Origin of the sequence: Metaclostridioides mangenotii, from assembly GCF_017873185.1 — a bacterium.
GTDB classification, from domain to species: Bacteria; Bacillota; Clostridia; order Peptostreptococcales; family Peptostreptococcaceae; genus Metaclostridioides; species Metaclostridioides mangenotii.
The window spans coordinates 1-55,809 of the sequence record NZ_JAGGJX010000003.1 but is presented as its reverse complement, the minus strand read 5'-3'; the positions used below and the strand labels follow the sequence as shown (position 1 = coordinate 55,809).

Sequence of the window (55,809 nt, the reverse complement as noted above, 5' to 3'; positions counted from 1 at the left end):
TTATTTTCTCTGATGTGTCTCTTCCTTCGTTCTCTTTATCTCCTGAGATGTCATTGTAGTATACTACATTTTCTTCCTTATATATCTTCTTAGGTTTTTTTCTTGTATTTTCAGCTATTTCACTTGTATTTTCAGCTATTTCTTTTAAGTACTTTAAGTATTCATCATCCGACATGCCTTCTTTTCTATCGGGAGTCTCTTTATCCTGTTTTGAACTCTTAGCATTATCTTCTGATGTTTTTTCCTCTATATTACTTTTATCAACTTCTTTTTCGTTGCTGTTATCTTTTTTTATTTCTTCTTGTTTCTGAGGTTTTGAGTCAGTACTTGCTGAGTTTGAATCACAACCAACTAGCGAAAATAGAACTAAAGAAATAACAATAATTAAATATGCTTTCTTTCTCCCCATTACATACTCCTCCATGATTTTTTATTTTATTGAACAGTTAATGTTTATTTCTTATTTGATCCTGCCCAAAATTGGTTACCACACGATAAACAAGTGATCCTTACTTTCTTAGCACCTATATTCCCAGCTGTTAAACCTATTCCGCCTGCAATTGAAGCTCCAATTACCGCCTTGCCAATTCCAAAGCCTTTTTTATCAGCTGAGAAAGACGTCGAACCACACTTGGGGCATTTTATATTGTCTTTTTTTTCTTTGTTTAACTGTTCTTTCATAGAAACAGTCTTTCCGAGATTTTCTCTATTCTTATGTCTTTCTGCCACTTCTGGATTATTTGAATAATATTCTCCATATGGTTTCTCTAGAATTTTTTTGCATATATCCTTATCAATTCCAGTTTTCTCCCAAAGTCTCCTTACACTAGATGCTTTTATATAGCTCGTTTCTTCCATTATCTTATGTATATCTACACCTTTTAAGTCATAGTCATTTATATCAATTTCTTCCTCAATATTTTCGATATCAATGGTATCTTTATTTGAATCTAGTTTAGTCCCACAGTTAGAACAGAAACTTCCCTCTGCATTAATCCCACAGTTAGAGCAAAAATTGGCCATAATATAACCTCCCTATAAATTGTTATATACCAATATTATACAACAAATACAGGAGATATATTGTCGAATTATCTCTTTTTTGCCTTTGCTTTTTTAGCTTCTTTCTTTTCTGCTTCAAGTTTTAACTGTATCGATCCTACAACAAATGCTCTTTCATTAACATCTCTTTTAAGAAAATCAGTTGGAAATATACCTTTTTCTTGAAGGAGATAATGTGATATATTCGAATCAAAATCTCCTTCTTTTATTAGTTTTTTGCCTGTTCAACTTTCTCTTCAAAACTTACATCATATCCAAGTAGCTTGTTTACTTCCATTAGAAGGTCTACATATTCACCAGGTAATAGTATTTTATTAAGTGCTTCTACCGCTCCCATTACTCCAACGCTATCTTGTAGTTCTTTATCGTGAAAATTCGGGTCAGCTACACAAGCTATGCATAATTCTGCTTGATACCTTTCTTGGTCTACTGTAGGTCTAAATTGCCCCTTTTTGCCGGGAACTGGAAGCTCCTTTGTACAAGACTTTCTTATAGCAGAATCTTGTCCTGAATCAATAGCCTTTAATTCCCATTCTATAGGTTTTCCATCTTTGTCCTTATATCTTATCGATGGTGCATATTTCACACCTTCTAATTTTATTGCATTTTGACTTAAAAACGTTGTTAAATCCATATTTTATATTCTCCCTTATTTTTAAATTAATTATATTTTTGCATAAAAAAAGCACCCTTATTTATCTAAGAAATAGAGTGCTTATATTACGTTATCTGATATGTCAAATTGCTCCGGATATTCAAAATCATCGAACGTCATTGAAATATCCTCCTCCAAAACCTCTGCATCTACATCTAACATTGCTAATATTCCTCCGTCTGTGTTGCAATCCTTCGCAATAAAAGTTTGTCTGCCTCGCCTAGATGTTGTATCTTCGTTTGAAACAGTTGTCGTAAAGTAAATATCTTCTCCTGTTTCTTTGTATCTGTACATTAACATTCTAAGAACGGATGTATTGTAATAAATTGTTCCTTCGGCTGCACCTTCCCAACCAGTTGACTTGTTAACAGCACCAGTTCTACCCAATACTCTCTTTTTTACTTTTGTTTTTTCAAAATTAAATTGTAAATTTATTATACTTGCAAAATGATATCTATTTCCCTCTATGTCTACATAGCATTCACCTTGCGAACCTGCAAGCATATCTTGCACTATTATTTGTTTTGCTGCAAGTGCCATCTAATCACCTCTCTTTTATTAATTTACTACTATCGTCATGTATAATTTTTCTGGAGCATTGACTGGCTGAATAGCCATTGTAGATACCATACTCCTTTTATCTTCTCCTTCTAACACCACAATATCTTGAGCGTTGAAGTTTTCTATAGCATCTAGTCTATCGTACTCTTTATTTAAATCTACAAGATCATTCCAGTAAGCTATTACCAGAGAACTTAGTTTCCCTCTAGATCCGATATACTTTGCATTGTATATCTTTGATGCGTCAATAGCTTCCTGATCTAATACTCTAATTGTTTGGTTATAACTAAAGCTGTCATTTTTAATTTCTGTAAAAGTCGTTAAGGTATTTATATCTTTTAGTGTTTTGACTTCATTACTTTCTCTATGAAATATAAATTTGCCTGACAATAAAGCATCCTTTAGTTCGTCTTGGTTATAACTTACATCAATTGTAAACTCTCCGTCATAAGTCTTGTTTAAAGCTGAATCATTAATTTCACACCCTGCTGACTTACCTGCAAGCCAATATACTAACGAAGATTCTTCCCAGTTTTTATCTAGGACTTTATTTTCTACAGATATAATGCCTTCGTAGTTAGCATCTTCTCGTCTGTAAAGTACAGTTTGGAATTTAACACCTTCCTCATCGCGCATTCGCTTAGTAAATGCAATAAATAAGTCTTGCACTGTCTTTTCTGTAGATGTAGTTCCTAATATATTAAAAGCGTATGTATCAATTTTCTTTAAGAAATCTTGATATTCAACTCCAGTTGTATCTCCACTAGCCCCACCAGTTAAAGGCATACCCGCTGTCAGTTCCAATGCTACTTCTCTATTCCAAACTACAAAATCATTATCCTTAAGCTCTGCTACATCTTTAACTAACTGCGTATCTACTTTTGTAGTATCAATAAAAGTCTTTACTTCAAACTTTGTTATATCATCTACGTTCTGCGATACAACTATCTTTATGTCATTTCCCCTAACTCCTGAATATTTAGCTGTAGACATAGTATTTTTAGCCTTTTCTCCTGCATTAAGTCTATATAGATAAGCGGTTTTAATGTTTCTAAATAAATCCCTTAATCCCTTTAGTTTTTCATGTGCTAAATCATATCCAAACAGTTTTAAGGAATCTTTTTCAACCTTCTCGATATTAACTTCTATAATTTCGCCTTCTACTCCCCAGTCAAGGAGAATTGGCATAGCCGCAACTCCTCTTTCGGATAACATAGAGGGCGCTCTACTTGCACTTATAGTGGTTATATAAGTACCCGGCAATACTTTATCTTGTTTTACAAATACACCGCCTCCTAAAGCCATTACATCACCTTCTTTTCAAATTTATCTATTTCTTTATCTACTTCTAAAAAGGAATACTCTTTATCTGCATCTAATAACGCAGTTAATAAATCTCTTTTAGCCGCATATTTCTCAGAATTAATTAACTGCTCTTTGCTAAATCTAGCAATCCCTACAGTATCTTTTTTCTCTAATTCTGCTTTTTTAGCCATCCAATCACCTCTTTATATTTATTCGAAGCTCTAAATCTCCCAACTCTTCGTATTGCTCTACTTTTCTCACAAGTACATTGTAATTAACAAAGAAATGTAATTTATCATCTACAGTTTCAGCGTGCATACTAGATCCACGATTTAATTCTCCATTAAGTAACTCTATTACCTCTAACCCCTCAAATAAATCCTCTGTAACGCTATTTATCTCGCTGTTTGTATCTTCGCTACCCGGAAAGTACATAACATCAAATAAATACTCTACTCTCTAAGGCTTTGTTTATTAGGATACTGCGTTTTACTAGGATCTAATGACTTAATAAAAAAGCAAGGCTCTTTAAAGCCCTGCTTTACTGCTTCAGTGTATATGTCGTAATCATCACCGAACAATTCATTTAACCTTATCGAAATACCATCTATCAATCTATTTATCATTCGAAGCACTTCCTTAAATATTCCATTAATTTCTTTTCTAATAATTTAGGTGCTTGAGCTTCTATCTCATTCTCAGATATTGTTAGCATAAATCTTCCTTCTACCCAACCTTTGCCACCTCTTTTCCTGTGTCCGAAATTAACATAACTCGCATATTCTGTTGGGTTAATTATAGTTATCTCATACATATCCCCTTTTTTTACAACAGGCAAGGCATAAGCAAATGCTTTAGCATTCATTCCTGTTCCATGAGTCCACCCTCGCCTTAATGTTCCGCCAACTTTACCGGAACTTGCAGGATATTGACCAACTGGTGTACGTCTAATTACTTTTCCTAATAATCTAGCAGTAAGCTCTCTTGAACACTCTCTACAAAACGCTTCAATATCTTGGCTTTGCAATTTCTTTAAGTTATCATTAACCCTTTTCAACTTTTTAAAATCAGCACTTCCCCATTTAGCCATAGTTAACTCCATTTCTCAAATAGTTCTAAAACTATCTCTTGATGATTGCGATGTAACGCTGGTTGACCACTATTTTTAAACGATAAGGCTTTATTATCTCTAGTTACAACTATTTTAGATCCTGCTTTTATGACTATATCCGGGTTTATAGATAACTTTGCAGCTTGCCCAATCTTTCCTACACCATCGTCAATTGTAGTAGATGTAATAGTTTTGAAAGATAACTTGCATGGTATATTTTCGTGAACTATATCCCAGTTATGCTTAGTTTGCTTTGTTACTGGATCTTTGTAAGGCAAGTACTCATATATATTACAAGTATCAAAGTACATCTTTTCAATAGATTTCCTTGCTTTACTTATATCTACCATTTCAACCTCCTGAAACTAGCAAATTCACCTTTGCCAGACTCCATAAGATTTTTAACCAGTTTGTCAAATCTCTGCTCTGGTGTTTGTCCTGCTTCAATTGCATATGTAACAGTGGTATCGCCATCTTGTATCTGCTTTTCTATCAAATCAAAATCATATTCGGTAAGTTGTCCTGATTGTTTCTTTGCAAATAAAAATTCCCCACAAATCCTATCAATTTCTACTTGATATAGTCCGTCAGGAATTTCAGTTATATTACATTCATTCTTTATTTTATTTTCTACTTTGTCTATTACAAATTTTATTGTAAGGCTATCTGTATCAATTAATTTATATCCAAGGAACTTAAGCCTATTTTTTATATCTTCCATTATGCTAGACATGAATAATCACCTACTCTTTATTCTTGCCTTTGCCTTTATCTTTTCCTTTTGGCTTGTCTTCAACCTCAACATTTGGCTCAGGCTCGTTTTCTTCTTCTTTTTCTTTCTCTAGTTCTTTATCTTGCTCCGCTTCTGGTTCTTTTTGCTCTTCGATTTCTTCGATCTCATATCCATGAGCTTTAAACCATTTCAATAAATCTTTATCCTCTGTCTCTCCAACTCCATTAACAAAGCCTACGCTAGCAGATAGTCCAGTGTATTGCTTGTTTGGTGCAAGTACTTTAGCCATATAATCACCCCTTATTTAACTTTAATATTTCTCATTACACCGGCTGCTTTTGTAGCTTTTAATGCCACCGCTGCAACCATTTCGACCTCACCTGTTTTTACTGCTCCAGATGTTTTATAATCAGGCAGCCATGTGTTAACTGGTGCTTGTCCTGCCATTGATATAGCGTGGAAACCATCTAAACCAAGTCTAGCTACATATATAGATGTCTCTCCTGTTTCTGCATCTGTTTTAACTACATCCTCATTTGATCCGGATTTAGCTCCAAAATTTACTAGAGGTATATTACCGTATGACTCAATTTGTTGACCTATATCATTTTTAGTCACTTGATACATACCTGCCCTTCTTGCGCATGCTCTTATCTTGGCTATTAATTTAGTGTTTCCACCTATGAAAGATGGCGCTCCATCTAATCCCATTAAGAACTCGTCTAATTCATCTAAAAACGTTGTGTAATTAGCTGTTACAGCACTTGAAGTGGATAAATCTATTACACCGGGTTTATATTCTGTTGAGCTTCCAGCTAGAGCCTTTTCTAATCCATCAAAAGCTTTAGCATCAACTGCACTATCCCCATTAATTACTGTGTCATTAAATAATGCTGATGCGGCTTTAATTTTTTGAGTCATTTGTAAATCTACTTCGCTTATAATTCCACCCATATTAGCTATTATTCTGTCTATTTGGAATGATCCCCCAAATACTTTCAAATCAGTTGTATATCTTTGTTTTGTAACCTCTGCAGGTGTATATTCTTTATTCACCTCTCTAAAGTTTGCAGTAGGTTGTGTAATTAATCTTGTATATCCGTATGTTAATGTAGCCCCTCCACCTGTTGGAGATACGCAATCATCAAAAGTTAGGTTGTTAAATAAAAAATTCGATTTTCTAAATTCGTCTATAACTCCCATTTGTAAATCATCTTGTACGTTTTTTTGTGCTTCCAATAATGTTACTGCCATTAAATATCATCCTCTCTATTCGTTATTATTTCCTTCTAATCTTGCTTTAATTGCTTCTGTAAGTGTTAAAGGTCTATCGGGTTCTGTATTTCCTGTTCTGCCTTCTGCAGGATTAACACCTTTAAAATTAGCTTTGTCCTGTTTTGTATCTAGATCAAACATAAACTTGCTATTTTCGTCTTCTTTAAGCTGCTTTAATTGGTCTTCTAAGCCGATTATATTGTCACCATCAAGCTTTATATTGTCCATGTTTAATAAAGCCTTAACAGCCTTTGTATTTCTTGCCTTTGATGTTATTAAGCTATTCTCTATTACATTATCTAACTTTACTTGAGACATCTCAGACTCATATTTTTCTTTGTTAGCTGTGTTCTCTAGCTGTAAACTTTCTATTTGTTGTTTCAAATCGTCTACATTTCCAGCCTTCTTTAATGTTTCTAACTGCTTATCCCTTTCAGCTATATCTGTTTCTAACTGTTTCTTTGACGCATTTACCTCGTCAAATCTGTTCTTAGGTATAAAACTCTTTAATTCATTTAAAGAAGCTTCTTCAACCTTCTTAGCATCTTCCTCGCTTAATCCAAGCTCTATCAGTTCTTTCTTAGTCATTCTTTTTTACCACCTTTCAAAAACATTTTTTATCACAGTTCAGTCTGCGTATATTTGTCTTTATAGTTTGCGTCCAAAATACCAAAATGACGAGATTATTTCATAAAAATAGCACCCTTTAGGTGCATTATTCATTTAAATATAAATATGAAGTATTTCTTCAATTTCTTCGCTAATGTGTTCTGCCTTTTAACAGGTCATCAAAAGAACTATTAAATTTCTCATATGCTTGTTGTAATTGCTTGGAACCCTCGCTATTTACTTCCGGATACTTACGGTCTAATTCTTCCCCTGTAAACTCTCTTGATTTTGAAATAGCTTCAATTCTTCGCCAACATCTGTCCAATTCGATTCTATTATCTTTATTTTCCATATTAACCTCTCCTATTTAACGTATTTTTTATACCACTCTTTATAACTTATATTACCTGGTACATAATAAACTTTTCCGTCTTTTCCCCTTGCTGCTCTCATAGTCATTAAGTCCTCTATCCAAGGAGCTGTGGTAGTCCTACAGAAGTTATGGAATGGCGGAGCTGTTACCCATATCTTATATTCGGATAGTAGGAATACTTTCGTGTCCATTCCCTTGCACTTTTCGCTAGTCTTAAAGTCTAAAGTTGCAATAATCTCGTACTTTTCTACTCCCAGATCATCGAAACAATCTCGCCTTGCAACAGACGAAAAGAAAGCGGATTCAGTCATTATCAAGTTACCAGCATTTCTTTTTGGTACATCAAACTTACTAGCTAATTCACTAATAAGTTTCTTAGGATCTTTCCCTTGGATCATACTGTTAACAAAGTCATTTTCTAAGTAATATAAAAGTTCCCCTCTATACTTTCCCCAGATCCTACGACTAAAGTCCAAGCCATCCGCTGTCCAAGGTTTACTTAGTACTTTGTTTATTTTATTAATGTCTAAAGCAGCTATTTGTGTTGCAACTCCTAACCCCTTAGCCATTTCATACGCTGTATGGTAGTAATTGCTAGTATAAGCATCTTTCATTAGTGAATTGGCACTGTAATACTGCTCTGAAAACAATACTTCAATTTGATTCTGTATCTGCAATTTAAGTGCATCTAGTCTTGTTATATGTGCTTTTGCTGAAGCATTCTCAAGCTCCCTAATCCACTTTTGATTGACCTTATTCTCTTTACCATACTTGATATATTCTTTTACATCCCATTGAAGCTCTTTGAGTTCTTTAGTGTTAAGCAATAACTTAGCTTCGTCATAACTTATCTCATTGTTTACTGCAAATCTCATGTACCAGTTAGATATTTGTTTCTCGATATCTCTCATGGCTTTAATGTATTGCTGTTCTACTTTGTACTTATGAGCTTTTGACTTCCTGTGTTGAACTTCTTCGAGATATGTAAATCGGTAATTCCAGTATTCCCTATTTCTTTTTTTAACTTTAACTTTCTTATTCGCCACCTAACCACCACCAGTATCATCGGGGAAATCTTCGTTCATATAATCTTTAAGTGCCTGTTTCTTTTCAGCTTTTATTCTCTTAAGTTCATTTGCAACATCTTTTACCCATGGATGTTCAGATGTAATAGTCTCAGAAGATATGATTCCCATTGACTTCTGACAATTATCAATCGACTCGGGTTCGTTTATTAACATATCCCTATTAAATATAATGTTTACCTCTTCATTGAAAAAATCATCTTCGCCAGTATTAGCAAGGTGAACATCAATAAACCAAAGCAAATCCTCAAACGAAGCTTGGAATTCTGTTTCCATTCCGTTAGCATCTAGATCTATGTCAGAATACATACTTTGTATATTCATTTGATTAGGGTTGTTCTGCATTCTGTCACTCTTAGCATCGTACCCTCTACCATTCTCTACAATAGCTTTCTTGAAAAGTTCTAATATAGCTTTGTAGTTTTCTGCATTTACTTTAACCTCTAATGTTTTTACATCTCCTGCTGCTCCGTCTACGGTCTTTATTTTAACTGCTCCATAGGTTGATAAGTTTTGTCTAAACTCTCCTAAATCCTCTCCGTCATAATTCACAACAACCATAATAGTGTTTCTGGAATCCTCCTGCATGTTATTCTCAAAATCAGATAACATTATATTAATTCCATCTTGAAGTGATTTAACTCGCTTGATAAGCGGTGTCTCATTGTTATTGTATTTAAAAGCAATGAGTGGAACTCTTTCCCAGTTAACCTCTTGCAATTTCTCATTTTCTTCTATAGTAAGATGTGATGAACGAGGATTTTCATAATCCGGTATTAAACAGTTATTCTTTAAAATATATCTATCAATACCACCTGTTGAATATACTTCTACCTTTTCAACAATTTGTTTTCCGCTACCTTCAAATATGTCTGTCTCATAAAGTCTAATTGCAAAGTCTAGCTCTGTATGTTCTGAGTCCTTCCAAAAAGGGAGTATCTCTCTAGCTTCAAACCGCTTAAAACTTAATTCACTATTGTCATTGTAATATGGATGCAGCCAACCCAAACCACCATTTAAGGAGTCCTCAGCTAGATTCTTAAACATCCTTAGAAACTTCTTATTAAATACAACCTTTAGTAATTTTGTATATGTTTCACTCTCTGTCTCATAAGTAAATGGCTTACCAAACAAGTAATTAACCTTTTGATCTACAAGCTTACTGTACTGATTGTCCATTACCTTATTATTCGGTAAATTTTCTACTTCTATTAGCTCGCCGTCTTCACCTATAGCAGTCCTTTTTCTTTTTAAGATATCGTGCATATCATCGTAATATTCTTCCCCGATAATTTGCATCTTACGAGCGTTTGAGCGCTTCCATTGATTTATTTCATATTCCAAGAACTTTATATTACTTGGTGACTGTTCTTGTGGTTTATTTAGTACACTATTCAGCTTAGCAACCCCCTTTCGTATGAATCTAAACATATGTATCACCTACCTTATTTAAAACTGAATACATCGCCCTTGATGAAGCTCTCTAGCGCATATCTCATAGCATCCATTAGATGGTTGTAATCATCAATTGGCTTGTTAATCTTCTTGCCGAATTTATCTTTATCCCAAGTATATGTACTAATTTCTGTTATGAAGTTTACACACTTAGGATGTATTATAATTTTGTAATCCTGTATGTACTGGATGCCGTTATTTATACTGTCCTTGCCTTTTCTAGCGCCTCTGATATTCCTAAGCCCTAACTCTCTAAGATGATCTATATCCTTTGGTGAAGCTGAGTCTGCCGTGATCTTTTCTTTTGCATAACCCATCTTAGTAACTTCATCTTTGATTCTTTGATTAGACATGCCCTTCTGATACATTTCATCAAATACATATATTTCTTTATTTTTCTCATCAACCAAGCCACAAAATAGCGTAGATGCATCATTTGTATATCCGATGTCCATCCCGAAAGCTGATTTAATTCCAACCTTCTGTCTTATTTTATCTATATCAAACAATCTTTCTTCCCAGTTCTCATAAACAAGACCATCAACTATACCCCAATTACCAAGTCCTGCGACTTGATAACGCCTCGGATTATCTTTTTTCATCCTTTCGAATACCTTTTTATCTGCATCATCTAGAAACTCGTTACAAAGGTAATTAGTTGTCTTAGCCATTATATCTGGATCATTCTCTGCATCAAAAAAACGCCCCTTTATCCAGTGATGTTCATTCCACGGGTTAAAAGTAAGCGTTAACTGTTTAAATAAATCTTCAGGTACTTCCCCTCTTATAGATTCATCAAGCATATTAAAAGCATCTTCATCCATTATCTCGTAGCATTCTTCAAGCCAACACCAACACAGACAGCCAACCTCAACTGTTATTGAAGTTATCTTTAATGGATCATCAAATCCTCTAAAGTAAATCTTTTGTCCAGTAGGTAAATATGTTATCTCTAGCGGACTACTTGTGCTATCCCAAAAGGCATCTACACCGAGTCTGTTAATTGCCCACTTTAATTCTTTGTAGCAACTATCCCTAAGTGTGCCAAAGACCTTACGAACAACTAGCAAGTTTGCCTCTGGGTGCTTCATCAGTTTGGTTATATAGTATAAAGCTGTAGTCTTAGATTTCTTAGATGCCCTAGACCCCTTACAGACTCTGTAACGACCTTTAAAGTTCCAGTAATCTTTATACCCTTTACCTATAAGTTCAGGCAAATATATTTTCTTAATCTTCAAGTTCGTCATCACCTGCAATAACAATAGGGATAGCTCCCTCAACTTCTACTTTATCAGTCCAAAGCCTATATCTTTTTCCTAATTGTTCAGCTGCTTTATTTCTGTCTTTTATACTTGGAGCTACATCTATTACTTTAGTTACCGTCTCATATCCTCTTTTCTTTCCATCTTCACCAATTACAGGCTTTTGTTCTTGTGAGATAACAGGTTCAACCTCTTCTTTTCTTAAAACTTTAGTTAGATACTCCATTATTTCCTCGGCATCAGCAATTCGGTTAGAGGATATCTCTTCTAGCTTTTCATCTATGTATTTTTTTATATTAGGTTTTCTTAGGTTTTCAGTTCCTATTACTGCCGCTGTATTCTTACTATATTTCGCCTTAATTGCTGCTTCTGTGGCGTTGCCTGTAGATATATAATAATCACAGAACGCCCTTTGTTTAGGTGTTAATTTCACAACGCCACCTCCTTATTTATCTTTTCTACTTACCTTAGGACTCTTAGGTATCTTCCTCATATCCTTATTTATCGTTCTCAGTTCCTCGTTAGGTAAATCTATTGTCATACCAATAAGTCCAGCATCAACCCAAACTTTCTTTTTAGTCATCTTCCTTACCTCTATTTATAGTTCTAACTACCCTTACTATTAAATAAGCACAAGCGTATGACCCAAAAGCATTGTATAATGCAGAATTATAGTATCCCAGTTTAAAAGCTACTTTAGCTGCACAACCAATATAACCACAACATATAGCTATAAAAATAATTATAGATATTAATATTAAAGTTTTGATAATTGCAAATATATCTTTCATTTCCATAATCATTACTCCTTTATATTAATTTTTATTTTCCTTTTGAATATGTTCTCTCGCTAATCCATAAACATGTCCACCACCCCAAAAACATATTCCTGTTATAACTGCTGTTCCTCCGCTTGCTAAATATTTTTCAATAGCAAGGAGATGTACCGCCTCTTTCATTCCTCCTAAAAACACTTCTATGCAAATTACAAGCCAACACAAATACCAAAATCCTTTAATATTTTCCTTCATATCAATTTCTCCTTATAAAAAAATAAGACCTAGAAATTAATCTAAGTCTAATGGGAGTTGTATTTGCTAAAATACATTGTTAAGCGAAGTCTATGAGTTGCACATAGATTAATACTACACTTCACATGTAAACGCCCTACTCGTCAGCAGGACTTGGCTCACTCCATTGTTCTTGAGTGGTTTTATTGGCACCCATTCTTTACAAACTTCTTTAATACCTTAGTGAGTTTGTTGTCTACTAAGAGATTTATTGTTTATGCTGTTAAATTCTACACAGCTACAGGGGTAAATAGTAGGCTAAAACCCCACTAGCATGTTTTTCTTAGCTACAGGAGCTACCTATACTAAGCTACATTTTAAGTTGGCCACCTTAGTAGGAATCGAACCTACGACTTACCACATAAAGGCGGTTGCTCTATCCATCTGAGCTACAAGGTGATAATGGAGGAGAAGATAGGAATCGAACCTACGACCTACTGATTAACAGTCAATTGCTCTACCTCTGAGCTACTTCTCCACGTTAGGGCGAGATCACCAGTCTCACCCACCTATCTATAATAAAATCATAAGGAGGTGCAAGTCGTAGGAATCGAGCCTACGGGATCCACTACTTGCATGTACTGGCTAGACAATCCATTTAACGAAGCCTAGCCAGTTATGAAATTGTATGTCGTGAAATATTTTTCCACAATACAATTATCTCATGTATTTCTTAATGAAACAGGCAATAAAAATGCAATTTAAAATTTTTTTAATATTCAATTATAACGATAATCATTCCCAGTTTTACCCTTAAAACGACCAGTTATGTCAAATTTATTGAATTAATATATTTAATATATTACAATTTGAGTAAATATAAATAAGGATGGTGTTTAAATGAAAAACAAAAGAATTAATAAAATATTAGTTACTACAATGGCATTTGTTATGTTAACTATTCCTATTGCCTCAACTGCGTACGCAGTAGAAACAACAGAGTCAGAAAATATATACATAGAAGATACGGAATATACAGCAGATGAAGTGAGAGATAATGTAGATCTATATAATAAATTAAAAGAAGAAAAACCTGAGTATCTAAAAGAATTATTAAATATAGATTATTTAGAAAATGAAATTCCAAAAGTAGATTTATCTAAAGACGACACATTATACCCAGATGTAAATTCTGCAAATTCTTTAGCAAGATCAGCTACTAGTTTAGGTTGGAAAATTCACTCTAAAAAGCTTGTTTCCACAAATTATGGCCCATGGAGAAACGGACCTAGCGGCTCTGGTCCAGCTACAATAGGTATTAATAAAGGAAGTATTGCTAACTTATCTTATACTAATACTATTTCAGGTTCTTTTCCAATAGGATCGGTTTCTATTGGAAAAAGTTTAGGAGTGACAATTGGAAAATCTGATACATACGCTGCATCATATTCTATTTCAATTCCTAAAGGCAAAAGAAAAATGATAATTTTTAGACCTAGATACAAAACTTATCAAGTTGTACAAAGATACTATGCTAAAGGAACTTTTACTGGAAAAACTGCAACTGCAACTGTAAAAGTATTTGACAATTGGGATTTTAGTAGTAAAAATTTGTAAACACTGAGAGGTAAAATATGAATAAAATAAATTTAAACGAAAAGGAAAGTAAATTTATATCGTTATATTTTCTAGTATTAAGTATTATTTCACTATTAATACAATCAGTTACTTTTTTATTAAGTAAATTAATATTTATACTAGCAGAACCTAATACCGTATATGCAACTTTATTAGATAGTTGGTTAGATTACCTTCCTCCATTAACAAAATTAGCAACTTTTTCTCCTGGAATAATTGCTATAATTTTATTGATAGTATCCATATATATATTTGTACGAGAGAAAAATAATAAATAGTTTTTACTAATATAGAGTAGAATTATTCTACTCTATATCCTTTTATTCTTTAATTAATTCAAACAAACTAGGTTCATCTTCCTTAAAAACCTTACTTCCAAATAATCTTATGGCTATACTTTTTACAGCTTCACTTCTTTTATATTTCAATGATCTTTCACTATAAGTAGTATTTTTAGTCTTTTCAATTATTTCATCCCAACTTAAACCATCTATGTACTTATATTCTATTATCTCTTTATGTATAGGTTTTAAATTATTTATAGCTCTTTCAATTTTAGCTATTAAACTATTTTCCTCTTCAATCTCTTTTTCCAATTCCTCTATCTTGCTTAAGGTCCTTATAACTTCTTCCTCAACTTCTTTGGATATTTTATTAGTTGGAGATACTTTTTCTTTGTCATATGTAATAGCTTGTGTTGTATAATCACACTTTAAAGTTTCTTTAAGCCTTTTTAATTCTTCCAAATGTAGTTTTAATTCCCTATATCCTTTTAGCAATCTTTCTGTAAACTTTATACAATCTTTTTCTAAATCGTTAGCCATAACATCACCCCTATATTTCTATAAATCTTCTAAAACAACCTCAACCCTAGGATTATCACTATAATATTTTTCACAAGTAGTTCTAATAACTTGAGCATCATCTTTATATGCTATTCCATTTAATGCATCACCAAATACCTTTAAAACATTGTCTATATCCGGTTTCTTGTCCGGTCTTAATATATTATCTAACTTCTGTTCTTTCACTTTCTTAGTATTACTTTTAGCTATAGCGTAATAACAATTAATTGTCATATTCACATATCCCTCAAAGAAATGCTTTGCTTTGGTTTTGTATGTATATTTAATTAGATTTTCATATGCTTTAGTCTTTTCAGGCGTACGGACTGAGTGTTTTCCGAATCTTGGTCTACCTTTTCCTTGAGGCTCCCCTTCTATTGTAAAAATCACTTTCATTCTTTATCTCATTCTTCCTTTTTCTTATTTCTATAATCTTTATAATTGTTGTTGATATCGCCCATAAAATAAATGTTACAGCTATTATTATCAGTGGCAACAAATATCCAAATAATAGTTTTAGTTTTGCTAGTAGCTCTAAATAATCCATACCATCACCTACTTTTCTTCATAGAAACAAACATTTTTAACAACAATATCAAATGTTCCATTCTCATTTTTTCTAATGCTGTACTTCATAGGATCTTCAAAATCCGTTATATTTGCATCTATACTAAATCCGTTGTCCGTCTTGATTTTTCTCTTTTTAACTTTCTTATTAACCCAATCTTTATCTATGTAAAAACTTTCTATTTCCTTCTCTTCCATTAATTCTATAAAACTTTCTTTTTTATCCTCTTGTAAAAAACTATCTGCAAAATCTTTAATATCTATTTCATCATTTTCCTTAAGTACATAATTTAACTCACTTCTTACGTTCTCAGCCTCTTTCACATCAGTAATCACATTAGTAATCCAATTATCAGCACTTGCCTTAAACGTCTTAGTCATATATTTATCATCAAGTATTTTTTCAATATTCAGAAATTGTGATGTGAATTTAGTTTCAGTTCCCTCTTTTTCTGAGATCTTGTCCAACACTTTAAGATGGTAATCGTCATTAATACCACTAACCCCTATCAAAGCACATTGCTTAGGCTTTTGTGTTTCGACAACTCCAACTTCATTAGATTTAAAATTTATATTAAACTTTTCATCTACAAATTCTATTGAGTGGTTATAAATCTTTTTATAATCCAGTTTTAATATAGCAACATTCTTTTCATCCTTGTTAGTGTATAAGCATATAGCCAAGTCACACGATTCCAATTCTGAATTAACCTTCATTATTTCAAATAAATATGATGCTATCTCCTTAGAGTTATCTAAAAACGTATCTTCGTTGTATATAATCTGTTCACAACAATTTTTAATTATATTATCGTGATAATCTTTAAATACTGCCTTTCTTACATCATCATCCTTACTAACTCTCTTAATTACTTTCTGAAAGAATCCGTCCACCTCTTGTGTAATCTTTCCTTCAAAGTCATTTAGTATTGGTACATCACTATTTTTATCTAATACATGTACTATAAATTTATGTATAATCATTTTTTAATCCTCCTTAAATACCTCAATTTCATTTTTTAAAGCACGCGAGCAATTGCCTTGTGTTACATATTCGTGTAATTCCCATTCCACTATCTCTTCAAGAGTTGCACTCTCAAATGCTTTATTAATCGCCTCTTTTTCATTATTTGCAGTAACTTCAATAGAGACATATCCTGTTAGCGGTATTTCAATTGTATAATTAATCATTTTGCACCTCATTTCCATTTATAGGCTCTTTTATCGTCTCAAGAGGTTTATAAATATCTTTTTCTCTTCTATCAAACAAATAAATTAAAGATATACCTTCATGCTCAATTAAATATTCTTTTCTAAATAGACCTATTATCCTAACAATCCTACCAGTTCTTTTAACTCCATCATCTCCAAAACATACAGTATCTCCAACTTTAAATTTACTCATATTCACCCTCCAAATCTCTCTCAGCCTTAATTAACGCTTCAAGAATGTTATCTGCTTCATCTATCAATCGATCCGCTTTATCTATTACATGACCTGCTTTATTTATAAGGGCTTGTACATCTCAAGTTTTACTTTCATATACATCCCTCCAAATAAGCCTTATATTCATGATCCTTCAAAACTTCCCTACTCACTAACGCTTTCATTTCATCTGTATTATTTCTATTAGAATATTCAGCTTTAAATATCGTATCTATGTAATCTGCAAGCTCTAACTCGCTTAAGTATCCGTCTCTCCTTAGTTCTATTAGAATCTGCTGTACTATCTTATAGCAAGTGTTTCTATCTCTTCTTAACATGTAATCACCTTTATCCTTCCAAGTTTATTTCACATTTTTTATAAACTGTTGTAATAACAGCTCCACTGCTTGTAGTTCCGTTAACATATAAACTATTGGATGTGATCTGCAAGTATTTTGCATCATCCATTTTTACTAAAAAATACTCCCCTTCAATACGAACAACCATAGCATCAAATCCACCAACACTTGGATGAACAACTCTTACTTTACTGCCTTCTCCTATAGGTGTTCTATCTTCAATTTGCTTAACGTTTATAATTGTTTTAGTTTGCATATTCTCTCCCTTTCTAGAGGGGTTGTCCCCCTCCTATTTAAACTTTTCTCTTTGGCTCTTTCTGATAATCTCGTCCAGTTCAGCCTCTGAATATTGTGTAAACGATTCATTAAAATTGTGAAACTTAGTTTTCTTAGGTCTATAACTTGATTCTTTAGTTGTTTTTTTCCCCGTAGATTCTTGCTTATTTCTAACACCTAGCTCATAGGTTTTTAATTGTTCATATGTAGTAATATTTTTATCTCGCCACTTTCTGAGGATTCCATTCAAATATGAATTACTCATTTTTTCATTTTCAGCGCAAATCTCTATTGCTCTTTTAAATAAATGTATATCTATCTCTTGTGACAGTTCTATAAGCCATTGTGCTTTTATTGGATATACAACTCCGATATTTTGTTCATATAGTTTCTTAAATTCTGTTATGGGATTATCCTCTTTTTTATTTTCCTGTTCATATACATACTTACTATTAATATTAATACTGTTACTATTACTGTCCTCATTAACGGTGTACGGTAAATAGGGACACGGTGTCGAATGTTGAAATTCCAATGATTCTTCCGTGTCCTCTTTTTTGGTACACGGTTCAACTATAGCGTTTTCAATCTTATCAACCGTGTCACTAATTTGGGGACACGGAGGTATTTCTCCTATATTACCCGTGTCACTGTTTTGGGTACACGGTTCAGTTATCCACATATCGCTTATATAATTCTTATCAAATACAATCTCGTAAATGTTGTTATACATTTTGCCTTTGCCAGCTCTTCTTTGTGATACTTTTATATATCCTCTATCCTTTAATTCATTTAAATATTTTGTAAATGTATTTTTACCTATACTAAGCTCATGAGTAATTATGTCTCTTGATGGATAGCAAGTCCCATTTGCTCCTGCCATGCTAGACAAGTAAGAATATAATCCTTTAGCTCCTATGGATATGGTCTTATCTCTTGCCACCATCTGTGGGATTAAGCCATATCCATTGCTTAATATGCTATTGTTTTCGATCTTTACTTCTGTCTTCTCGCTCAATCCCACCACCTACTTTTATAATTCTGTAAAACTAACTGGACCTTTTAATACTTTGGTACTCCTGCAATAATCACAACATTCGCATCTAGTTGGTTCTACTAAACCATTCTTAACTTCTATGTAATGCGGTAGCCTTATTTCTACTTCCAAGAGCTTGTCCAGCATATATTCTTCCTTAACCCAAGCTACTTCCTTATCTGGGATATCTTCTTTAGATACCGCTATTATGAAAGATTGTAAGTGTTTGTCTCCGCCTCTATTTAATCTCTCTATCTCTGCATATACTGCCATTTGTAGTACATAATCATAAGCAACTATGAAGTTCTGTTTAGTCTTTGCCTCTTCATTCCAAATTCTTGACATTATATCTCTTGTAGTCTTTAAATCTGCAAAGTATTCTTTATTTGGATTGTATATATCAAGCATTGTTTTCCAAGGAGCCCCAAACAATTCAGCGGTCATTATTACTTCTTTTTCTCCCTCTCTAACTCGTTGTATGAAAGGATCGTTTTGCAATGTCTCAATCATCTTGTCGCCTATTGCATACTTAGCTAATAAAGAACCACCTTTCTTAAACATTTGAGGATGATTAGCTTTAAATTCCCCTAAGTTAGCTCCCTCATTCCAAGCATGTACATAAGAACCTAATATGAAAGCATCATTGTCTCTGTCCGACCATTCTCCATTAAGTTTGGCCATTGTCTTAGCTTCGCAACTTCTAAAGCTTTTGAATTGGGAGACAGAGAAATATTCCCTGTCAGCTTCTAAACTAAAGTAGTTATCCTTATTTATCTGTAGCAACTTCATCCCCTCCAAACATATTTGTTTGTCCTTCAAGCTCCTCACTATCATCTATTATTTTAAATTCCGCATCTTGAATTGTATCTTCATCTTCCTTATCATCATCAAATACTGATTTTTCCTTAGCTTCTTTTATTTCGTCGGCATTATCGAATGTAGCGTCTCCACCTTCGTCAAATGCTCTTTTTTGCTCTATATTATCAAAATCCAGTTCTATTAATTTGCATAACCTTCTTAAAATTGTCTTTTTATACATTTCTCCTGGACTCTTCGTCCAACTTGGACCATTAGGCATTTTTGAGTAATTCCTTCTAGTTTCTTCTATATCTTCTTTACTCATTTCATCATGTAACATGCTACCATCATGAAACAGGCATACTGCAAAGGCTCCTATAATGTCTCCGTTATTAAATGGTTTTGGTTTAAAATGTACTGTCTGCTGTCCGTTAATAATTTCTGACTCATAATCATCGCCTTCTCTTACCAACTTTGCATATATATCTTTTATAGGATTCATACTGTATTTTTTAGCTAATTTAATCTCGCCTTTATAGTCCGTTTGAAAACTTGGTTTTCCGCCGTATATAATGCAATAACATTCCTTATTGAAGAAGTCTAATCCTAAGTAAGCACCTTTCATTAGTGTTCTAGCTATCTGAAATTCTTGCCCTTTTAACTTCTCTATATCTTTTGTATCGTTAAGAACTGTAATTGCATTTTGTCTAAATCTAAGTGGATTAAACCCTTTAGGTAGTGCCTCTTCTTCTTTTGTTAATAAAGTTCCAGTAAAATTATTTACTTGTCTTAAAACAATATCTCTATTGTTAGTCATAATTAATTCCCCCAATATATTAATGTTTTAATTCCTTCTCTAGCTTTGTAAGATTGCTTTTATATGCAAGCACAAAACCATCTATATAACTTCCTTTGAAACCTTTAGTTAAATCAATTAGATGTTTATTTAAATCTACTAAACTATAATTTTGTTTATATCTTTTCGTGAATAATTCTAAACCGTTTATATATCCCATTTTGTAATCTTCATCTACAAAACTAGTATCTAATTTTGTAAGTAATATATCTGTTTCTAAGTCTTTTATTTTCATAATTATGCCTCCTGTGGTATAATTAACGTAATTAATTTTTGCAAGTCTTGAATTGAGTCGTTGGAGCGGCTCTTTTCTTTTTGCTCTTCTCTTTCTTGTATCAGAACTAGACCTTTTTTAATTGTCTTTGCCATTTTAAGCTGAGATTTTAAATCATTTACAACTAATTGCTGATTTTCTATTTTGCCCTCATCTCGCGAACAATATTTAATTGCAGTACACTTTATTTCAGACAACCTTATTTCATTATCTTTTAGCATTTCCTCTGCTGTGTTAATATTTGAATCAACAATCATTATGCTTTCCTTTAACTTGTCCATTTTAAATCCACTCCTTTAACTCAGATTTAGCGTTTTCTATTACATTTACACAATCTACGTAGTGCTTTAGAGACGGTTTCTCTCTGTGTTTAATACAACCTATTAGATACGTTATAAAGTTCATTTAATTATCTCCTATTCTTGTCCAGTTTTTATTTGTTTTCCAATTCTAGAATCCTGTGATATTGTTGGCTATTAACCTCTTCTAGTTCTGCGATCCTATCGTAAATATGATTAATGTTGTAGATTGCTACTGCTCCGATTGTTAAACTTGATAATATTAAAAACCCTGCTATAATTTTTGATAATTTGTTCATTTAAAGACCTCCTGTTAATTTTTCAAATCAAAATCTCTACCTAAGTTATCCCTCAAGAACCTCTCTACTTCAAAATAAGGAACTTTTAATCTTCCTAATTTCATAGCCTTTAATTCTCCTTTATTTATTAAGTCATATACATCACCTTCGCTCATTTTGAATATTTGTTTTAGCTCCTTAACGGTGAACAATACATTTTCAATTTTTGCAGATAATAAGGTATCTTCTTTGATTATCTCTTTAGTTATTTCAATTGACTTTGTTTTTTGTTCTGTTTTATCATCATTTTTTATTAGTGCTTGCATTGCACTTACTACAGCTTCTAATGCTTGATTATTTGTCATATTAATCCCTCCTGTTCTTCTAATACTTCATACATAAATGTTTTAGCCTCTTGTTTAGAATCAAACCCATCTACATATATATCGTGTTCATCTGTTGTTTGGTAGTAATCATTGTAATATCCTAAATTCCTAGCTTGTCTACCAGTTAATAACTCTGCATCTGTATTTCCGAAATCGTCGTGTATTGTTTTGACGTAGTATCTATGTACTTTTCTCATATTTCCCTCCTAATTAATTGCAAATTCTATTTGATTATTCATTTCTTTTATTTCAAGTCTTAAATTTGTTCCTGGTGTCCATCCTTGTATGTAATTAATTGCCTCTTCGTATCTTTTTATAGATAAATTTTTATAACTATTAACTTTGAAATAACCTCTTAAATCTCTGTGCAGCGCACTGTATGCTTTCTTGCTTAGTTTTTTATATGCTGGTGAGTTATAACCTCCCAAACTATGTACCGCTTTCGCACTAACCTCTGATCTGATATTCTCGGCTAGTTCATAATTGATAGTCATTTTATTTTCTAAGTTAGTAACTTTTTCAGTTAGAACTTCTTGCCCCTTTTCTAGTTCCTGCTGTTTCTTGTCTACCATAAATATTGCCTGCAGTTCTTTTGACATATTTAAGTATGGATTTTCTGTTTTTCTAAAATATTTACTTACTAAATCTCTTTGTACATCCCATGCCAAATCATCTGTAAAGGACTTTACTAACATTAGATAGCCACTTTCGGTTATTAAGATCCCATTTGATGCAAATTTGCTGAAACCATAATCCTCTAAGCTTTGTCCGTTTTTCGGACTATTTATGGTGTCGGAATTTTTTGCCGTGACCTCGAAGTAATCTACACCTTCAATAAAATGCTTTTTATTGTTTCTAAAGTTCTTCCCTGCTGTTCCTTCTGTTCTTTCGTGTATCATGTCGATCTCTTTAAAAGTAACTACCCTTTTACCTCCATACTCCTTAACTTCTAATTCTTTGTTATTTACTTCAACTAAATTATTCATTTTATTTTTCCTTTCTCGTTAATTAGATTTAGATTCAAATTCTTCAATAAAATCGCTGAAGAAAATCGAGTTTAATTCTTCTAAAGATAAATTTAATTCTTTTGCGATTGTATGAGCTTCTTTAATTGAAAGTTCTTCACCGTTTGTTTTTAGTTTTCGATATAAAGTAGATTTGTTTATTCCTATCTTCCTTGCCAGACATGTTATATTTAACTTTTTTTCAACAATTTTGCCTCTAAGCTTATCTACATTTACCATTTCCTCACCTCGCTTTTCGCATCTCATGCGATTAATTTGATTTTAGCACCAATAATTTCGCAAGTCAATACTTTTTTTGCATTATATGCGATTATTTTATATATATATCAATCTTTAGTTGCAAAAATGCGAATCACATGATATACTTTTAATAAAATAATGGTTTGGAGGAATTAACAAAATGAGCATCGGTGAAAGAATAAAAAAAAGAAGAAAAGAGCTCGGCATCTCTGTTGATGACATAGCTAAAAAACTGAATAAAAATCGTGCTACTATATATAGATATGAAAGCGATGAGATAGAAAACTTATCAATAAATGTGCTTGAACCATTAGCTAAAGCATTAAAAACTACACCAGCACACTTAATGGGTTGGGAAAAAGAGTATCAAAGTAAAAAAGATGTTAATAATATTTTAGACTTAAAAGAAAAGACACTATTGAATAATTTTAATAAATTAAATAGCTTAGGCAAAGACAAAGCTATAGATAGTGTTCAAGATTTAACTCAAATAGATAAATACACAGATAAAACTGAAGAAAACAATAAGGAAATTAATCTTAAAGAAGAATTAGAAAAATTAAATAAAGAAAATCCAGTACAAACTATTGCAGCGCATAACGATCATTGGGACGAGCCAGAAGAAATGGAAAAGGTCAAAAAAGACTTAGCAAAAATGGATGATTGGGAATGGTAGGTGATGTTTTGAATACTTTTGAAGAATTGGAAAACGAGGCTTACGAAAACAATATTTTAGTTAAGGAAATCGAATTCGATTCTGGAGCAAAAGGGCTGTATAAAAATAATAAGATAGCACTTAATAAATTTAAACTTCAGACGCTAGCAGAAAAATCCTGTACTTTAGCTGAAGAATTAGCTCATCATCATACATCTTATGGCGATATATTAGATTTAGATGATATTGAGAGCAGTAAGCAAGAGTATAGAGCTAGGCTGTATTCTTATAATAAATTAGTTAGCTTAAAGGGTTTAGTTGATGCTCATAAGGCTAATTGCCGAAATATATACGAAATGGCTGAATATTTAAATGTGACAGTAGAATTCTTAAGTGAAGCATTGGAATGTTATAAATCTAAATACGGATTATCTGCAGAACTAGATAATTATACAATAGTATTTTGTAAAGGGTCGGAAGATAATGAAACCTTTGGTTATAAGGTATATGAAAAAATAGAAAATTTTTAGTTAAATCTATTCTAGAGTAGTAAACGCTACTCTTTTATATATAAATTTCAACAAACATACATTTGATAAGGAGGTTTAATCATGGGGCATGTTTACAAAAGGGATGAAAAAACATGGTATTACTGCATTGATCTAGGTGTAGTAGATGGCAAAAGGAAAAGAATAAAAAGGAAAGGCGGAAGTACTAAAAAAGAAGCATTAGCAGCATTAAGAAAAGCCGAAAATGAACTAGAGAATAAAGGAAGTGTACTTTTAGAAAGTAGCATTACTTTTAATAACTACCTTGATTATTGGTACAAGGAATACGTACTTTTAAATTGCAAGTATAGTACCCAAGATTATTACGGTAGGATAATAAAAAACCATATAACTCCTGCAATCGGACATTACAAATTAAAAAACCTAAACCCAGCTATATTGCAGAAGTTTTTAAACCAAAAACACTTAGAAGGTTATAGTAAGAATTCAATTAATAATTTTTTTGGTGTTTTAAGTGGATCATTAAAAATGGCTGTTCATCCATATAAGTACATTAAAGAAAATCCTATGTTTTATGTAAAAGCACCAAAGACACAAGAAAATAAAAAGTCTAAAGAAGATTTAAAAGTCTTGTCATTAGATAACTTTAATAAAATTATTAAGCGATTCCCACAAGGCACTAGTTTTTATGTTCCTTTACAGATTGCTTTTCATACAGGGATGAGAGGTGGAGAAGTTACTGCTTTGCAATGGAATAATATAGATTTAGAGAAAGGAATAATAAAAGTAGAACATACATTAATAGGAAAAGGGAAAGGCGTCTTTGAATTAGGCACACCAAAAACAACGAGTTCATATAGAAATATAAAAATCGGTAATACGCTAATTGAAATATTGAAACAACATAAATTGTATCAAAAGGAAATGAAGCTTAAATATGGGCAATGGTATGCTGGTTCTAATTGGGTATGCACAAAAGAAAATGGTGAACATATCACAACTTATAGTATTAAATATCTAAGTAGGGTTGTAAATTATGAACTAATGATAAAATTTGATTTTCATAGTTTGAGACATACACATGCCACAATGTTATTAGAGTCTGGTGCCAATATAAAAGATATACAAAAAAGATTAGGACATTCTAAATTATCAACAACTATGGATACCTATTCACATGTTACAGATAAAATGGAAAGTGAAACAGTTGATATTTTAGAGTCTATAATAAAATAATGTGTGCCATTTAATATTTCAGGCATACAACATGGCACACATTACACATTTTTTATCATTGTAAAACAGTTGTAACCAAGCTATACTCTCACAAGTTTGCTTACAGTTTCCACATGAGGAGTATTTGGGAACATGTCCATACACTTAACAACCTTAACCTCATAACTGTACTCCTTGAACAACTCCAAATCAAGAACCATAGTCTTAGGATTGCAAGAAATATATACTATCTCTTCAGCTCCAAAGCCACAGATATCCCTTATAGCATCCTTATGGATACCTGGTCTTGGAGGATCTACGATAATAAGATCTGGCTTCTCCTTAAGATCTTTAACTGTTTTAGCAACATCACCTACTATAAACTCACAGTTAGTAAGCCCATTTAATCTAGCATTTTCATTGGCGGCAAACACTGCCTCTTCAACTATCTCTATTCCGTACACTTTTTTAGCTGAATCAGCCATTAATTGACCTATTGAACCAGTACCACTGTACAAGTCAAATAAAACTTTGTCATTGTGATCTCCTATAAAATCTTTCGCGATACTGTAAAGCTTCTCTGCTCCTTTGGTATTAGTTTGGAAGAAAGAAAATGGAGATATCTTAAAATTAAGACCAAGTATCTCTTCGTAAATATAGTCTCTACCGTCAAGTATTCTAAGCTCATCACATTGAACAGCATCAGCAAGCCCGTCGTTAATAGTGTGAAGTACACTTACTAAGTCGCCCTTCAAATTAAGAGCTTTTAACATGTCTTTATATTCATTCATTTCGTAATCCATCTGAGAAGAAGTAACAATATTGACCATTATCTCGTCAGTATTCAATCCTTTTCTAACTACTAAATGTCTAAGGTAACCGCTATGATCAAATATCCTGTATTGAGGTATACCCTTTTCACCAAAATACTCTACAGTTGATTTAAGTATAGATTCAAAATCACTGTCAACAAGTAAACATCCGTCAGCAGTAAGAATATCTATATGTCTTCCTTTTTTATGCAGCCCAAGAGTTAAAGGTCCATCTTTCATCTCATTTCCGAAAGTGTACTCCATTTTGTTTCTGTAGTAGTGGTTGTCTGGACTTCCTTCTATTCCTAAAAATTGAAATCCTAATATATCTTGCTTTAAGAATAGCTCCATTACCTGCTTTTCCTTGATCTCAAGTTGTTTTTCATAAGGAACAGAAAGCATCGTACATCCACCACATTCGTTGAAATGCCCACAAGTTTCTTCGGTTTCTATAGGAGATTTCTCTAAAATCTCAAGAAGTTTAACTTCTGCTTTTCCTCTTCTAACTTTTTTAACGGCAGCTTTTACTTTCTGACCAGAAATTCCGCCTTTCATGTTTATATCTCTATCTTCTAGTTTGGTAGATGATGTTCCACCAAATACCATCTTATCAATTTCAAATTCAATTATATCTTTTCTTTTCACAATTTCTCCTCCAGTTTTTTCTTATGTTTATCGACTCTATGCAATTTATATAATCATATATTTCTTATATTTTAATAAAAACTATTTTATGATTTATTTTTCACTTCTCTTTTTTTTATTTATGTTTACTTAATTTCTTTCTTCAATCAAGAGAACTTCTTCATCTGTAAGTTCACGGTACTCACCGAGTTCTAAACTTTCATCAAGTTTAAGATTTCCCATAGACAATCTTTTTAAATATACCACTTCTTTGCCTACGCTTTCAAACATTCTCTTAACTTGGTGGAATTTTCCTTCATGAATTGTAAGCTCTATTTCCGACTCATCATCACTTTTGATTATCACAAGTTCAGATGGCATTGTTTTATACCCATCATCGAGCACTACCCCTTCTTTAAAAGCTTTAATGTCATCTTCTCCAACCACTCCACTTACTTTTGCATAGTAAGTTTTAGGAACATGCTTCTTTGGAGATAAAACCCGATGTGATAGTTGTCCATCATTTGTTAAAACTAAAAGCCCTTCTGTATCTTTATCTAATCTTCCTACTGGAAATGGTTCAAATATCAGATAAGATGGGTCTATTAGATCTATAACTACTGGATCATATTTATCTGTAGTTGCCGATATATAACCACCTGGCTTGTTCATCATTAAATACACAAACTCTCTATATACAACTTTTTTTCCTTCAAAATATATTTCATCGCTCTCATGATCGACTTGCTGACCTGGATTCGATATTGTTGCTCCATTTACTACAACCAAACCATTTTTACAGTATTTTTTTATCTCAGTTCTACTTCCATATCCGAGATTTGAAAGTATCTTATCTATCCTCTGTTTTTTTGCCATAAAACACACTCCATCTATATTATATATACATCGATTATACTCATCTATTCACTCTTACCATTATACTTGTAAACCGACCTTATTACAATTTTACTATATACTTTTTCCATATAGGAGTTATAATATATATAGATGAACAAAATTAATAATATCTATTAGGAGGAATATATATGGCTTTAATAACTACAAAAGAAATGTTTAAAAATGCTTATGAATCTGGATATTCTATTGGAGCTTTCAATATAAGTAATTTAGAACAACTTCAAGGTGTTTTAAAGGCTGCTAAAGCTAAAAATTCTTATGTTATGATACAGGCTTCAATGTCAGCTGTAAAATATGCTGGTCCAAAAACTTTAGTTGATATGGTTACTACTGCATCAAATGAAATAGGTGTAGATGTTGCTCTTCACTTAGATCACGGTCCAGATTTAGACGCTGTTAAAACTTGTATCGAAGTTGGATTTACATCAGTAATGATAGATGGCTCTCATTTTAATTTTGAGGAAAATGTTAAAGTTACTAAGGAAGTTGTTGATTACGCTCATGCTAAAGGTGTTGTAGTTGAGGCAGAATTAGGAGTTTTAGCTGGTACTGAAGATGATGTTACATCTGATGTTCACAAATACACAAAACCAGATGAGGCTGTAGAATTTGTTGAAAGAACTGGTGTTGATTCACTTGCTATAGCAATAGGAACTTCTCATGGCGCTTTCAAATTTAAAGGTGAAGCAAAATTAAGATTTGATATATTAGAAGAAATTCAAAATAGAATACCTGGATTCCCAATAGTCCTTCACGGGGCATCTGCTGTTGATCAAGAAGCAGTAGCAACTTGCAATGAATTCGGAGGAGATATTTCAGGTGCTAAAGGTGTTCCAGTGGATATGCTTAGAAAAGCTTCTTCTATGGCAGTATGTAAAGTAAATATGGATACTGACTTAAGATTAGCTATGACTGCTGCTGTAAGAAAATACTTAGCTGAAAACCCAACTGTATTTGATCCAAGAAAATACATAGGTGCTGGTAGAGATGCTATACAAACAGTTGTTGAAAATAAAATAGATACTGTATTAGGTTCTGCTAATTCGGTTAAATAATTTCATAAAGTAGTAAAATCGGGTAGGAAGTTATAATTTCAATTTACTCCAGTCGGCCTACACTTCAGCTGATATTGTCGTCTTCATTGATATTTATAACTTCCTACTCTTATTTTATGTTTATTTGTAGTTTACATAAATAGTAGCCATCCACCTATTAATATCAATACAGATCCCGATATCTTTTCTTTTATACTCTCTTTAAATATAAAATGAGCTAGTACCATTGTAAGTATCATAGATACTTGCGTAAAAGGCTCTGCTACACTTAACTCTATATAGTTAAGTGCTATAAGCAATGCTAGATATGAATATCCGTTTATTGCTCCACTTACTATTGAAGGTACTTTTTTGTTTACAAATATCTCTTTTATTACATGCGCTTTCTTTTTAAACAGCAGCACTGCAAAAAGATTCAGACCTACAAAGAAATATAATATTGTAGAGTATAAAACCGGCGATACCTCTACGTAAAACATCTTGTCTATTACCCTTCCGATAGACTGCATTGATATGTACAAGATCATCAACCTACAAGGGAGATTTTTTATAATTGCTGTCATGCTCTTTAATGGCGATTTTACATTCTTTAGTAAAAATACACCCATTATTATTACGAATATTCCGATAACTTTTCCTAGCGACAGAGATTCTCCTAAAAATATAACTGATACTATTAATAAAAATAATGAGTTCAAACTATTTATTGGTGTTACTAGCGAAGTTTCTCCTGTTGCTAGTGAGGTTACATAAGCTACAGAACCAATAGCGTAAACCAAACTACTTAAATAACAAGGTAATAAAAATACCCAACTATCTACTTTTACAAATAAACAGAAAGGCATCAAACATACTCCGCCTATAAAGAAAAATAAGAACGAGCTAGATATATTTTTATAAATATCCCCTTCTTGATCTCCAAGCATTCTTACTACAATTCTCTCAAATGATAAAAGCACTACTCTAATTAATAATGCAAAATATGAGACTAACATGTACCCCTCCCCACGATGTATTAAAAAGATTATAAAATAAAAAAACGGGTTTTTCAACCCGTAGTTTAGCTTCCTAAGAATAAAACTTTGATGCCCCGACTAATTGTCTCTTCGATACTATTTTTGCCAGATTTGCTAATGAAGATATTTTAATATCCTTAAACGATACTAGAAAAACAAATTTAAAGTCTGTAAACTCCTGATTTATATTGTATATATCAAAATAACATCTTATATTATCTAACGCATAATTTTCCTGTAAATCTGCCTCTATCTCGTCTGAAATATCTTTCAGATAGGCTCTTATATCCTCAAATAGTATATTGAAATAAGATTCATCTATTTCTTCGCTCAATTCTTCCAGTAATTCCTCTATATCAATATCATCTATATCAAATTTATTTCCTGTCAATTGACAATCAAATACTAGTATTTGATCTTGATTTATAGTATTCGATATATCCTGAACATAATCAAAATCCGGGCGCAAACACAAAGTATCTTTAACCTCACCACTATTAATATGGATCTTTCCTTTATTACTCATAAGCGTTAAATTTATCATACTAGCACCTCCCCAATCTTCTTATCATTATTAATTCTATACCCTAAAGTTAATTTCTTAATTTTTAAATCTAATTGCTCTTAAGTATATTCATCAATAACCAGCCCAGCTCCTTCTACTAAAGACTCCCTCTTTAGAGAATTTTTGTAAACTTAAGCTATTCAAACAACTCTATCAATCAAGTAATTATAGCATAAGTTTAACTTTAAATCAAAGAACTGAATTTTAAATAATATATTCTGTAAAATATGATACCATATTAGCCCTTCTTCTAATATCCAATAACATATAATTTAACTTAAATATAATATATGTAGAGAACAAACTAGTACACAAAAACACCCCGAAAATAATTCAAAATTATTCCTGGAGTGTTGTATTTATGAAACATAATATTTTTATACTTCGAAAAATTATATCAATTTCTCTAAAGTTGGTTCTACGTCAAACATAGATTTTAGTTCATTGTATTCTTTAAGAGCTTTTTCATTTTTTTCTTTTTTCTTGATCGCTCTTATCATAAGGTTTTTAGGAGTATCAAGAGGTGATATATACTCTACAACTGAAGTATCGTACCCTCTAGCTTCAAGCATCAATGTTCTCATACCATCCGTAATAAGATCTGCAAATCTCGCTTTAAAAACACCATGTTTAATTATAGGTTCTAGAGCCTCATATTTGTACTGTCCAAGTAACTCCTTGTGGCAACATGGAACTACAACTATAGCTTTTGATTTAGCCCTAATTCCTAAGCCAATAGCCATATCTGTTGCAATATCACAGGCATGTAAACTTATCACTAAGTCTATTTCTCTGTTTGGAGTGTAGTTTGTAAGGTCTTCTTTTATAAAATCCATGTTTTTATAACCTAGGTTATCCGCCATTTTTTTGGAAGCTTTTATTACTGTCTCCGAATAATCTATACCAACAAAGTAGCATTTTTTCTTTAATACTTCTTTAATATAGTAATTCAAAACAAAGCTAAGGTAAGACTTCCCACACGCACAGTCTAATACAGTTATGCTATCTTTAAATTCTATTTCCTTTAAAAGTTTATCTATAAGCTCTACAAAATGGTCTATCTGGTTGTACTTCCTTATCTTATCGTTTTTAATTTTTCCGTCCTTAGTAAGGACTCCAATCTCTTTAAGAAGATCATTTGCTTGTCCGACTTTTACATAGTAGTCTCTGTTCTTGATTTGAGAGGCTGTGTACTCATCAATATTTGGCTTTACATCTTCATTATCCATATATTTTACAGTTACTTTTTTGTTATCTCCTTCAATAAGTACTGTCGTCCCTCTTTCAATATATCTAAAACTAATTGAATCGTAATTCTCAGATTCTATAGCTATATGCTTTAATAAATCTTCAAATGTGAATACATCTGTCTTACCTTTAAAATTAAATTTGTACTTTCCATTTTGATCTTCTCCAACGCCTGTAAATGACTTTATCCCAGACTTAAATGTAACTTCAAGCTTGTTAAAAAAATCTTTATTTTCACTGTTTCTTTGACTTATACCCATAAAAAACATATTTAGTTTTGCTATATTCTGTTTATTCACGAATACTCCCCCCTTTTTGTGTAAAATCTATATGTTCTAATAATTTACTTTTTCTTTGTCTATTTAATCCGTTTTTATTTACAATTAATTTCATATATTGTTTTATAAAGTTTTCACTTGATTTTATAAGTTATCTATCTTTTATTTCATCTTCTATTTTATATATTAAATCATTAATTCGCTCGCTAAATTTTTTTACTTTTTTATCCGATGAATCCAAGTAATCAGTAACCTTCGCTATATACTTAGGATTTTTTGAATCGACAAGTTTAAGTGCATTATCCATCGACTTTTCCCTAAGTTCGTAGGTTTTTTGCATATCCGATTTTGCACTTTTAAGTTCTCTCTCATATTTTTCTTCTGACAGGTTAGGAATATCCATCTCTCGATAAAACTCGGCCAATTCCTTACATTTATCCCGAGCGTCCGTTATATCTTTCTTTACCGTTTTTATATTAGATAGACTGCTAGCTACATTTTTAGTGTAAGGCAGACATTTTTGCATAGGTACTAACGCAGTTTTTTCTACTGAGAAGACCTCTTTCCTAAATCCATTTATCTTTTCTAGATCAGACTGCCTAATTTTTTTAATTTTCTTGTCCACTTTATATTTATCACCAGAACTTGAGTTCTGCTTACTTTCATTCGATATATTTTTATTAGACTCAATTGCAGTATTTTTATCTGTATTTACAACAAAATTACTGCTCTCCTCGCTGTCATCATCTAATTCATCATCTATCTCATCATCAAAATCATCAGAGTCTAGACTATCGTTGTTTTTTAACTCTGATTTTTTGTATACTTCTTTATCTAAGTTTAAACCCTCTTCTTCAAGGCTATCCTCTTTAGAATTATTGACTTTATAATTGTTATCTTTATCTATTGAATCTACACTGCTGTAGTCTATCATTCCATTATTATTGACCTGAACCTCTACTGCTCTGTATTTCTCCATTGACTCTTCGATTCTTTTAAGCCCACTCATATATATATTGCTGATAACTATCAACGTTATAAGCACTACATAAATACTACTATAAACTAAAGATCGCTTTTTATTTTTGTAGTTTCTAAATAAAATCACTAACGGGATCAGATATAAAAATATAAAAACTAATATCCACCTCATAAATCACTTCTCCTTTTATATTTATATACCTTATAGTATTTACCAAGTTGTGATTTATTAATCCATTTTATTATCTACTATCCATTTAACAATTATAAAGTATATTTTAAATACATTCAATCCCTTAGAAATACTTTATTTAAAATTGCCAACTCTAACAAAGTGAACTATAACTTGCGATTTATATGTGAAAATCCATAGTTAGGAATAGAGAAAAAAACTCCTCTAGGTATAATTCTAAACTAGATATAAGTGGTGAGCCGTTTACATCCAAGACATATTATACCTACTAAAATGTACGTATTAATATAATTAAGGTTTTATTAAGATTTAAATAAGCTTATATTAAAACTTCGTATCTATAAATGTAGTTAAATAGTATTGTAAAAGATAATTTAACTACGGAGGAATCAATAATGTCTAGAAAGAACATTAAACAACATGAAAAACGAAAATTAAAACCAATTTTTTTAATGGCTATCATTTTATTAAGTATTACTTTATTAGTTAATAGTATAGGGAAATTAAATAATATTACTGTTAACTCACTTAGTCAAGAAAATAGTGAGATTGACGAATTAAAAAATATACGAAGTAAAAATGCTATATTAGTAGATAATAATAATGGTGAAATCATAGCAGAAAAAAATAGCAATACTAGATGCTATCCAGCTTCTCTTACAAAAATAATGACAACAATTGTTGCCATAGATGAATTAAACGATTTGGATGTAAAAATACCTATAAGAAGCAGTATGTTCGAATCTCTTAGAAAATCTGGAGCTTCTATGACTGGATTTCTGCCAGATGAAAAAGTTAAGGCTAAGGATGTTCTTTATGGTATAATGTTGCCTTCTGGAGCTGAATCATCAATCGCTGTTGCAGAATATATATCTGGGTCTGAAGATAACTTTATTAAACTTATGAATGAAAAAGCCAAAGAACTGGGTATGAAAAACACTCATTTTACAAATGTAACTGGGCTTCATGATAATAATCATTATACAACAGTTTTTGATTTATCTTTACTGCTTGATTATGCTCTCGAAGATGAAATATTTAGAACTATATTCACAACAGAAAAATACTCGACATCTCCTACAAATTTAAACTCGGCAGGAATAACATTTAGTAGTTCTACATTTGAAAAAATGGATGCAGAAAACTTTGTAAGAGGGAAAGTAATGGGTGGTAAAACTGGATATACTGAAGAAGCAGGGAATTGTTTAGCAAGCCTTCTCAAGAATAACGGTAATGAATATATATTAATTACTACAGGTGCAAAAAAGACTGATAAAGAGCCCTCTTCAAATATAGTAGATGCCTTTAATATATACAATACTTATTTCACAAATTAGCTTTAACAATATACAAAAACTTGAATAACTTAAAGAAGAATAAAATCTTCACTGGAAATGATAAATAATATAAATATCATCAGGTGAAGATTTATTGATATTAGATAATGGTGTGAGGGGTAAATTTGATTAATGAATTTTTTGAAATTACAAGGTTTAATCTTCAAAATATAGAACTAAATAATGAAGATATAAACCTTACTCACATGCTTAACCAAATAGCTGATGAATTCTACCCTAGTTATAATGGTAAAGGGATTAAGTATAACATTCGAAATGGTGAGGATACATCTTCTTATTAAATAAACTAAAACTGTTAAATTTTTAGTATAGATAGTAAGGTAGGTATTATATTGATATATATACTTTAAAAGTAAGATATAAAAAAAGACAATAAAAACAATCCAATATATCGGATTGTTTTTATTGTCTCTTTTAATTTTTAATAATAATTAGTTATTTAAAGTTGAGTTATCTAAACTTTATTGATTTTTTTATTGATTGTGTAGGGCATGTTTCTATACAATCACCGCATCTAATACATTCTAAACTATTAGAGTTTTTGTATATTTCTATATTCATTTTACATTTCTGAGTGCAGGCATTACAACTTGTACATTTATTTTTATCGATATCATATTTTAAAAAACTTACTTTATTAAATAATGAGTAAAATGCACCTAACGGGCATAAATACCTACAAAATGGTCTATATATAAATATTGATAATATAATAATTATTACTAATATAAGCATCTTCCAGGCAAATAAATATCCTATTGCTCCTCTTAACGATTTATTTAATAAAACCAATGGTATACCTGCCCCAAGTGTACCAGCTGGGCATATAAATTCACAAAAATAAGGAGGGCTTATTCCAAATTCATTTACTAAAAACATAGGGAATAATATAACGAAGAAAATTAATATTATATATTTTAAATATTTAAGTATATTATTAATTTTATTACTTACTTTTATTTTCTTGGAAGGTATTTTATGTAATAGATCTTCAAAAAATCCAAATGGACATAACCATCCACATATAAACCTCCCAAATATAACTCCAAACAATGTCATTAGTCCAATAACATAAAATGATAAATTATATTTTACAGTTCCAATAACAGCCTGTAATGAACCAATTGGACAAGACCCCAAAGCTCCAGGGCATGAATAACAATTTAGCCCTGGAACACAGATTTGCTTTGTATTACCCTTATATATATTGCCTTCTAAATAACCTTTTGCATTTAAATTTGTAACTATAGTTGTAATTGTTTGCGTTATTATCCTCTTATCCAATTCCTATACACTCCAGACATATGTTTATCGCTTTTGTAAACAAAATTTTTATCTCATTTCTATAAATACCAGCAAATATAAACAATATACTCATGAAGAATATACTATATTTTAAATAAACTTCTTTCATTTTAATTTCATTAGCAATCATAATTCTCATATCCTTATCTATTTTTTTATTGAAAATAACCTCATCTATAATCAGATGAGGTATAAAATTTACTATTTTAATTTATCTAATCTGCTTTGGACTTCCTTTTTATATTCTTCTTTACTATGAGCACCTGTTAAAGACTCGCCAACAATATTGCCATTTCTATCAACAAACACAGTTACAGGAACTCCTGATACATCCTTTAGAATATTATTTTCAATACTTTTATCTGGGATAATATTGGTATACTTTACTCCCTTTTTTGAAATAATTTGCTTAGCTAATTCTTCATTGTCTTCATCAGGGGTATCTGATATAAGGCCAATAACATTTACATCATCATCTTTTACTTCTTCATATAGTTTCTGAATATCTGGCATTTCTTCTATACAAGGCCCGCAATAAGTAGCCCAGATATTTACCATTGTAAGTTTATTCTGTTTGAAGATGTTACTATCTATTTTCTTACCATCTATAGTCTTAGTGTTAAATTCAATTTTTTTATGTTTACTTAATTTTTCTTTTTCTGATATAGGTTTAAATGTTTTAATTCCAAAATTCTTTATTTCCTTACATATTTCTTCATAATCTTTTTTAGTTTTATCTGACAACCCATCGGTATTTGGTTTATTATTATATAATAAGTAAAATTCATAATTGCCCTCTTTACCTATAATTTCCTTATTTTCATATCTTGAGAATAGTTCTTTTTGTGCTTTTCCTGATGTTTTACTCTTATCTATATTTGCTACAATACATAATTCTTTAAATTCTTTTGTTAAATTCATAAGTTCCTTTGCAATTTTTTCGATTTTTGCTTTATCTGTCTCAGGAATTTTCTCAGATTCTTTGTTTAACTTTTCTGCCTTTTCCATAATTTCAAACGGTATATAGCTTATTTTTAGTTGCCCATTTATGTTTTCTATTGGGACTTCTCCATACATATCAATATATCTTTCTTTATCTATTAACTTTTTAGGTAATGTCACTTCCAAACCTAAATCTTCAAATCTCCTTACTCCTACATTATCATTTTCATTTTGATTTTCAGTCTTTTTAGTTTTTTTAGTTTTACTAGTAGATTGATTTTTGTCTGATTCTGTTCCATTATCACATGCTACCAGTGATAAACAAAGTAACCCTGAAGTTAGGATTGTTAAAATTTTTTTTCTTTTCATTATTAGTTCTCCTTTTCTTATCATGTATTACTCATTTAGATAACACTTTACATACTATGTTAATGTAATTGTGTAGAGAATGTATTTTTATTTGCTTATAAAAACCTTAAGTTTTACTTACATAACTCTTAAAATTTTATTCTAGAAAATAAAATATACTTATTGATATTAGTGGAATTTTTACTATTCATTATGTATATATTTGTATTTCAATTAAAATAAAAAAGATGTGCCTAAATTAGACACACCTTTTTAAACTAAACAATAGTATCATCATTTTCATCCTTTATATCTGTTGCAAAAAATTTAAACGATATATGACTATAAAAACATACAGCTAAAATTATTAGTGATATTATAACACTCGACATTACATTGAAAAAAACATATGCTTGTCTTATTCATTTTTAAATTCCTTAAGATTATAAATTCATCCATTACATAACTTTTATTAATTTAAAATCAGTATAATCACATGATGCAAGTGCATACTCTACACCATTTCTAATTCCTTTAAGCCCCATCTTAAATGACTCTTCCCCGTGCAGATGCCCATAAAGTACTTTTTCAACACCGTACTCTTCGTATAGACTAGTAAAAATTGAATCTTCTAATTTATCATTTGTCGGTGGATAGTGAACGCACATGATAAATTTTTTATATCCTCTTTTTTTGGCAGCCTCCAATGACAATCTCAGCCTATGTTCCTCTCTCATATAAATCTTATGATCGTTTTCATCAAATTTTACATCGTTTGGACAAATCCAACCTCTACCACCGCAGATTGCATAATCCTCGTATGTATAGAAATTAGTATGTAAAAATTTCATGTCATCATAAAGTTTGTTTAAACCTGTAACCGTAGTCCACCAGTAGTCATGATTTCCTTTTATAAAAATCTTCTCTCCCGGAAGTGAGTCGACTAAATCGAGATCGGACTTTGCCTGAGCTAAGTTTATTCCCCAAGATGTATCTCCAAGCACAACTACAGTATCCTCAACAGTTACATTTTCTTTCCAACTTGCTATAATTTTTTCCATATGCCCATTCCAATTATCACCGAATATATTCATCGGCTTATCTACAGATGTTGAAAAATGCAAATCACCTATTGTGTACAGACTCATTTTTTATCACATCCCTTAAAAATAGGCTGTCCCGTTTTAGAAAAGCTTTTCTAGCAGAGACAACCGTATTTGAATTTGTTATTTTATTCACTTGTTTTGCCATCTATGCCATCAATCCTATACTGCTCTAAAAGTCTGTCTATCTCTCTTTTAAGCTCTAATATATAAGTTATATCATGCTCTTGTTGAGTTTTATCGAGTCTTCTTTGATATTGCATAGCCTTATGTGTTTCTCCTAGATCATACAATTCTTGTATTCTATTTAAAGTATCTCTCATAGCTATAGATTTCATCTGATACATAGCCTGAGCATTCATAATGTCCCCTCTAATTTCGCTCATCTCTTGATCCAATAAAAATGCTGCATCAGATGCTCTTCTAAGTCTTTCTGCCAATGTGTCCGGTATATAATGATCATATTTATATTTAAGTGAGTGCTCTATTGTAGCCCAGAAGTTCATTGCTAGTGTTCTTATTTGAATCTCGCATATAATCTCTTTAGATCCTGCAATAGAGTTAATTGGATATTTGATTATAACATGGAAACTTCTATAACCGCTATCTTTATAGTTAGTTATATAGTCTTTTTCACCTATTATGGTCATATCATTTCTTGCTTTTATCAAATCAATAATCGCATATATATCTTCAACAAATTGGCACATGATTCTAATTCCAGCTATATCATCTAACTCAGTCTCAATGTTTTTAATATTTAATCTCTTCACCTTTGATATTATCGATGAGATCTTCTTAGTTCTACCGGTCACGAATTCTATAGGGGAATAATCACCTTTAGCCAAAAACTCTTTTCTTATATTCTTAAATTTAACTTTCAACTCTTCCACCGCATGATCGTAGGGAGCTAACACTTCATCCCACTTTTCATATTCCATCTTGTTCACCCTTTATTACTTTTTTTGCAGCCCTTTCTATTTTAACATAATCTTTTTAAATTTTGTATTCATTACCCCATAAATAAATCTACTCTTTTAAACATATATATACAAATTAATCATAAAAAATAATCTTATTTCACAAATAATCTTTTGATTCTATTGATTGTTCTAAGTCTAATACTATCATCTTTAGATATTTTTATTTTAATGCTATAAGCAGTATCTATATCTATTATTGTTTCTAGAAAATATTCCACTATTCCTCTATCTTTAAATTCTACATTTAACAGCCCACTTCTGTATATTTCAGAGTCTAAAATCATAGCAGAATCCGCAAATTCAAGCCTTTCAGATTTACTCAAATAACGATCTTCGGGTTTGAAATCATAACAATAATTAATTTTAAAATTTGTAACACCTTCATTTATTTTAAAACCATATCTTGAATTAATAAGATCGCTGTACTTATTATTCCTTTTAAGTACATTGGATAAATTAGATTCATAGTCATTCTTGTCCCAATGCCCAAATATCCTACAGTTAAGAGGCCTAACTTCATAAATTGAGCATCTTAGATCTCCATCTCTAAATGGACATGGTCTCTTTTCTTTATATTCTAAAAAATAATAATCTATAATTTTATCTAGAGATCTTTTTCTGAGATCTTCTTTTGTATATAGATAATTATATATATTTAAAAATTCAATTAAGTTTATACCAACCGACTCCATGCAACAATTTCCACAACCAGTGCATATACCTTTTGGCACACTTGAATATAGATTATCTAGTTTTGTAAACATTTCTTTATTATTTGAGTAATCAATACCTTCTAGAATTCCTTCTTTTTCAATCTTAGACATTCAAATTAACTCCTTATATTGCATTCGTTATTATACTGTACCTTAACAATTGTAGCACGTATCAAACAAATATTCTAGAGGAAAAGTTAGTTACAAACACTAATTGCTATAGATAAAATAGTTTTGGCTTTTTATCGACTTTTGTTAGATTTTCTTCTAATTTATTTACCATTGCCTCAAATTCTTTTGCGCTTATCCCTCTGGCATTTTCTGGACACTGTTTTACACATGCGAAACATCCTATACAGAGATCCTTATTTGTATTCTTTAAAGCATGCTTATCTATAGCTTTTACTGGACATACTGATTCACATATTCCACATTCATTGCAACTTTTCCCGCCTGTAGGCACAAAAGGCATTTTATTAATCTCTCTATATGGAAAATTTCCACTTACTTTTAATTCATTGGATACATCTTTAGTTAGTTTAATGTTATCTACAAATTCATCTATAATTTTATAATCCTCTTCATCAGGTCTACTTTGTGCAATTTTCTCAGAAAAAGTATGTTGCCCAATAAAGGCTCCAGCACCTATACCATGAAATCCCCTTTTCTCACAAATATTTTGAAGCTCTAACAATGAGTCCTCAAATTCGCGGTTGCCATATGTAACAGTAAAAATCGATTTTGTATTTTCTCCACTTATATTTTCAAATATACCATTTTCTATAATAGGAAGTCTTCCATAATATACTGGTACACTAAAAATAACTAGTTCATCACTCTTAAAGTAGTGTTTTTTTCTTCTACTATCGTATTCAGTTAAGTTTAATTCATCAAATTCACCGTGAAAACGTTTCGCTATTTCATAAGCATACTTTTTAGAGTTTCCTGTTGGGCTAAAATAAACTACTGTAACTTTGCTAAATTCCATGACTGTACCTCCATAGTTTTTATAATTTTATTGCTAAGATAATTATAACGCTCTTTAATTAGCTAGTTACATATAATTTAAATTAATTTTTAAATTATAAAATATTAGCATGTATAACTTTTTAACGTTATAATATAAGTATAATCAATATGGATATAATAAGTGTAATTTATTAAATGATAAAGGAGTTATAAGTAATGGTAAGATACACAAAAGTAATAACATTTATGGGAAGCTATTATACGAAAGATTTCTTAAAGGAAAAAAAGGATATAATCAAGGTTCGAGAAGTCAAAGAAGATACTGTTAAAAAGTTCTTTTTACAAGGTGACTGTGAAGTTTTAGTTGTATTTGAGGATTCTGGTAAAGAAATAGTTGTGGACGACTTTTCTCCTGAAGAAGATATTAAAAAATACCTAGGATCTTCTTTCATCAATAAGAAGAGAAAATAGCCCAGATTTAAACAACTAAAAATAGGTAAAAAATAAGGGGGCCTTAATAGGCCCCTGTTTAACTTATTTTTTAATTATAAACTTTCTATGATCATTTGTCAATCGAATTTTCTGAATATTCCCAACAATATATTTCACTAATCGACATTTAATATTTTTTATTTTCCATTCGAAACAAGAGCCTCTAAAATTCTATACAATTTGAAATATATTTTAGTCAAAAATAAGGGGGCCTAAAAAGGCCCCAATTTAATTATTTTTCTATTTACCATAGTATACTTTTAGGTATATATCCTTTAGTTCACTCATCAATGGATATCTTGGATTTGCACCTGTACACTGATCGTCGAATGCTTGCTCCACCATTGGATCTAAGTTGTCTAAGAATTTCTTTTCATCTATATTCAACTCTTTAATAGTCTTAGGAAGGCCAACTGTTTCTTTAAGATCATCTATAGCCTTTATTAAATTATCAACTTTTTCTTGGTCATTAGCACCATCTATCCCTGCGAATGAAGCGAACTCTGCATATCTTTGTAAGCAGTTTGGATACTTGTATTGCGAGAAAGCCCCCATCTTATTTGGAGCTTCTGCGCAGTTAAATTTAATAACTTCATTTATGATCAATGCGTTTGCAACTCCATGTTGCACATGGTGGAATGCCCCTAATTTATGCGCCATGGAGTGGCATATTCCTAAGAACGCATTTGCAAATGCTATCCCTGCCATTGTAGATGCCATAGCCATTTTCTCTCTAGCTTCTGGATCGTTTTTACCATTCTTGTAAGCACGAGGAAGATACTCAAATATTATTTTCGCAGCTTGCAATGCCATTCCATCTGCCGGCTCTGTTCTAAGCATCGACACATATGCTTCTAAAGCATGTGTAAGCGCATCTACCCCTGATGCTGCAGTAAGTCTTGGTGGCATCTCCATCATTAAATCTGCATCTATTATAGCCATATTCGGCATTAACTCATAATCTGCAAGAGGATATTTTACACCTGTATTCTCATCAGTTATAACAGCGAAAGGAGTTACCTCTGATCCTGTACCTGATGTTGTTGGAATAGCTGCAAAATATGCTTTCTGACCCATTTTAGGGAATGTATAAACTCTTTTTCTTATATCCATAAATCTCATAGCAAGGTCTTGGAAATCAACTTCTGGATGCTCGTATAGAACCCACATTATTTTAGCAGCATCTATTGCGCTTCCTCCACCTAGAGTTATTATTAAATCTGGCTCGAATTCGGCCATGGCCTTAGCACCTTCTCTTGCACAAGCAAGCGTTGGGTCTGGAGCAACATCAAAGTATGTCGTGTGTCTTATTCCCATATCATCTAGTAGCTTTGTTACGCATTTTGTGTACCCATTGTTGTAAAGGAAAGAATCTGTTACTATAAAAGCTTTCTTTTTACCTAGAACATCCTTAAATTCTCTAGCTGCTACACCTAAACTCCCCTTTTTGAAGTAAATCTTTTGTGGAGCTCTAAACCAAAGCATATTTTCTCTCCTCTCAGCTACTGTTTTGATATTAAGTAAGTGTTTTACCCCAACATTTTCAGAAACCGAGTTTCCACCCCAAGAACCACAACCAAGTGTTAGTGAAGGAGCTAATTTGAAGTTGTATAAATCACCGATTCCACCTTGAGATGATGGTGTATTAACTAAAACCCTGCACGTTTTCATTGCTTTTATAAATCTATCTACTTTTTCAGGTTGATTTACTGGATCTGCATATAGTGATGATGTATGACCAAGACCTCCATCTTCAACTAATTTTTCAGCTTTTTGAATTGAGTCTTCAAAACTCTTTGACTTGTACATGGCAAGAACTGGAGAAAGTTTCTCATGTGCAAACGGTTCCCCAATATCTACAGATTCAACTTCACCTATTATTATTCTTGACTCTTTAGGTATATCTACCCCTGCCATTTTTGCTATAACATGCGCCGGTTGCCCAACTATTTTAGCGTTTAGTGCACCGTTTATTAATATTACATCTCCTACTTTTTGAGTTTCTTCTTTATTTAGGAAGTAAGCGCCACGATATTTAAATTCTTTTTTAACTTCTTCATAAATTTTTTCTGGAACTATTACTGATTGTTCTGACGCACATATCATACCATTATCAAATGATTTAGATACTAGTATCGAACTAACTGCTGTCTTTATGTCAGCGCTTTCATCGATTATAGCTGGAACATTTCCCGGCCCAACCCCTACTGCTGGCTTACCTGAAGAATACGCCGACTTAACCATTCCAGGCCCACCTGTTGCTAATATAAGATCAACTTCGCTCATGATAGTTGTTGTAATTTCTAATGATGGCTCATCTACCCACCCTATAAATCCTTTTGGAGCCCCAGCTTCTACTGCTGCATCATGTACTATTTTTGCTGCCTCAATTGTTGATTTTTTTGCTCTAGGATGTGGAGAAAATATTATACCATTTCTTGTTTTTAAAGATATTAACGACTTGAAAATAGCTGTCGATGTTGGATTTGTTGTAGGTATAACTGCCCCAAGTACTCCAACTGGCTCTGCTATTTGAGTAAATCCAAATGCTTCATCTCTTTCTATTACACCACACGTTACAGTATCTTTGTAGGCATTGTATACATATTCTGAAGCATAATGATTCTTGATTACTTTATCTTCAACAATACCCATACCTGTTTCTTCATATGCCAGTTTCGCAAGATAGATTCTATTTTGGTTTGCTGCTGTAGCCGCAGCTAAAAATATTTTATCTACTTTCTCTTGGCTAAATGTAGAAAATTCTTGTTGAGCTTTTCTGATTTCATCAATCCTAATCTTTAAGCTCTCTACACTATTCACTAAAACTGGGCTTATTTCTTTTACTTCTTCTGACTTAACCACTTCTTCTACAACTACTTCTTTACTTGCCATGAAAAATTCCTCCCCAAAAGTTCTTGTATTTTTTTGTCTTGATGAGTCCTTCTGCTTTTTCTGTAAATCTTATTTTGTTGTATTTCGTGATGAATTATTTTGAGCTCTTTTTGCCTGAAACTTAAATGTCGTTTGAAACTGAATTTCTCTGAGATCACCTAGGGGCTATTTTTGAATATTTTTTTGAATAACTATTGAATTGCTTTTGAACTACTATATAACTAGTTTTGGTGTTTCTAAAACTAATTCTATTTATTCGAAAGAGTCTTGTCAAGCTAATTATCGTAAAATTTTTACTAGTTTTAAAATTCACAATTATAAAATATTTAACAAACTTTCTAGAAAATTTTAAAGTATCATTCATTATATTATTTGAATTTCCTCATATTTTTAACTTATTTTAAAATGCATTTACATTAATTTATTAAATGATTTGATTTTTTATACCAATCTACACATCATTTTTGTTATAATAAAACTATTGAAAGATATATATAATTGAAAGGGGCAATACCATGGATATACTTATTTTTGGACATAAAAATCCAGATACAGACTCAATATGTTCGTCACTATCGTTGACATATTTAAAAAACAAATTAGGATATAAAGCTACCGCTTGTGCATTAGGCGAAATTAGAAAGGAAGCTCAGTTCGCTCTTGACTATTTCAAAGTAGAAGCACCCAAGATCATAGATGGTGTAGGATCTGATGATAATGTAATCATCGTAGACCACAACGAATTTGGACAAAGTGCGGATGGATTAGAAAAGGCTAACCTTCTTGAGATAATAGATCATCACAAACTTGGAGGAATCTCAACTAGTGTTCCTATATCTGTAAGGCTTATGACTGTTGGATGTACTTGTACAATAATTTACAATATGTTTAAAGAAAATAAAGTTGAAGTTCCTTATGAAATAGCTGGACTTTTGCTATCTGCTATATTATCAGATACTCTATTATTCAAATCACCTACAACTACTGAACTTGACAAGATAGCAGGAGAAGAATTAAGTAAAATAGCTAAACTTGATATGGAAAAATACGCTATGGATATGTTCAAAGCTGGAACATCTTTAGACGGACTAAGTGTTGAGGAAATAGTAAATATGGATTTTAAGGAATTTGATATGAGTGGTAAAAAAGTTGGCATAGGGCAAGTCTTCACAATGGATATAGATTGTATATTCGCTAAAAAAGACGATTTTTTAAACTATATAAACTCAACAAATTACGATATGTTAATACTTGCTATTACAGATATAATTAAAGAAGGTTCATATTTAATATACAAAGGCGAAGATACTGTAATCTCTAAAGCATTCGATGTAAATGCAGGACAAGGAGTATTTGCTGAAGGCGTTGTTTCTAGAAAGAAACAGCTAGTACCTAATTTAACAGATGCTATATAATATAACACTAATTAAATAAATAGTTTTTATTATAAGCTTTTTTATTAAAATGGATATATATTTTTATTATAATAAATAAAAAAAGTAACCACAATCAATGGTTACTTTTTTTATAGATATTATTTTATAATTATTCCTTGACCAGCTTAGCTGGTGTGTCTAAACTGGTCTCTTTAATATTCATTCAATGCTTGTAATTATGTTTTTAGGATTTATTGTCTCACCATTATTGTAAACTAAACTTCCAAAAATGTAAATAGTACATTATGGTAGTTTATTACCATAACTAAAATTAAATTATACTACATTTTTTCCACTTCTGGATAATCTACTCCGAATGTATCTACAGTAACTTTTTCCATAACTTGTGGAGATTTAGGTCTATCAGATCTATCTACGCTAGTTGTAGCAATTTCATCTACTACATCCATACCTAATATCACTACACCAAATCCTGCATACTGTCCATCAAGATGCGGAGAATTTTGGTGCATTAAGAAGAATTGAGATCCTCCTGAATTTGGCATCATAGTTCTGGCCATTGAAATTACCCCTCTATCGTGTTTTAAGTTGTTAGTAAATCCATTTCCAGAAAACTCACCTTTTATAGCATAACCTGGTCCGCCAGTTCCATTACCATCTGGGCAACCACCTTGTATCATAAAGCCTTCTATAACTCTGTGGAATCCTACTCCGTCATAATATCCTTTATTTACTAATGATATAAAGTTATTAACTGTGTTAGGAGCTATATGTGGATATAACTCTATTTCTATTTTCTTTCCATTTTCCATTTCTATAGTTACTATTGGGTTTTTATTTTCCATACAGTATACCTTACCTTTCGTTATAAGTTTTACATTATAATTTTTGTTATAAATTTTATTTATGTAATATAAGATAATTATATATCAATTACATCCATCTTTGCTATATTTTTACCAATTTCATATCCTTCTGAGTATTTAGTTTTACAAAAACCTTCTTCAAATCTAAAGGTATCCTTTGGTCCGAATTCCTCCTTAGGCTTTACAACCACTATGTTCTCTTCAGAAAGAACTTCTTTTAGACTATCTGGCACAACATAGTCGTATCTCATAGTTATTAAAATAATTTTATCGACTTTTTCATCTATTAGGGGTTGCAAAAGTCGATTATTTAATAATCCTCCATCTAATTTATACCCATCATACAATCCTGAAACTATGTTTTTTGAAAATTCTTCTCTAAAACCTTGAGACCCATTTGGAGTATATGGATATAATGAACTATATTTCACTCCCTCTAGGCACTCTTTTTCGGATTTATCAATTAGATTTAATACTACTTCTTCTGGTTTTTGGTCGTTTACTTCCACATAATTAACATAAAAATTTGAATTCATCTTCTTTTCTTCACAATATAAACTTTCTAATCTCCTCATTAGAGGCGAGTTATCAACAGTATTATCGATTATTTTTACCTCATCACCTTCTCCAGTAGAGAAGTTTTTCCACATATCTTCCATTTTTGATATGTTTCCTGTGAATAAAAAATATCCATTAACTGCTCCTATTGAAGTCCCAGAAATTGAATGGTACTCTCTAATTCCCCCATCGTAAAGCCCTTTTATAACTCCCGCTTGGTATGCTCCCTTAGCTCCTCCACCTTCTAAACATAATCCTAATTTCACTACATCCACTCCCTTTCTGAAAAATTATAATGAATAAAGTGTTCTAAATGTTTTGTATATGTCGATATAGTCTTCCACACATCCTAGTTCTCTTATTGAGTGCATTGAGAGTATTGGGCAACCAACATCCACTGAAGGTATATCTAGATGTGTTGATGATATCGGGCCTATTGTACTTCCACCTCTTTCATCAGATCTATTGACAAATTCCTGATATTTAACACCCGCACTCTTACAAATATTTTTATATATAGATGTAGAATACGCATCACTTGTATATGCTTGATTAGCATTTATTTTTATAGCCGGACCCCCACCCATAACTGGCCTATTAGTAGGATCGTGCTTGCTAGTAATATTTGGATGTACCGCATGTGCCAAGTCTGCTGATATCATATAAGATGAATAAATAGCTTCAAAAAATTCTTCTCTATCTTTTCCTAATGATATACAGATTCTTTCAAGTATATTTAGTAACATATTTGAATCTGCACCCTGTTTTGTAGAACTTCCTACTTCTTCATTGTCAAAAATAGATACAACATTTATGCCTTTTCCAGACCTTGATTCAATAAGGGATTTGATACTAGTATACGCCATTGATAGATTATCTTGTCTTCCAATAGAAATAAATTCGTTGTTAGCACCCATAAGGCATCCCTTTTCGAACTCATACAAAAATAAATCAAAGTCAACGATATCTTCAATATCTACATCAAGCTCTTTAGAAATTTCTTTTAATAAATAATTATCCTTTTCTAAAGTATCATTTAATATTCCCACTAAAGGCAACATATCGACTTGTTTATTAAATTTATATCCATCGTTTACACCTCTATTTAAGTGAATGGCTACATTAGGGATTATACACATAGGCCTACCGAAATTTATTATTTTTTCAACGGGGTTTAAAATACTCTCTTCAGTATTTCCTCCACTTAAAACCACTCTTCCCGCTATAGATAACGGTCTATCTAGCCAAGTGCTTAAAATCATGCCCCCATAACCTTCTGTATTTAGCTTAAGGTAAGAATTTTCTACAGATATCTCTGCATTTGGTTTTATTCTAAATGTAGGTGAATCAGAATGAGATCCAATTATCTTAAAACCTTCCTCCGCAACATTTTCGGAATTTACAATAAAAGCTACTATTGCAGATAAATTCTTTGTAACATAGTATTTACCGCCATCTTTTACACTCCATTTTCTGTTTAATTGAAGTTCTGTAAACCCATTTTCATCCAGCATGCTTTTCACACTTGCAACAGCGTGAAAAGCAGTTGGACTACTGTATATAAAATCAATTATTTCGTTTGATAAATTATTTAATTCATTTGATAGTATATTTTTATTCAAATTCAACCACTCCTTTTAAAATTATAACTATAAAATATCTAAAGTCGTGTACTCCTTATTTATCTTTTTGATTCCCTGCTGATCAAATGCTATAGTCAACTCAGATCCCATCATAGAAACTACAGTACCCACTCCAAACTTAGGATGGTGAACTTTTGACCCCAGTTTTATATCGTCAATATCAGTTTCCTTACCTGAATCTTTAACCGTAGCGTTAACTTTACTCGCAACTGCCGTTCTATTGACATTATTCATGTACTTTTTTGTGTACTTGTCTAACATATTGTAGCTGGCCTTTGAGTAAGGCAATTCGCTGCTTGTGGAGTATAATTTTTTTATACATTCCTCAGGTAATTCTTCCATAAATCTCGATGCCACTGATACATTTGTCTTACCGTATAGAGTTCTTCTCTTAGTAAGGGTCATAAAAAGCTCTTCCTTAGCTCTCGTTATTCCAACATAGCAAAGTCTTCTCTCTTCTTCTATATCCGATTCATTCATAGATTTTATGGCCCTAGAGATAGGGAAAAGCCCCTCTTCCATACCTGTTAAAAACACAACTGGGAACTCTAACCCCTTAGAAGTATGAATTGTCATAAGAGAAACCCTGTCATCATCCTCTTCCTCAGATACTTCAGAAGTAAGAGCAACGCTAGTCAAGAATGTTTCTAAAGTTTTATCCTCATAGTTTTCATCGGTACTGCTTTCGAACTCTATAGCAATGGATATAAACTCCATAAGGTTATCAATTCTATCTTGAGCTTCCTCACTCTTACCTGACATAGTTTCGGTGTTTTTATCTCTAGTTTCAATAAGCTCATCCATATATCCAGTAGTATCCAATACCTTTTCTACAAGCTTGCTAACTGGATAAGCCTCTTTTATAGTTCTAAGTGTTCCTATTATATCGATAAATCCACTTATAGATGCCTTTGCTTTAGTAGATATATCTGAGTTTGTATCTATATCAAGTAAAACAGAGTAAATACTCTCTTGCTTTAGACTGGCTCTATCTTCTATTTTCTCAATAGTTCTAAGTCCTATACCTCTTCTAGGAACATTTATAATCCTTTTTATCGATATATCATCCTGTGGGTTTTGAATTACTCTTAAATACGCAACCAAGTCCTTAATCTCTTTTCTCTCGTAGAATTTAGTGCCCCCATATATATTATATGGAATTTGACTTCTATTTAAGGCATCTTCTACTGCCCTCGCTTGCGCATTAGCTCTATAAAGAACTGCAAAATCATTGTACTTTCTCTTTTCTTTTCTGTATATTTTAGCTATGGAATCAGCAATAAATTCAGCTTCATCAAGTTCGCTCTCTGTAAGTTCTATCTTAATTAGCTCTCCCTCTTTTTTCTCACTCCAAAGTCTTTTTCTCTTTCTTTCAATGTTGTTTGAAATAATCTTATTGGCGGCATCAAGTATTACCTGAGTCGATCTGTAGTTTTGCTCTAGCTTAACTACATGAACATCATCATAGTCTTTTTCAAACTCAAGGATATTTTTTATATCCGCACCTCTCCAACCATAAATACTTTGGTCATCATCTCCAACAACACATATGTTTTGGTGCTCTCTAGCTAGCGCTTTTATAAGCTCATACTGTGCCTTACTCGTATCTTGATACTCATCTACCATTATATACTTAAATCTACTTCTATAGTAGCTGAGAACATCTTCATTTGTTCTAAATAACTCAACCGTTTTTAATATAAGATCATCGAAGTCTAAAGCGCTATTTCTCTTTAAACGGTCTTGATACAGCGCATATATTTCCGCAACTTTAACCATCCTATTATCAGCAATATTAGCATCTTTAAATTTTTTAGGCGACATTAGTTTATCTTTTGCACCTGATATAGCACTTATGACGCTCTTAGGTTCAAATACTTTATCGCTAAGGTTTAATTCCTTTAAACAATCTTTTATAAGCGTTACTTGATCTGCGCTGTCATATATAACAAAACTTCTATTGTAACCGATTTTATTTATATCTTTTCTAAGTATTCTCACACAACATGAGTGGAAAGTACTAATCCACATATCCCTTGTATCTGTCTCTATATTTTGTTCTACCCTTTCCCTCATCTCATTTGCAGCTTTATTAGTAAAAGTTATAGCAAGTATATTCTGTGCTTGTACCCCTTTATCTTCAATAAGATATGCTATTCTACTCGTCAGAACTTTTGTTTTACCAGATCCAGCACCAGCAAGAATAAGAACAGCTCCTTCTGTCTTTTCAACTGCTTCTCTCTGCGCAGGATTTAATGTATCTAAATTCATATTATTCCCCCTAAATTAAAGTCATAAATATATTCTAATCCAAAACAGAGATTTCTTCAAACTCTATTCCTAAAATCTTCTAAGATTAAATCTCTTTATTATATTTTATTCTTATAAATTTAATCTTTGTATAATTGAAATAAGAATAGTGCTATCTCAAAACAACCTATTATGTCCGAGATAACACTACTTTATATACAACTTATAATTTATTTAATCAATATTTATATTTATTAAGTTTACTAATTATTTTTTCAAATTAAATAATTATTTAATATTTATTATTATTTATTTTATTAATATTTTTATTTTATTATCTTACCATACAGTTCCTTCATTTACATCTTTATAAACTACACCAGTTAGTGCATCTACAAAGAAATGTCCATAAGTTCCATCGTATTTAGAATCAATTCTAACCCTATAAATTGGAACATTCCAAGTAAGAACATCTAGCTCAGAGTAATCTATAACCAAATCATTTATACTTACATTAGCTCTTCTAGAGCAATTTTCTAAGGCTGCTCTCTCAGCTGTAGCTATGGTAATATATCCATCACCTTGAAGATTAGCTGCATTTAAACATTGAGTTAGAACATCTGGATTAATTTCACCAATAGCAGTAATCTTTTCTGCTCCTTTTAGAACTTTTTTATCGCTATTATTCCCAACTAATACTGTAGGTTCGTATTTTGAAATAGAACTTCCAATCAGTGGATAAACCAAGTTATATCCGTCAGCTATATGAAGTTCCTTAGGATTATCATAGAATGTCTGGATAACTTTTTTATTTGTCTCATATCTATCGACCCCTGCTATTCTATCAGCGCCCAATCTATTTACTATACGATCAGGCAAAGTATTTTTACCACCTATAGCATACAAATCGTAATATTCCCTATGAGCTTCAAAGAGTTCAGCTACAAAATCATCGGCCAAAACAACAGGTGTTCCTGCTTTATAAGCTGCAGAAGCTATACTTACAGCATCAGCCTCTCCTTTATAAGGTGCAACAAAAAATATATCATTTGAATACGTATCCATACCGCATTCTAAATAAGTTAGAAGACTAGTTTCAACTCTATCTGTGCCATCAAGTCTAATAACATCTTTACCTTTTGATTTGAGAGAGGATTCAACGCTAGAACTTACAGATGCAGTTCCTCCCACTATGTAAATCTCCTTAGCTTTATTAAGCCTAGTTTGTACTGATGCAGGTATCGAATTCTGTTTTGTAAGAAGTATAGGTGCCTCTTTTACACCTGCAAGGCCACTTGCTGAAAGACCATCGGCAAGTTTATCGCCATTAATAAGTATTGCTGTAGTATAAGATTGCTTATCAGCTATCAATGCTGAAGTTTCATACTTATCCTTACCTTGAATTTTGCCAATAGAACTAAGGGCTGTAGAGCTTACTGTAAAAACTGAAGCTGTAAACAGTACCGACAAAGCCAATGTTAATATTTTTTTATCTAATTTCAAACTCAATCTCATAATAATCCCCTTCCGCATAATAACCTCACTATTTTAGTACACTATATATCGAATGTATAACTTAGTAGAATTACTAAATCTGAATACTCTCATTATACTACTATTAAAATAAATTTTACTGTATTCATAAAATAATTCTATATTTTGACATCAAAATCCTTCATATTTTTACTTAATAAATAAAAAAATAAGTTTTTTAGAGTCTTTTATTAAGCCACATAAAGAAGATCGCCTCATTTTTGAGACGATCTTACTATATTCTAATTACTTCTCACTTCACACTAATTTTTTCGTCACTTTTGTAACATTTTATTATAACTTATTTACTGAATTATTCTTATAATAGGAAAACAACTCTTCCTCGCACTTAAATAGTGGTAATTTCATATTTTTATGTACCTTTACTAGCCATGGTAAATCCAAATTAGAATCTAAAATTTTCTCTTGATCTTCAAAAACTTCTGTAGACTTTCCTTCACTAACTAAATTTCCTCTTTTTAATACATATATATAATCACAAATATTGTAAATCAAATTCATATCATGACTAGTTATAACAACTTTCACACCATTTTCTTTCATTCTATTAATTATATTGACTACCGCCTTGGTGCTCGATGGATCAAGACCTGATGTTGGCTCATCTAATAAGACAACCTTATTCTCCATAGCTATAACAGAAGCTATAGCTATCCTCTTTTTCTGACCGTAGCTTAAAAAATGAATTGGCTTATCGATTAAATCTAAGCAGTGAACTTCTTCTAAAGACTTCTTTACTCTAGACTTTATTTTATTCTCATCGATACCTATATTTCTAAGAGCAAATGCAATATCATCATAAACCCTAGAATGGAATATCTGTTTTTCTGGATCTTGAAAAACTATACCCACATTCATTCTAAGTTTATACAAGCTTTTTTTATCGTATTTAATAGCTTTACCATCAAATAGAATTTCACCCGATGACGGCTTTAGAATACCCATCATATTCATAAAAAGAGTAGATTTTCCCGAGCCGTTAGAGCCAACGATTCCAATGACATCTCCATTATCAAAATCCATGTCAATGTTATTAAGCGCATAATCTTCTTTTTCGTATCTATAACTTAAGTTTTTTATTTTATACATTTCTTACCTCAACTATGTGAAACTCACCATCATATAATTTCATATCTAGAGAAATACACATATCTTCATATCTCTTAATAAGCCTATTATACAGCAAATTAACCAGAAGACCCAACGATCTATACGAGTTTTTTATATTTATATACCCAAATCTAAGCTCTTGAGATTTATATATTTCCAAAAACTCTTCTAGAAAAATAAATATAAACCTGTAAGTCAACATCGCTAACTCTACAAAAGTATCTGGTATATGTAATTTCTTCATAATATATATCAATTGATTAAATGGAGTTGTCAACATACAAAAGTACACACAAGTTAAGCATGACATAGATCTAAATAGTATATGAATAGACACATTTATTGACATTTCAGATACTCCAATATACATATTAAAAATATTCGCACTATGTAGAAGGATTTCTTTATTAGAAGTTATATTAATAAGCGTTACAAGAATACTTAAAAACAAAAATCCCGATGGTATACTAAGTAATTTCAAGTACTTTTTAAACTCAATCTTCGCTACAAAAACAATCACTAAGCTCATGAATACTATTATAGAAGCCAGTACATACACATTTTGAATAATCATCGATACAATCAAGAAAAATACACTACTCAAAACTTTTTTATTTGGATTCATATCTCTAAGTGCATTTGTATAGGCATATTTATCTATAATAAGCATACTTAGTCTCTCTTTCTTTTACCTAAGAAATAACCTATAACGCCAGCACCAAGTGCAGCTTGAACACTGAATAATAAACTTTCAATCTCACCGCTAGCTGGTTTATATAGACTTCCGAACCAAGGTTCATAATCTGGATTAATTTCTGTGATTAACCCCTCAGCCTCTCCATCAGCTCCGCCAAATTCTGCTCCAGAATTAAATAAAAGTGGCACAACTGCTATTAAAACTACTAACACCAACAATATTAAATTAGTTTTTTTCTTGCTCTTAAACTTAGTGCTCAATTAACTCAACTCCTTGCTCTTCATTTTCTGTTACAAGGTTATATATTATAACTGTAAGTAATCCCTCAGCTATTGCAATCGGAACTTGAGTAACAAAGAATACTCCTAAAAACTTAACAGCAGATACTACAAAACCACCTGTTGGATCAGGGAATGCCAATCCAAGTTGAAGTGAAGTCACTGTATAAGTTGCCAAGTCCCCTATAGCTGCAGCAAAAAACACACATGTAGAAGTCTTTACATTGCTCTTTTTAAGCAATTTAAATATAGCAAATGAAACTATAGGACCAACAACTGCCATAGAAAAAGCATTTGCACCTAAAGTAGTCAGACCTCCATGAGCTAGCAATAAAGCTTGGAATAAAAGCACTATTGTTCCCAACACAGCCATCACACTTGGCCCAAAGACAATCGCTCCAAAACCTACTCCTGTAGGATGAGAACAACTTCCTGTAACTGAAGGAATTTTTAAAGCAGATAATACAAATACAAACGCACCACATAATGCTAATAATACCTTTTTTTTAGGCTGATCTTTAATTACTTTATTTACAGATCTCAAACCAATAACTAAGAACGGTATAAATACAACAGTCCAGAAAATAGACCATCCCACTGGTAAATATCCTTCCATTATATGCATCGCATTAGCTGGTAAAGGATTTAATACAATCAATATCAATGCGGTGAATATAGATAAATTTAAAAAACGTTTCATAATTACCTCCTATTTATAATTTTATTTAAACACAATAAAAGTTAACACAAAAAAACCCAACTCGAGTTGGGTTTCCGTAATAAGCACAATTAAAAAAACAAACACTATTGCATCTATATTAAAAACGTTCTCCCTCCCCGAAGAAATCTTTTAATATTACAGGCAGGTCTCCTGACTTAGTCTCAACCTCAACTTTCACCTTCCCATAATGAAATTACATTACAGTGGCATATAAAAGTCTCGTCAACATCACAGTAGCGGGGGCTGTAAAGGAATTTAACCTTTTTCCCTATTAATCTAGCAAGAACCAGTAATATCTAATATTAATTTTTTTGTAGATAACTATTACCTAAGTTATATTGTACACTATCTTAGAATAAATTTCCATACTATGCTAATGGTTACACTACAAAAATATTAATAATTAGTTTTTGAATTTTCTCCTTGCTCTTGAATTTTACTTTGACTTTGATCTTCCCCACAACATAGCCCTAACGTAGGAAGCTTTCATGTTTTAGATTTAAATAAAATAAAAGGGTTAATGGTTGAATTTCGAACAAATATGAGGATGATGTTGTGAGTTTGTAGATGTCTGGCGTAGTTTCTTAGCCAGCCTACAAGCTCACAATGTCGTCATCATATACGTTCGGAATTTAATCATTAACCCCTTCATTTATTTTAAATCAAAACTAAAAAAAGACTACGTGGCTACGTCTTACTCTCCCAGGCAGTTTCCCACCAAGTACCATCAGCGCAAGAGAGCTTAACTTCTGTGTTCGG

72 protein-coding genes, 2 tRNA genes, 1 rRNA gene, 2 pseudogenes and 1 riboswitch (1 of these 78 only partly in view) are annotated in these 55,809 nt (G+C 31.7%); of the genes and pseudogenes, 10 read left to right on the top strand and 67 right to left on the bottom strand.

Translation table 11 applies throughout. The features are described from left to right. The 24 genes and pseudogenes from J2Z43_RS08820 to J2Z43_RS08705 all read right to left on the bottom strand — a co-directional run. Positions 1-409, bottom strand: the 5' portion of a protein-coding gene (locus tag J2Z43_RS08820; RefSeq protein ID WP_209456856.1) for a hypothetical protein. It extends 71 nt beyond the left edge of the window; the window shows 409 of its 480 coding nt (coding positions 1-409); its start codon is at positions 407-409; its stop codon lies beyond the left edge, outside the window. A gap of 44 nt (positions 410-453) precedes the next feature. Further along, positions 454-1,023, bottom strand: coding sequence for a zinc ribbon domain-containing protein (locus J2Z43_RS08815; protein WP_209456855.1), 570 nt, complete (start codon positions 1,021-1,023; stop codon positions 454-456). A 247-nt stretch (positions 1,024-1,270) separates the two neighbouring features. Next, positions 1,271-1,696, bottom strand: coding sequence for a phage tail assembly chaperone (locus J2Z43_RS08810; RefSeq protein WP_209456854.1), 426 nt, complete (start codon positions 1,694-1,696; stop codon positions 1,271-1,273). An 81-nt stretch (positions 1,697-1,777) separates the two neighbouring features. After that, a complete protein-coding gene (locus J2Z43_RS08805; RefSeq protein ID WP_209456853.1) occupies positions 1,778-2,257 on the bottom strand; it encodes a phage tail tube protein in 480 nt (159 codons plus the stop codon). 18 nt (positions 2,258-2,275) lie between these two features. After that, positions 2,276-3,583 carry a phage tail sheath subtilisin-like domain-containing protein gene (locus tag J2Z43_RS08800; RefSeq protein ID WP_209456852.1) on the bottom strand — a complete coding sequence of 436 codons (1,308 nt, stop codon included), beginning with the start codon at positions 3,581-3,583 and terminating at the stop codon, positions 2,276-2,278. Continuing rightward, complete coding sequence (locus J2Z43_RS08795; protein WP_209456851.1) at positions 3,583-3,774, bottom strand: hypothetical protein; 192 nt, start codon at positions 3,772-3,774, stop codon at positions 3,583-3,585. Before J2Z43_RS08795 ends, J2Z43_RS08800 begins: the two co-directional genes overlap by 1 nt. A gap of 4 nt (positions 3,775-3,778) precedes the next feature. After that, positions 3,779-4,024, bottom strand: a pseudogene (locus tag J2Z43_RS08790) (phage tail terminator family protein); the annotation flags it as partial. Between the two features lie 11 nt (positions 4,025-4,035). Then, positions 4,036-4,209 carry a phage tail terminator family protein gene (locus J2Z43_RS08785; RefSeq protein ID WP_209456849.1) on the bottom strand — a complete coding sequence of 58 codons (174 nt, stop codon included), beginning with the start codon at positions 4,207-4,209 and terminating at the stop codon, positions 4,036-4,038. Further along, the gene (locus J2Z43_RS08780) at positions 4,206-4,673 is read right to left on the bottom strand and encodes an HK97 gp10 family phage protein (protein ID WP_209456848.1); all 468 of its coding nucleotides are present in this window, start codon (positions 4,671-4,673) and stop codon (positions 4,206-4,208) included. Before J2Z43_RS08780 ends, J2Z43_RS08785 begins: the two co-directional genes overlap by 4 nt. 2 nt (positions 4,674-4,675) lie before the next feature. Beyond that, positions 4,676-5,044 carry a hypothetical protein gene (locus J2Z43_RS08775; RefSeq protein ID WP_209456847.1) on the bottom strand — a complete coding sequence of 123 codons (369 nt, stop codon included), beginning with the start codon at positions 5,042-5,044 and terminating at the stop codon, positions 4,676-4,678. After that, a complete protein-coding gene (locus J2Z43_RS08770) occupies positions 5,038-5,427 on the bottom strand; it encodes a hypothetical protein (RefSeq protein ID WP_209456846.1) in 390 nt (129 codons plus the stop codon). Before J2Z43_RS08770 ends, J2Z43_RS08775 begins: the two co-directional genes overlap by 7 nt. Positions 5,428-5,437: 10 nt before the next feature. Continuing rightward, complete coding sequence (locus J2Z43_RS08765; protein WP_209456845.1) at positions 5,438-5,716, bottom strand: hypothetical protein; 279 nt, start codon at positions 5,714-5,716, stop codon at positions 5,438-5,440. A gap of 11 nt (positions 5,717-5,727) precedes the next feature. Then, positions 5,728-6,681, bottom strand: coding sequence for a major capsid protein (locus J2Z43_RS08760; RefSeq protein ID WP_209456844.1), 954 nt, complete (start codon positions 6,679-6,681; stop codon positions 5,728-5,730). Positions 6,682-6,696: 15 nt separating this feature from the next. After that, positions 6,697-7,290, bottom strand: coding sequence for a phage scaffolding protein (locus J2Z43_RS08755; protein WP_209456843.1), 594 nt, complete (start codon positions 7,288-7,290; stop codon positions 6,697-6,699). Between the two features lie 172 nt (positions 7,291-7,462). After that, on the bottom strand, positions 7,463-7,663 hold the full coding sequence (locus tag J2Z43_RS08750) for a hypothetical protein (RefSeq protein ID WP_209456842.1): 201 nt from the start codon (positions 7,661-7,663) through the stop codon (positions 7,463-7,465). An 11-nt stretch (positions 7,664-7,674) separates the two neighbouring features. Beyond that, positions 7,675-8,730, bottom strand: coding sequence for a minor capsid protein (locus tag J2Z43_RS15160; protein WP_209456841.1), 1,056 nt, complete (start codon positions 8,728-8,730; stop codon positions 7,675-7,677). After that, on the bottom strand, positions 8,731-10,200 hold the full coding sequence (locus J2Z43_RS08740; RefSeq protein WP_209456840.1) for a phage portal protein: 1,470 nt from the start codon (positions 10,198-10,200) through the stop codon (positions 8,731-8,733). 14 nt (positions 10,201-10,214) lie between these two features. Then, positions 10,215-11,462 (bottom strand): PBSX family phage terminase large subunit, encoded by a 1,248-nt coding sequence (locus J2Z43_RS08735; RefSeq protein ID WP_330617489.1) that lies wholly within the window; start codon positions 11,460-11,462, stop codon positions 10,215-10,217. Continuing rightward, complete coding sequence (locus tag J2Z43_RS08730; RefSeq protein WP_209456839.1) at positions 11,452-11,919, bottom strand: terminase small subunit; 468 nt, start codon at positions 11,917-11,919, stop codon at positions 11,452-11,454. Before J2Z43_RS08730 ends, J2Z43_RS08735 begins: the two co-directional genes overlap by 11 nt. Before the next feature lie 12 nt (positions 11,920-11,931). Next, positions 11,932-12,069, bottom strand: coding sequence for a hypothetical protein (locus tag J2Z43_RS08725; protein WP_209456838.1), 138 nt, complete (start codon positions 12,067-12,069; stop codon positions 11,932-11,934). After that, complete coding sequence (locus J2Z43_RS08720; RefSeq protein WP_209456837.1) at positions 12,062-12,283, bottom strand: hypothetical protein; 222 nt, start codon at positions 12,281-12,283, stop codon at positions 12,062-12,064. The genes J2Z43_RS08725 and J2Z43_RS08720 overlap by 8 nt, the downstream gene beginning before the upstream one ends. Before the next feature lie 18 nt (positions 12,284-12,301). Further along, on the bottom strand, positions 12,302-12,517 hold the full coding sequence (locus tag J2Z43_RS08715) for a hypothetical protein (protein WP_209456836.1): 216 nt from the start codon (positions 12,515-12,517) through the stop codon (positions 12,302-12,304). 362 nt (positions 12,518-12,879) lie between these two features. Next, positions 12,880-12,955, bottom strand: a tRNA-OTHER gene (locus tag J2Z43_RS08710). A 4-nt stretch (positions 12,956-12,959) separates the two neighbouring features. Further along, positions 12,960-13,034: transfer RNA gene (locus J2Z43_RS08705), tRNA-Asn, on the bottom strand. Between the two features lie 362 nt (positions 13,035-13,396). Here J2Z43_RS08705 and J2Z43_RS08700 point away from each other — a divergent pair. Together J2Z43_RS08700 and J2Z43_RS08695 are read left to right on the top strand one after the other, a co-directional pair. Next, positions 13,397-14,113, top strand: coding sequence for a hypothetical protein (locus J2Z43_RS08700; RefSeq protein WP_209456835.1), 717 nt, complete (start codon positions 13,397-13,399; stop codon positions 14,111-14,113). A gap of 17 nt (positions 14,114-14,130) precedes the next feature. After that, positions 14,131-14,412, top strand: a complete 282-nt coding sequence (locus J2Z43_RS08695) for a hypothetical protein (RefSeq protein ID WP_209456834.1) — start codon at positions 14,131-14,133, stop codon at positions 14,410-14,412. Between the two features lie 42 nt (positions 14,413-14,454). On the opposite strand, the gene J2Z43_RS08690 is transcribed toward J2Z43_RS08695, so the two are convergent. The 19 genes from J2Z43_RS08690 to J2Z43_RS08605 all read right to left on the bottom strand — a co-directional run bounded on the left by J2Z43_RS08690 (position 14,455) and on the right by J2Z43_RS08605 (position 22,805). Next, positions 14,455-14,958, bottom strand: coding sequence for an RNA polymerase sigma factor (locus tag J2Z43_RS08690; protein WP_209456833.1), 504 nt, complete (start codon positions 14,956-14,958; stop codon positions 14,455-14,457). An 18-nt stretch (positions 14,959-14,976) separates the two neighbouring features. Further along, complete coding sequence (locus tag J2Z43_RS08685; RefSeq protein ID WP_209456832.1) at positions 14,977-15,375, bottom strand: RusA family crossover junction endodeoxyribonuclease; 399 nt, start codon at positions 15,373-15,375, stop codon at positions 14,977-14,979. After that, the gene (locus tag J2Z43_RS08680) at positions 15,329-15,526 is read right to left on the bottom strand and encodes a hypothetical protein (protein WP_209456831.1); all 198 of its coding nucleotides are present in this window, start codon (positions 15,524-15,526) and stop codon (positions 15,329-15,331) included. Before J2Z43_RS08680 ends, J2Z43_RS08685 begins: the two co-directional genes overlap by 47 nt. An 8-nt stretch (positions 15,527-15,534) precedes the next feature. Then, complete coding sequence (locus J2Z43_RS08675) at positions 15,535-16,530, bottom strand: nucleoid-associated protein (RefSeq protein WP_209456830.1); 996 nt, start codon at positions 16,528-16,530, stop codon at positions 15,535-15,537. A 3-nt stretch (positions 16,531-16,533) separates the two neighbouring features. Continuing rightward, complete coding sequence (locus tag J2Z43_RS08670; protein ID WP_209456829.1) at positions 16,534-16,737, bottom strand: hypothetical protein; 204 nt, start codon at positions 16,735-16,737, stop codon at positions 16,534-16,536. Next, positions 16,730-16,951: a hypothetical protein gene (locus tag J2Z43_RS08665; protein WP_209456828.1), complete on the bottom strand. Its 222-nt coding sequence runs from the start codon at positions 16,949-16,951 to the stop codon at positions 16,730-16,732. Before J2Z43_RS08665 ends, J2Z43_RS08670 begins: the two co-directional genes overlap by 8 nt. A 134-nt stretch (positions 16,952-17,085) precedes the next feature. Next, positions 17,086-17,310: a hypothetical protein gene (locus J2Z43_RS08660; RefSeq protein ID WP_209456827.1), complete on the bottom strand. Its 225-nt coding sequence runs from the start codon at positions 17,308-17,310 to the stop codon at positions 17,086-17,088. A 10-nt stretch (positions 17,311-17,320) separates the two neighbouring features. Further along, complete coding sequence (locus J2Z43_RS08655; protein ID WP_209456826.1) at positions 17,321-17,587, bottom strand: hypothetical protein; 267 nt, start codon at positions 17,585-17,587, stop codon at positions 17,321-17,323. Positions 17,588-17,620: 33 nt separating this feature from the next. Further along, on the bottom strand, positions 17,621-18,625 hold the full coding sequence (locus J2Z43_RS08650; RefSeq protein WP_209456825.1) for a DnaD domain protein: 1,005 nt from the start codon (positions 18,623-18,625) through the stop codon (positions 17,621-17,623). A gap of 15 nt (positions 18,626-18,640) precedes the next feature. After that, positions 18,641-19,432 carry a PD-(D/E)XK nuclease-like domain-containing protein gene (locus J2Z43_RS08645; RefSeq protein WP_209456824.1) on the bottom strand — a complete coding sequence of 264 codons (792 nt, stop codon included), beginning with the start codon at positions 19,430-19,432 and terminating at the stop codon, positions 18,641-18,643. Next, positions 19,410-20,258: a RecT family recombinase gene (locus tag J2Z43_RS08640; RefSeq protein WP_209456823.1), complete on the bottom strand. Its 849-nt coding sequence runs from the start codon at positions 20,256-20,258 to the stop codon at positions 19,410-19,412. The genes J2Z43_RS08645 and J2Z43_RS08640 overlap by 23 nt, the downstream gene beginning before the upstream one ends. Positions 20,259-20,277: 19 nt before the next feature. Continuing rightward, a complete protein-coding gene (locus J2Z43_RS08635) occupies positions 20,278-20,532 on the bottom strand; it encodes a hypothetical protein (RefSeq protein ID WP_209456822.1) in 255 nt (84 codons plus the stop codon). 2 nt (positions 20,533-20,534) lie between these two features. After that, entirely contained in the window at positions 20,535-20,852 is a 318-nt protein-coding gene (locus tag J2Z43_RS08630; RefSeq protein ID WP_209456821.1) for a hypothetical protein, read from the bottom strand. Between the two features lies 1 nt (position 20,853). Beyond that, positions 20,854-20,976, bottom strand: a complete 123-nt coding sequence (locus J2Z43_RS15055; protein WP_268828403.1) for a hypothetical protein — start codon at positions 20,974-20,976, stop codon at positions 20,854-20,856. 28 nt (positions 20,977-21,004) lie between these two features. Next, a complete protein-coding gene (locus tag J2Z43_RS08625; protein ID WP_209456820.1) occupies positions 21,005-21,169 on the bottom strand; it encodes a hypothetical protein in 165 nt (54 codons plus the stop codon). Between the two features lie 14 nt (positions 21,170-21,183). Beyond that, on the bottom strand, positions 21,184-21,513 hold the full coding sequence (locus J2Z43_RS08620; RefSeq protein ID WP_234926265.1) for a helix-turn-helix domain-containing protein: 330 nt from the start codon (positions 21,511-21,513) through the stop codon (positions 21,184-21,186). After that, positions 21,510-21,731, bottom strand: coding sequence for a hypothetical protein (locus J2Z43_RS08615; protein ID WP_209456819.1), 222 nt, complete (start codon positions 21,729-21,731; stop codon positions 21,510-21,512). Before J2Z43_RS08615 ends, J2Z43_RS08620 begins: the two co-directional genes overlap by 4 nt. 9 nt (positions 21,732-21,740) lie before the next feature. After that, positions 21,741-22,520, bottom strand: a complete 780-nt coding sequence (locus tag J2Z43_RS08610) for an ORF6C domain-containing protein (protein WP_209456818.1) — start codon at positions 22,518-22,520, stop codon at positions 21,741-21,743. A gap of 18 nt (positions 22,521-22,538) precedes the next feature. After that, positions 22,539-22,805 (bottom strand): helix-turn-helix domain-containing protein, encoded by a 267-nt coding sequence (locus tag J2Z43_RS08605; RefSeq protein WP_234926262.1) that lies wholly within the window; start codon positions 22,803-22,805, stop codon positions 22,539-22,541. A 154-nt stretch (positions 22,806-22,959) separates the two neighbouring features. Between J2Z43_RS08605 and J2Z43_RS08600 the strand changes: the two genes are divergently transcribed. The 3 genes from J2Z43_RS08600 to J2Z43_RS08590 all read left to right on the top strand — a co-directional run bounded on the left by J2Z43_RS08600 (position 22,960) and on the right by J2Z43_RS08590 (position 25,199). Further along, positions 22,960-23,475 carry a helix-turn-helix domain-containing protein gene (locus J2Z43_RS08600; RefSeq protein WP_209456817.1) on the top strand — a complete coding sequence of 172 codons (516 nt, stop codon included), beginning with the start codon at positions 22,960-22,962 and terminating at the stop codon, positions 23,473-23,475. Next, positions 23,469-23,984, top strand: a complete 516-nt coding sequence (locus tag J2Z43_RS08595; RefSeq protein ID WP_234926258.1) for an ImmA/IrrE family metallo-endopeptidase — start codon at positions 23,469-23,471, stop codon at positions 23,982-23,984. The genes J2Z43_RS08600 and J2Z43_RS08595 overlap by 7 nt, the downstream gene beginning before the upstream one ends. Positions 23,985-24,065: 81 nt before the next feature. After that, on the top strand, positions 24,066-25,199 hold the full coding sequence (locus tag J2Z43_RS08590) for a tyrosine-type recombinase/integrase (RefSeq protein ID WP_234926256.1): 1,134 nt from the start codon (positions 24,066-24,068) through the stop codon (positions 25,197-25,199). 80 nt (positions 25,200-25,279) lie between these two features. Here J2Z43_RS08590 and rlmD read toward each other — a convergent pair whose 3' ends face one another. Both rlmD and J2Z43_RS08580 read right to left on the bottom strand, forming a co-directional pair. Next, on the bottom strand, positions 25,280-26,635 hold the full coding sequence (gene rlmD, locus J2Z43_RS08585; protein WP_327786947.1) for a 23S rRNA (uracil(1939)-C(5))-methyltransferase RlmD: 1,356 nt from the start codon (positions 26,633-26,635) through the stop codon (positions 25,280-25,282). A 129-nt stretch (positions 26,636-26,764) separates the two neighbouring features. Further along, positions 26,765-27,490, bottom strand: coding sequence for a pseudouridine synthase (locus tag J2Z43_RS08580; RefSeq protein WP_209456816.1), 726 nt, complete (start codon positions 27,488-27,490; stop codon positions 26,765-26,767). A gap of 170 nt (positions 27,491-27,660) precedes the next feature. Here J2Z43_RS08580 and fba point away from each other — a divergent pair, with 170 nt between their 5' ends. After that, positions 27,661-28,587 carry a class II fructose-1,6-bisphosphate aldolase gene (gene fba, locus J2Z43_RS08575; RefSeq protein WP_209456815.1) on the top strand — a complete coding sequence of 309 codons (927 nt, stop codon included), beginning with the start codon at positions 27,661-27,663 and terminating at the stop codon, positions 28,585-28,587. 131 nt (positions 28,588-28,718) lie between these two features. Here the strand turns inward: fba and J2Z43_RS08570 are convergent, their stop codons facing one another. The 4 genes from J2Z43_RS08570 to J2Z43_RS08555 form a co-directional block, all read right to left on the bottom strand. Beyond that, positions 28,719-29,582 (bottom strand): DMT family transporter, encoded by an 864-nt coding sequence (locus tag J2Z43_RS08570; RefSeq protein ID WP_209456814.1) that lies wholly within the window; start codon positions 29,580-29,582, stop codon positions 28,719-28,721. A gap of 73 nt (positions 29,583-29,655) precedes the next feature. Continuing rightward, the gene (locus J2Z43_RS08565) at positions 29,656-30,147 is read right to left on the bottom strand and encodes a hypothetical protein (RefSeq protein WP_027702846.1); all 492 of its coding nucleotides are present in this window, start codon (positions 30,145-30,147) and stop codon (positions 29,656-29,658) included. Between the two features lie 413 nt (positions 30,148-30,560). Continuing rightward, a complete protein-coding gene (locus J2Z43_RS08560; RefSeq protein WP_209456813.1) occupies positions 30,561-31,715 on the bottom strand; it encodes a class I SAM-dependent methyltransferase in 1,155 nt (384 codons plus the stop codon). A gap of 130 nt (positions 31,716-31,845) precedes the next feature. After that, positions 31,846-32,847 carry a hypothetical protein gene (locus J2Z43_RS08555; RefSeq protein WP_209456812.1) on the bottom strand — a complete coding sequence of 334 codons (1,002 nt, stop codon included), beginning with the start codon at positions 32,845-32,847 and terminating at the stop codon, positions 31,846-31,848. A 416-nt stretch (positions 32,848-33,263) separates the two neighbouring features. On the opposite strand from J2Z43_RS08555, the gene J2Z43_RS08550 reads away from it, so the two are divergent. Beyond that, positions 33,264-34,205: a D-alanyl-D-alanine carboxypeptidase family protein gene (locus J2Z43_RS08550; protein ID WP_209456811.1), complete on the top strand. Its 942-nt coding sequence runs from the start codon at positions 33,264-33,266 to the stop codon at positions 34,203-34,205. A 122-nt stretch (positions 34,206-34,327) separates the two neighbouring features. Beyond that, a pseudogene (locus J2Z43_RS08545) lies at positions 34,328-34,444 on the top strand (vancomycin resistance histidine kinase VanS); the annotation flags it as partial. 232 nt (positions 34,445-34,676) lie between these two features. Here J2Z43_RS08545 and J2Z43_RS08540 read toward each other — a convergent pair. From J2Z43_RS08540 to J2Z43_RS08510, 7 genes are all read right to left on the bottom strand, one after another. Then, positions 34,677-35,510 carry a 4Fe-4S binding protein gene (locus J2Z43_RS08540; protein WP_209456810.1) on the bottom strand — a complete coding sequence of 278 codons (834 nt, stop codon included), beginning with the start codon at positions 35,508-35,510 and terminating at the stop codon, positions 34,677-34,679. Beyond that, on the bottom strand, positions 35,503-35,640 hold the full coding sequence (locus J2Z43_RS08535) for a CD1871A family CXXC motif-containing protein (protein ID WP_209456809.1): 138 nt from the start codon (positions 35,638-35,640) through the stop codon (positions 35,503-35,505). Before J2Z43_RS08535 ends, J2Z43_RS08540 begins: the two co-directional genes overlap by 8 nt. Before the next feature lie 92 nt (positions 35,641-35,732). After that, on the bottom strand, positions 35,733-36,842 hold the full coding sequence (locus J2Z43_RS08530; protein WP_209456808.1) for a TlpA family protein disulfide reductase: 1,110 nt from the start codon (positions 36,840-36,842) through the stop codon (positions 35,733-35,735). 437 nt (positions 36,843-37,279) lie between these two features. Continuing rightward, entirely contained in the window at positions 37,280-37,969 is a 690-nt protein-coding gene (locus J2Z43_RS08525; RefSeq protein WP_209456807.1) for a metallophosphoesterase, read from the bottom strand. Positions 37,970-38,052: 83 nt separating this feature from the next. Next, a complete protein-coding gene (locus J2Z43_RS08520; RefSeq protein ID WP_027702860.1) occupies positions 38,053-38,865 on the bottom strand; it encodes a GTP pyrophosphokinase in 813 nt (270 codons plus the stop codon). A 134-nt stretch (positions 38,866-38,999) separates the two neighbouring features. Continuing rightward, positions 39,000-39,731, bottom strand: a complete 732-nt coding sequence (locus J2Z43_RS08515; RefSeq protein ID WP_209456806.1) for a YkgJ family cysteine cluster protein — start codon at positions 39,729-39,731, stop codon at positions 39,000-39,002. A 106-nt stretch (positions 39,732-39,837) separates the two neighbouring features. Next, positions 39,838-40,608, bottom strand: a complete 771-nt coding sequence (locus J2Z43_RS08510; protein WP_209456805.1) for an EFR1 family ferrodoxin — start codon at positions 40,606-40,608, stop codon at positions 39,838-39,840. A gap of 197 nt (positions 40,609-40,805) precedes the next feature. On the opposite strand from J2Z43_RS08510, the gene J2Z43_RS08505 reads away from it, so the two are divergent. Beyond that, positions 40,806-41,060 carry a hypothetical protein gene (locus J2Z43_RS08505; RefSeq protein ID WP_209456804.1) on the top strand — a complete coding sequence of 85 codons (255 nt, stop codon included), beginning with the start codon at positions 40,806-40,808 and terminating at the stop codon, positions 41,058-41,060. 261 nt (positions 41,061-41,321) lie between these two features. Here the strand turns inward: J2Z43_RS08505 and adhE are convergent, their stop codons facing one another. Further along, complete coding sequence (gene adhE / locus J2Z43_RS08500) at positions 41,322-43,976, bottom strand: bifunctional acetaldehyde-CoA/alcohol dehydrogenase (RefSeq protein WP_209456803.1); 2,655 nt, start codon at positions 43,974-43,976, stop codon at positions 41,322-41,324. Between the two features lie 515 nt (positions 43,977-44,491). On the opposite strand from adhE, the gene J2Z43_RS08495 reads away from it, so the two are divergent. Continuing rightward, complete coding sequence (locus tag J2Z43_RS08495) at positions 44,492-45,391, top strand: manganese-dependent inorganic pyrophosphatase (RefSeq protein WP_209456802.1); 900 nt, start codon at positions 44,492-44,494, stop codon at positions 45,389-45,391. A gap of 302 nt (positions 45,392-45,693) precedes the next feature. Here the strand turns inward: J2Z43_RS08495 and J2Z43_RS08490 are convergent, their stop codons facing one another. The 10 genes from J2Z43_RS08490 to rrf form a co-directional block, all read right to left on the bottom strand. Continuing rightward, positions 45,694-46,218, bottom strand: a complete 525-nt coding sequence (locus J2Z43_RS08490; RefSeq protein WP_209456801.1) for a peptidylprolyl isomerase — start codon at positions 46,216-46,218, stop codon at positions 45,694-45,696. A gap of 77 nt (positions 46,219-46,295) precedes the next feature. After that, complete coding sequence (locus J2Z43_RS08485; protein WP_209456800.1) at positions 46,296-47,063, bottom strand: patatin-like phospholipase family protein; 768 nt, start codon at positions 47,061-47,063, stop codon at positions 46,296-46,298. 24 nt (positions 47,064-47,087) lie between these two features. Then, complete coding sequence (locus J2Z43_RS08480; protein WP_234926253.1) at positions 47,088-48,419, bottom strand: M18 family aminopeptidase; 1,332 nt, start codon at positions 48,417-48,419, stop codon at positions 47,088-47,090. 27 nt (positions 48,420-48,446) lie between these two features. Further along, positions 48,447-50,711, bottom strand: coding sequence for an ATP-dependent helicase (locus J2Z43_RS08475; protein WP_209456799.1), 2,265 nt, complete (start codon positions 50,709-50,711; stop codon positions 48,447-48,449). Between the two features lie 318 nt (positions 50,712-51,029). Then, entirely contained in the window at positions 51,030-52,205 is a 1,176-nt protein-coding gene (locus tag J2Z43_RS08470) for a cell wall-binding repeat-containing protein (RefSeq protein WP_209456798.1), read from the bottom strand. A gap of 312 nt (positions 52,206-52,517) precedes the next feature. Then, complete coding sequence (locus J2Z43_RS08465) at positions 52,518-53,333, bottom strand: energy-coupling factor ABC transporter ATP-binding protein (protein WP_209456797.1); 816 nt, start codon at positions 53,331-53,333, stop codon at positions 52,518-52,520. Continuing rightward, positions 53,326-54,024 carry a cobalt ECF transporter T component CbiQ gene (cbiQ, locus tag J2Z43_RS08460; protein ID WP_209456796.1) on the bottom strand — a complete coding sequence of 233 codons (699 nt, stop codon included), beginning with the start codon at positions 54,022-54,024 and terminating at the stop codon, positions 53,326-53,328. Before cbiQ ends, J2Z43_RS08465 begins: the two co-directional genes overlap by 8 nt. A gap of 2 nt (positions 54,025-54,026) precedes the next feature. Further along, complete coding sequence (locus tag J2Z43_RS08455; RefSeq protein WP_209456795.1) at positions 54,027-54,311, bottom strand: energy-coupling factor ABC transporter substrate-binding protein; 285 nt, start codon at positions 54,309-54,311, stop codon at positions 54,027-54,029. Beyond that, positions 54,301-55,029, bottom strand: a complete 729-nt coding sequence (locus J2Z43_RS08450; RefSeq protein ID WP_209456794.1) for an energy-coupling factor ABC transporter permease — start codon at positions 55,027-55,029, stop codon at positions 54,301-54,303. The genes J2Z43_RS08455 and J2Z43_RS08450 overlap by 11 nt, the downstream gene beginning before the upstream one ends. A 144-nt stretch (positions 55,030-55,173) precedes the next feature. Then, a riboswitch (cobalamin riboswitch) is annotated at positions 55,174-55,356 on the bottom strand. A 375-nt stretch (positions 55,357-55,731) separates the two neighbouring features. After that, positions 55,732-55,809: ribosomal RNA gene (gene rrf, locus J2Z43_RS08445) — 5S ribosomal RNA — on the bottom strand; the annotation flags it as partial.

Excerpts from the sequence above, each read along its gene's own strand:
- J2Z43_RS08535 (WP_209456809.1), bottom strand. The coding sequence starts at position 35,640 with ATGAAAGAAGTTTATTTAAAATATAGTATATTCTTCATGAGTATATTG.
- J2Z43_RS08755 (WP_209456843.1), bottom strand. The coding sequence starts at position 7,290 with ATGACTAAGAAAGAACTGATAGAGCTTGGATTAAGCGAGGAAGATGCT.
- J2Z43_RS08520 (WP_027702860.1), bottom strand. The coding sequence starts at position 38,865 with ATGGAATATGAAAAGTGGGATGAAGTGTTAGCTCCCTACGATCATGCG.
- J2Z43_RS08490 (WP_209456801.1), bottom strand. The coding sequence starts at position 46,218 with ATGGAAAATAAAAACCCAATAGTAACTATAGAAATGGAAAATGGAAAG.
- J2Z43_RS08670 (WP_209456829.1), bottom strand. The coding sequence starts at position 16,737 with ATGATTAATTATACAATTGAAATACCGCTAACAGGATATGTCTCTATT.
- J2Z43_RS08765 (WP_209456845.1), bottom strand. The coding sequence starts at position 5,716 with ATGGCTAAAGTACTTGCACCAAACAAGCAATACACTGGACTATCTGCT.
- J2Z43_RS08610 (WP_209456818.1), bottom strand. The coding sequence starts at position 22,520 with ATGAATAATTTAGTTGAAGTAAATAACAAAGAATTAGAAGTTAAGGAG.
- J2Z43_RS08715 (WP_209456836.1), bottom strand. The coding sequence starts at position 12,517 with ATGAAGGAAAATATTAAAGGATTTTGGTATTTGTGTTGGCTTGTAATT.
- J2Z43_RS08795 (WP_209456851.1), bottom strand. The coding sequence starts at position 3,774 with ATGGCTAAAAAAGCAGAATTAGAGAAAAAAGATACTGTAGGGATTGCT.
- J2Z43_RS08525 (WP_209456807.1), bottom strand. The coding sequence starts at position 37,969 with ATGAGTCTGTACACAATAGGTGATTTGCATTTTTCAACATCTGTAGAT.
- J2Z43_RS08725 (WP_209456838.1), bottom strand. The coding sequence starts at position 12,069 with ATGACTAAAAAGAAAGTTTGGGTTGATGCTGGACTTATTGGTATGACA.
- J2Z43_RS15055 (WP_268828403.1), bottom strand. The coding sequence starts at position 20,976 with ATGAACTTTATAACGTATCTAATAGGTTGTATTAAACACAGAGAGAAA.
- J2Z43_RS08800 (WP_209456852.1), bottom strand. The coding sequence starts at position 3,583 with ATGGCTTTAGGAGGCGGTGTATTTGTAAAACAAGATAAAGTATTGCCG.
- J2Z43_RS08565 (WP_027702846.1), bottom strand. The coding sequence starts at position 30,147 with ATGATAAATTTAACGCTTATGAGTAATAAAGGAAAGATCCATATTAAT.
- J2Z43_RS08630 (WP_209456821.1), bottom strand. The coding sequence starts at position 20,852 with ATGGACAAGTTAAAGGAAAGCATAATGATTGTTGATTCAAATATTAAC.
- J2Z43_RS08660 (WP_209456827.1), bottom strand. The coding sequence starts at position 17,310 with ATGTTAAGAAGAGATAGAAACACTTGCTATAAGATAGTACAGCAGATT.
- J2Z43_RS08675 (WP_209456830.1), bottom strand. The coding sequence starts at position 16,530 with ATGATTATACATAAATTTATAGTACATGTATTAGATAAAAATAGTGAT.
- fba (WP_209456815.1), top strand. The coding sequence starts at position 27,661 with ATGGCTTTAATAACTACAAAAGAAATGTTTAAAAATGCTTATGAATCT.
- J2Z43_RS08470 (WP_209456798.1), bottom strand. The coding sequence starts at position 52,205 with ATGAGATTGAGTTTGAAATTAGATAAAAAAATATTAACATTGGCTTTG.
- J2Z43_RS08555 (WP_209456812.1), bottom strand. The coding sequence starts at position 32,847 with ATGAGGTGGATATTAGTTTTTATATTTTTATATCTGATCCCGTTAGTG.
- J2Z43_RS08695 (WP_209456834.1), top strand. The coding sequence starts at position 14,131 with ATGAATAAAATAAATTTAAACGAAAAGGAAAGTAAATTTATATCGTTA.
- J2Z43_RS08750 (WP_209456842.1), bottom strand. The coding sequence starts at position 7,663 with ATGGAAAATAAAGATAATAGAATCGAATTGGACAGATGTTGGCGAAGA.
- J2Z43_RS08580 (WP_209456816.1), bottom strand. The coding sequence starts at position 27,490 with ATGGCAAAAAAACAGAGGATAGATAAGATACTTTCAAATCTCGGATAT.
- J2Z43_RS08805 (WP_209456853.1), bottom strand. The coding sequence starts at position 2,257 with ATGGCACTTGCAGCAAAACAAATAATAGTGCAAGATATGCTTGCAGGT.
- J2Z43_RS08740 (WP_209456840.1), bottom strand. The coding sequence starts at position 10,200 with ATGTTTAGATTCATACGAAAGGGGGTTGCTAAGCTGAATAGTGTACTA.
- J2Z43_RS08570 (WP_209456814.1), bottom strand. The coding sequence starts at position 29,582 with ATGTTAGTCTCATATTTTGCATTATTAATTAGAGTAGTGCTTTTATCA.
- J2Z43_RS08760 (WP_209456844.1), bottom strand. The coding sequence starts at position 6,681 with ATGGCAGTAACATTATTGGAAGCACAAAAAAACGTACAAGATGATTTA.
- J2Z43_RS08700 (WP_209456835.1), top strand. The coding sequence starts at position 13,397 with ATGAAAAACAAAAGAATTAATAAAATATTAGTTACTACAATGGCATTT.
- J2Z43_RS08635 (WP_209456822.1), bottom strand. The coding sequence starts at position 20,532 with ATGAAAATAAAAGACTTAGAAACAGATATATTACTTACAAAATTAGAT.
- J2Z43_RS08690 (WP_209456833.1), bottom strand. The coding sequence starts at position 14,958 with ATGGCTAACGATTTAGAAAAAGATTGTATAAAGTTTACAGAAAGATTG.
- J2Z43_RS08655 (WP_209456826.1), bottom strand. The coding sequence starts at position 17,587 with ATGCAAACTAAAACAATTATAAACGTTAAGCAAATTGAAGATAGAACA.
- J2Z43_RS08720 (WP_209456837.1), bottom strand. The coding sequence starts at position 12,283 with ATGGAAATGAAAGATATATTTGCAATTATCAAAACTTTAATATTAATA.
- cbiQ (WP_209456796.1), bottom strand. The coding sequence starts at position 54,024 with ATGCTTATTATAGATAAATATGCCTATACAAATGCACTTAGAGATATG.
- J2Z43_RS08495 (WP_209456802.1), top strand. The coding sequence starts at position 44,492 with ATGGATATACTTATTTTTGGACATAAAAATCCAGATACAGACTCAATA.
- J2Z43_RS08645 (WP_209456824.1), bottom strand. The coding sequence starts at position 19,432 with ATGAAGTTGCTACAGATAAATAAGGATAACTACTTTAGTTTAGAAGCT.
- J2Z43_RS08515 (WP_209456806.1), bottom strand. The coding sequence starts at position 39,731 with ATGTCTAAGATTGAAAAAGAAGGAATTCTAGAAGGTATTGATTACTCA.
- J2Z43_RS08615 (WP_209456819.1), bottom strand. The coding sequence starts at position 21,731 with ATGAGAAAAGTACATAGATACTACGTCAAAACAATACACGACGATTTC.
- J2Z43_RS08475 (WP_209456799.1), bottom strand. The coding sequence starts at position 50,711 with ATGAATTTAGATACATTAAATCCTGCGCAGAGAGAAGCAGTTGAAAAG.
- J2Z43_RS08600 (WP_209456817.1), top strand. The coding sequence starts at position 22,960 with ATGAGCATCGGTGAAAGAATAAAAAAAAGAAGAAAAGAGCTCGGCATC.
- J2Z43_RS08680 (WP_209456831.1), bottom strand. The coding sequence starts at position 15,526 with ATGGATTATTTAGAGCTACTAGCAAAACTAAAACTATTATTTGGATAT.
- J2Z43_RS08590 (WP_234926256.1), top strand. The coding sequence starts at position 24,066 with ATGGGGCATGTTTACAAAAGGGATGAAAAAACATGGTATTACTGCATT.
- J2Z43_RS08810 (WP_209456854.1), bottom strand. The coding sequence starts at position 1,696 with ATGGATTTAACAACGTTTTTAAGTCAAAATGCAATAAAATTAGAAGGT.
- J2Z43_RS08605 (WP_234926262.1), bottom strand. The coding sequence starts at position 22,805 with ATGAGATGCGAAAAGCGAGGTGAGGAAATGGTAAATGTAGATAAGCTT.
- J2Z43_RS08450 (WP_209456794.1), bottom strand. The coding sequence starts at position 55,029 with ATGAAACGTTTTTTAAATTTATCTATATTCACCGCATTGATATTGATT.
- J2Z43_RS08665 (WP_209456828.1), bottom strand. The coding sequence starts at position 16,951 with ATGAGTAAATTTAAAGTTGGAGATACTGTATGTTTTGGAGATGATGGA.
- J2Z43_RS08510 (WP_209456805.1), bottom strand. The coding sequence starts at position 40,608 with ATGGAATTTAGCAAAGTTACAGTAGTTTATTTTAGCCCAACAGGAAAC.
- J2Z43_RS08465 (WP_209456797.1), bottom strand. The coding sequence starts at position 53,333 with ATGTATAAAATAAAAAACTTAAGTTATAGATACGAAAAAGAAGATTAT.
- adhE (WP_209456803.1), bottom strand. The coding sequence starts at position 43,976 with ATGGCAAGTAAAGAAGTAGTTGTAGAAGAAGTGGTTAAGTCAGAAGAA.
- J2Z43_RS08785 (WP_209456849.1), bottom strand. The coding sequence starts at position 4,209 with ATGATAAATAGATTGATAGATGGTATTTCGATAAGGTTAAATGAATTG.
- J2Z43_RS08620 (WP_234926265.1), bottom strand. The coding sequence starts at position 21,513 with ATGACAAATAATCAAGCATTAGAAGCTGTAGTAAGTGCAATGCAAGCA.
- J2Z43_RS08685 (WP_209456832.1), bottom strand. The coding sequence starts at position 15,375 with ATGAAAGTGATTTTTACAATAGAAGGGGAGCCTCAAGGAAAAGGTAGA.
- J2Z43_RS08780 (WP_209456848.1), bottom strand. The coding sequence starts at position 4,673 with ATGGCTAAATGGGGAAGTGCTGATTTTAAAAAGTTGAAAAGGGTTAAT.
- J2Z43_RS08815 (WP_209456855.1), bottom strand. The coding sequence starts at position 1,023 with ATGGCCAATTTTTGCTCTAACTGTGGGATTAATGCAGAGGGAAGTTTC.
- J2Z43_RS08595 (WP_234926258.1), top strand. The coding sequence starts at position 23,469 with ATGGTAGGTGATGTTTTGAATACTTTTGAAGAATTGGAAAACGAGGCT.
- J2Z43_RS08640 (WP_209456823.1), bottom strand. The coding sequence starts at position 20,258 with ATGACTAACAATAGAGATATTGTTTTAAGACAAGTAAATAATTTTACT.
- J2Z43_RS08530 (WP_209456808.1), bottom strand. The coding sequence starts at position 36,842 with ATGAAAAGAAAAAAAATTTTAACAATCCTAACTTCAGGGTTACTTTGT.
- J2Z43_RS08505 (WP_209456804.1), top strand. The coding sequence starts at position 40,806 with ATGGTAAGATACACAAAAGTAATAACATTTATGGGAAGCTATTATACG.
- J2Z43_RS08770 (WP_209456846.1), bottom strand. The coding sequence starts at position 5,427 with ATGTCTAGCATAATGGAAGATATAAAAAATAGGCTTAAGTTCCTTGGA.
- J2Z43_RS08625 (WP_209456820.1), bottom strand. The coding sequence starts at position 21,169 with ATGAACAAATTATCAAAAATTATAGCAGGGTTTTTAATATTATCAAGT.
- J2Z43_RS08550 (WP_209456811.1), top strand. The coding sequence starts at position 33,264 with ATGTCTAGAAAGAACATTAAACAACATGAAAAACGAAAATTAAAACCA.
- J2Z43_RS08775 (WP_209456847.1), bottom strand. The coding sequence starts at position 5,044 with ATGGTAGATATAAGTAAAGCAAGGAAATCTATTGAAAAGATGTACTTT.